Raw genomic sequence first — 56,673 nt, 5'->3', positions numbered from 1 at the left:
CTACCAGCTTTCGTCTTCGCCGTCATCCTCACCAAAAGCAAGTTCAATGTGAATAAACTGAATGACCAACTGGCATATTTGGTCGTTTTCATCCAACCCAAAATAGACAGGATAGGCTCCGTCTCCAAATCCCGTCTGAATCATCGGAATCGATAAATCGGTGCCTGGTATCGTCCAGTTTATATAGTCTCCAGCGCTTCTTTGGTATTGGGGATGGTCTTTGTAGCTTTGTGCAAAAACACCAGCAAAATAATCATCATAAATATTGCCCTCTGGATTGTCTTTTTTCCAGCTATCATAAAAATCCAGATAAGCATCCCTCGTTTTGACATCTACCACAGTAGCAAGGCCCGCATCCACATTAAAGCCAAAATATTCACCTTCCCCAAGATTTTCGAGATCCTCGTTTCCAATGAGGGCTTCCGTAAATTTTTGGGGAGTTTTATCTGTAAACTCTACCTTAGCAGCTGCATACCGGTAATGGTCTTCTTCAACGGTTACCACACAAACGGTTAATGGGAAGGTTCCTGTAGGGACTTTTCGAAAATACGGGGCACTACTTCTCTCCAGATACACAAGCGGATCACGAACGATGATATCTCCAGTGGGAATCGTGATTTCTCCCAAAGAAAGTAAGTTGATTGGTTTCCCACTGATCTCCGTTGATGTGAAATAGGTGTGTAAATCAACAAGGGGCTCTAACATCGGTTTTTTTTGTTCATAGCGTGCTAGCCATTGCTCGTTTGGAATCTTCGTCATCTTTATACCCATCCTACTATTGTTAATTTGTCAATCACTCCTGAAATTATACAAAATCACCCATAAAAACGATAGTACGGCTTGAATGTTTGCATAACGGGCAAGCCGATGCATAGGCATGATTAGTGGATGAAGTACGACAATACCTATGCCTGTCCAAGGATAAAGGAGGTTGCCCAAATGAATCCGCCAGACAAGGGGAATCAAATTCCCCAGCCGATGAGGAGAGACGGGACCGGATGGGTCGATCTCGGCCCACGGAACGTCATGCGTGATCGGCAAAATCCGAATATGCTAGCTCCTCCCGTCACAGATGCGGGCTTGCTGCCCAATCTGAAGTTTTCCTTTTCAGATGCCTTCATGACGTTAAATCATGGCGGTTGGTCCCGGGAAGTCACCATTCGCGAGCTGCCAATCGCCACTACACTTGCGGGTGTAAACATGAGCCTGACGCCAGGCGGGGTTCGCGAGCTACACTGGCATCAGCAGGCGGAATGGGCTTACATGCTGCTCGGACGTGCACGAATTACGTCCGTTGACCAACGCGGACGCAATTTTATCGCGGATATCGGAAAAGGCGATCTGTGGTATTTCCCTCCCGGCATCCCCCACTCGATTCAGGGACTTGAGGATGGCTGTGAGTTTTTACTCGTTTTCGACGATGGGCATTTTTCTGATCTGAATACGCTATCGATCTCCGATTGGTTTGCTCATACGCCAACAGATGTGCTTTCCGCAAATTTTGGTGTGCCTGAACCAGCCTTTGCCGACATTCCTGGCAAGCAGGTGTACATTTATCAGGACGAGGTTCCGGGTTCTATCGAAGCAGATGAAGTGGAATCTCCGTACGGAACCGTCCCCCTCCCTTTTTCCCATCGTTTACTCGCCCAACGTCCCCTCATTACACCTGGAGGAAGTGTGCGCATCGTCGATTCCCGCAACTTTCCGATCTCCAAAACAATAGCGGCAGCACTCGTAGAGCTACATCCCGGTGCCATGAGAGAGCTGCATTGGCATCCCAATAACGATGAGTGGCAATATTACATTTCAGGCCAAGCGCGGATGACCGTTTTTACCGGAAACGGAAACGCCCGAACCTTTGACTACCAGGCAGGTGATGTCGGTTACGTTCCTTTTGCAACAGGGCATTATATCCAGAATACCGGGACGGAAACGGTGTGGTTTTTTGAGATGTTCAAGAGCGACCGCTTTGTCGATGTTTCGCTGAATCAATGGATGGCCCTCACCCCGCATGAACTCGTCGCTTCCAACTTGTGTGTAGGTCCTGAATTACTAGATGCCTTGCGCAAGGATAAATGGCCTGTTGTCAAATATCCTGGAAATGGCTATGTCCCCTGAATGCCAGAAAAGACCAGCCCTCATGGACTGGTCTTCTTATTACTTCTCTTTTTTGGGAGTCTTGTAGCTCTTCGGTTGGTTCAACCCACGCTGCTCCATGACCTCACGCAGACGGTCCGGGTAATCCGTAATGATCCCGTCTACGCCATCGTCGATCAGCTTGTTCATCGTAGGTGCGTCATTGATCGTCCACGGAATCACCTTCATCCCGACCTTGTGTGCGTCCTCTACCATTTTCTTCGTGACATAGGGCACGTAATTCTCGTCGGTGACTTTGCCGTTTTGTGGAGAGCCATGCACAGGGGAAATGGCGTCTGCACCGAACGAGTGGGCGGCCGCCACGAGGTCTCCTCCAAAGTCGTCAATGTCGATTCCACCCAACCACGGTGAAGCTCCCGGTTGACCTGGCTGCAAGAATTGCGCACCGTTCGTCAGTGCCACAATCGGCAAGCGCGGTTCAACCTCTTTCATGCGCATAAGCGCCCCCCAGTCAAAGCTTTGGATCGATACCCGATCAAGCATACCGGCATCGCGGACTTCGCGAGCGACAATCTGTACGAAATCTTCGCGTGGAGCAGTTTGCTCCGGTGCTCCCGCCTCTACCTTCGTCTCGATATTCATCCATACATGATTGGCCTTGTAGTCCTTGACGAGGTCAAATACATCGCTTAACAGCGGCATCCTGGCGCCTGGGCTTGGACGCTGCCCGGGGTATTGCGGCAATGTCTGTGTGCCACAGTCCAGCGTGCGAACTTGGTCGAGAGTCAGGTCCTTTATATACTTGCCAACGTACGGATACTCAGGATCGCCAGCGAAAAGTGGGCTTGTATCTCGGCACTTGGCACCCGAAATTTTGCGGTCATGCGTAATAACTGCCTGCTTGTCCTCCGTGATTTGCACGTCGAGCTCAAGCGTGCTCACACCTAATTCAAGGGCGTGGGAGAACGACGCCAATGTGGATTCTACTGTGAGTCCAAGTCCGCCGCGATGAGCTTGCAGATCAAACTCTTTTGGAGAGGTTTTTGACCAGTGCGGATTCCCGGCGGCAGAGGCGACTGATGCTACACACATCATAAGGGCGGCAGTTGCTACCATCACTTTTTTCTTCATCATTTGCTTCACTCCTTACAGTATGTATTACCGTTCCCACTATAAATGAATGATGTAAATTTCCCTTTCGATCTCCATTAAGGAATCATGAAAGATTTATTTACCCGAAAAATGGAACAGCGGCGAACTAAGACCTGAACACAGAATCTTAGACTCGCCGCTGCTTTATTTAGCTATCGTATCATCCCTGAATGGACGCTTGACTGGAAGCCGCATTGGCATCCTTCAGGTTGCGGTTTTTCACTCCTAATGATAAGACGAAACAGATAAGCAAAATCAGACACGCTAGCGCATACGGATAGTTGATATCGATATCGAATAAAAATCCAGCTACGATAGGACCTGCAATATTGCCAAGGCTGGTAAAGGCGGAGTTGAGACCAGCAACATAACCCTGTTGATCCTTCGCAAGCATCGACATTTGGGTACTGATGGCCGGACGCAAAATATCGATCGCCAGAAATACGATAAAGGTAACAGCAAAAATCATCCAAAATCCGTGAACAAAAAGCGTCAGGACAATAAACAAACCAGCAAAGAGCAGACAGACAGAAATGACCCTTTTCTCGCCAAAGCGATTCATGATCCAGCTAAAAGCAGTAAGCTGAACCACTGCGCCTGCTATTGACCCGAATGTAATGATAAACGCGATATCTTTCGGCTCAAATCCAAACTTATGGTCAACAAACAATGAAAAGACCGTTTCAAAATTAGCCAGTCCGAAAGACATGACGAACACAATGATCAAACTGAAAAAATAAGGCTCTCGATAGGAGTACAGTAACTGGGAAAGAAGACTACTTCGTTGTTTTTCACTAGAATGAGAGTCCGATAATGCTTCTTCCGTAGGTTTCGATTCCTTGAGGATGAACAACGTGATGCATGCAGCAATCAGTCCCGCAATTCCTGCGGTATAAAAAGGTGCGCGAATACCAAATTCAGCAATGTATCCTCCAATGCCTGGACCGATAATAAAACCAGTCGTAATGGCTGCCGTAATATACCCCATCCCGGCCGCTCGTTCTTCATTCGTTGTAATATCTGCTGAGTAAGCCATTACCGCCGGCATAATCAGTGCGGCGCTGATGCCGCCTAGCAACCTAGAAACAAACAGCAGGACGGGAGAATTCGCTATACCGAACAGCCCTTCTGAGATAGCAAATACGACCAAGCCGATCACAATGATCTTTTTTCTTCCGAACGAATCAGCCCATCGCCCAGCAATGGGGGAAAAAAGAAGCTGTGTCAGCGAAAAGGCCGCCACTAGCAAGCCGATAGTCCCCCCGGTAATTCCCAAACTCTCCATGTACTTTGGCATAATCGGTATAACAAGCCCGATCCCCGTAAAGACAAGGAAAATATTGAACATCAGAATCAATAGGGCTCCCTGATTTTTTAATAGTAAAGCCATTTCCTGTTCCTCCAATCCATTACCAAAACACTGAATATCCATTCTAGATAATCGCGTAAAAAAAGCTAGCGGGACGGTTTGACAATGCCAAATAAAAATACATCCATCGCTAACCGAAAAGTTGCCAAGGCTTCCTCTCGTTCCATTCGTCGCGAGTGTTGATTTAAACCAAACATCAGGCTGTCCAAGATAATGGCGACTCCGGTAACATTCGTCATTTCAAATTCGCCGTTATCGATCCCCTTCTGGAGCAACTGTTGATTAAAGTCAATATAACCTTGGATCATTTCGTTGATACGCTCCTCCACATCCGAAGGCTTCTCCGACATGTCGAAAAATTCATCAGCAGCCTTGGTCAGCGGATGGTTCATAAAATCGGTCGCAAAATGTTCAGCCATTCCATACAATTTATCGATCGAGGTCGTGTAGAGCTGTTCCTTGGCCAGCCACTGCTCTTCCCATTCCCTGTTCCAAGCTTCAATCAGATGTAAGAACAGCCCTTCCTTGCTCTTGAAATGATAATAAATGTTACCGCCGCTGTATCCAGTAGCTTTCACGATATCTTCTATGGATGTGGCCTTGTAACCTTTTTGCATAAATAAAATTCTGGACGCATCCGCTATCTTCTTCTTGGTCTGCTCCGTTTGCTGCTTTTTTTTATTCAACGATTCTTCACCAACTTCTCATCTTATAATACTGAACTTTCATTCAGTATTATAAGCGTTACCTACATAGTTGGCAAACCTTCTTTGGTTTGAGTCAACATAGTGAAGGAGAAGAAAAAGCACAGTTCTCTTCGACTCTGACACGCCAGCAGGGGGATTCACTGGCCGGGTCCCCTTTTTGAAGTGGAGACTGGGCAGGCGTTGTCAAGGTCTACGAGCCCTGTGCCAGCTTTATTGGTTCGTGAGACCTGTCAGTCTAAGAAAGCAATAGACCGTACAAAGCCCCTGCAACCACAACCAGCCATGGCGGCAGCTTCCAGTGCTCCAGCATGATAAACAAAATAGCCGCTACCGCAAAATCCAGCGGAGCAAGAATGGTACTCGTCCAAATCGGATCGTACAGGGCTGCCAGTAAAATACCGACGACTGCTGCATTCACACCTACCAGCATTCCTTGGATTTTGGAATTTCTCCTCAAGGAATTCCAAAACGGCAATGCGCCGATGACAAGTAAAAAGGCCGGTAGAAAAATCGCAATCGTAGCTACTACTGCACCGACTCCTCCTGCAATCATCGCTCCTAGATAAGCGGCAAATGTAAACAATGGCCCCGGTACTGCTTGTGTAGCCCCGTATCCCGTCAGAAAAGCCTCTTGCGTTACCCAGCCTGTCGGGATTACCTCCCTCTCCAGCAAAGGCAATACAACATGTCCGCCGCCAAAAACAAGTGAGCCCGCACGGTAAAAGCTCTCAAACAGCGCTAGCAAGGAAAAGCCAGTGCTCTCTCGGAGGATCGGCAGCACAAGCAAAAGTCCGAAGAAAACGCTCCAGCACGCAATGGCTAGTCCACGACTGATCGGCACACGAAATTCAGGGAGCTCCGAAACTTTTTGCTGCCGGAAGATAAGCAATCCTGCGATTCCTGCCAGAATCATGACTGTGACCTGACTCCATGCAGAATGCCACAACAGCGTGATGGTAGCCGCGATGATCGCAATCGTCACCCGCGTTCGATCCGGGGCAAGCTTTTGTCCCATTCCCCATACGGCATGAGCAACAATCGCGACAGCTACTAATTTTAGACCGTGAATCCAAGAAGCACTGCCACTATCCACTCCTTGTAAAGTGAACGCAAATATCAGGAGCGCCAATACCGAAGGCAGAGTGAAGCCGATCCATGCAGCAACGCCTCCCCACAATCCGGCTCGCATGATTCCGATTCCGATCCCTACCTGGCTGCTTGCGGGACCAGGGAGGAACTGACAAAGCGCGACTAAGTCTGCGTAGCTTTGCTCATCCATCCATTTTCTTCGTCGAATGTATTCGTTGTGAAAATAACCGAGATGTGCGATGGGACCGCCGAATGAGGTCAATCCCAGCTTGGTCGAAACGAGAAAAACTTCACGCACAGCTTCCCAGCTACTTATTTGGTGCCCGGTTTCTTCTTGAAGATTATTCTTCACTTAGCTGTACACCTCTCCGCTTTCCGCTTCATCATACAAGCTATTTTATCGCTTTTCCTACCCTTTCATTGTAAAAAGATCGTGAAGAAGGCCCCGTATCGATACGGAGCCTAAACCCTGCTATTCCATCCGAAATACCGGTCCTCGCGCCACGAACGGCAGATTACTCCCCTTCGGAAGCATAATGGCATGACTACGAGTTACTTTGATCCGATCACATTCCCCATCGGTAATGATCAAAATTGGACCGTCCTTTGGAAAATCGGCTGCTTTCTCCAACATGTCAATGCCCGGCTGCAGGATCGTTCCCCCTCGTCCTTTTACTTTGACGCGACCTGCAATGTCCTCGGGAGAAAGGTAGCCCGCATCATACGCCTGCGCATCACAAAAGACCACGCGCGCATACGGAACATCTCGCGCTTCACTGTAGCTCGCGATCGCCCCTAATGCTTTGCCGAGCAGCTTGGTATCCATCGAGCCGGACGTATCGATCACGACGCCAAACGTGCGTGCCAACTGGTCCGTTTCCCGAAAGCTCCAGGCAGGACGGGCAATGTCAGGTGTAGAGGACTGTCTACGGCTTGCCCTTGCATACGTGCGACTCTTTTCCAACGGCGGAAAATGCTCGTCAAACCAACGGGCAAGCTGAACATCCCACGGAATAGGCGGTTGTCCCAAGGCGCGAATCTCTTCTACTAACCCCGCAGGCAAAAGCCCTCGTCCCCTCTCCTGGTGGTACATCAATCCTTGCGACATCGCATTGCGGTAAAAGTCATCCAGCGTCGTTCCCGGACCCTTTTCCCAAAAACGCGGATCGTCGCCATCCAGAATATCGCCCATACCGATTCCACGTAAGGTGTAGAGCTTGCGATACGTACGCATGTCTGTCACGATTCGGTCATAAATCGCTTCTGCCGAGAGTCCCTTCAAGTCCGGGTCGTACAGTCCGCCAATTTGCGGAAAACGTCCCACACCGAGCTCCATCAGCCATTGATTAATCACGTAATCGCAGCTGACATTCCAGTAATACGGGTCGCGGCCTTGGCAGCGCTCATGGTGGCGAAGCCCTGCGTGCAATAGCTCGTGTGCCATCACGAATTTGCATTCCTCTTCATCCAAGCCCGCCGCAGGATTGATGAAGATTTCGTTGGATGTTACATCGATGGCTGCCACCGAGATTTGCAGCCGTTGGCAGATCTGTGAATCCTCGATGATTGTGAAATGACTCGCCAAGGAAGCCAGCAATGGATAATGATTGATGAACCAGCGCTTGGCCTTCTGTGCCTCGGATAGCTGGTTCTCTTCATTCCCGAGCGCATCCGAATAGCCGCCCGCTACGCTGACAGCACTTTGCACCGCTTGCGCCAGCCCAATCCCCAGGAGCCTCTCCCACTTCACATCTCGCTTGTAGGTGTACCGGGCGTATTTATCCGAGAATAGCATATCTGCCTGTTTTTCCCCGCCCGTTCCAAACAGCTTCAAATGCTCCGGCACCCCATGCTCCACGAACCAGTCATACAGCTCTTCTTCGCTCTTTCCCGATTTATCCAGCTCAAAGGCCATTTCAGCAGGAGGCTTCCCCAGCTTCATGTCTCTCAAAAAGCGCGTAATATAACAATCGCATGCGATGTTCCACAAAATCGGCTGCTCTTTTTCCACAAAATGTCCGAAGCCCAAATGCAAGAGCGCATGTGCGAGAACATAAATCCATTCCCCGACTTCCCCTCTGCGCTTCGGATGCGCATACAAGCTGCCTTCCCGGGTCACGACTACCCAACCGTTATCCGGACAAACACTTCGCTCGGAACGAATAAAGTGCGCTCGCGAGGATAGTGGTCCAAACATCGGGTGATGACTCAAAAAATGTACGGCCTGCTCGTAGTTTTGTGTCGCCGGGTCGTTTTGAACTCCTCTGGCCATTGGCTATTTTCCCTTCCTGTCCATAGCCAGACGCGGTAAATCACGAATGACCTCTACAACGAACCAGTCTGGCAATCCGTCGCCATCCTCGTGCCGCGCCACTACCATCTGCGCCATTTCGAGAGAGATAGAGGCGAGCTCCTTCAAGAGAGCTTTCGCTCGGTGTGCGAACCGTTTATGCTGCTCCCCCACGGAGGCTTTATCCGCTGGCAATTCTTTTTTGATCTGCGAACGGAATGAATCGGCCAGAAAATACAGTACGTCCCGATCCTCTGGAGCCGTCGGGAAAGAAGCCTCTCCCTCCAAAATACGGTTGAGCTGGTATTTGCCTTGAATGTTCTTGTGAAAAGCTCGAAATTGAGCAGCATGCTGGGGCGTCAAGCATCCGAAGGCCAGTACCCCCACCATCTCTGTCGTCAAGTTCTCACCGAATTCGTTCAGGGCATCAGAGAGCATGTGCCAGGAACGCGGAGTAGAAAATGGTTCCTCGCTCTTCGGTGGCTGCGACCACAAATAGTCCGGGCGCACCTCCAAAAATTGCAGCACGTAGGAATGGATGCCGTTGCTGTACGCCCAATTCATCCATTGTTCATACGAGACTAACAATTGCACGTGGAACATCCGGTTGATCAGAGCAGATGACATCGGTTTGACAATGGCGCTATCCTGCGCGCGGTTTCCTGCTCCAATCACAATGGACCCTTCTGGCAGATGGTAATCCCCGATTCTCCGCTCATGAATCAGACTGTAAAACGCCTTTTGCACTTCTTGGGAGCATGCATTCAATTCGTCAAGAAACAAGCAGTACGGTTCTTCTCGCGCAATTTGCGCAGGTGGGCAAAATCTGCTTTTCCCGTCAACGATCTGCGGGACACCGATAATATCCTCAGGTGCCAACTGACTGCCCAATAACGATACGCAAGGTAGGCCCACCTGCTCGGCAAACGCCTCGACGAGAGACGACTTGCCGATTCCCGGTGCGCCCCAAATAAATACGGGACGAGCTACTGCAACGTTTAGTAGAACATCCATCAGTTGATTTTGCGTTACTTGAATTCCTAGATTCATTTCATAACCTCTCTTGTTTGATTGATTTTTGCAGCAATCTACCTCTTTCCATGATTGATTTCCATTGACTAGAGCGACCGTCACACCACAAATATTTCCTAATATTACAAGAAGATTGAATAACGGGCAAGAAAGAAAGGCATCACATGGGAAACCGCGCCTGAAGAAAAACAATAAAACCGACGAATTCCCTTATGCATGATAGCGGAATAGGATGAAAAGACATAAATAAAGGAGGACGTTTTATTTGTCACAAGCAAATATCCCCAACATTACGCCGCTGTTTACCATTACACAAAGCCAAGTCGTAAACTTGCTACTCGCATCCTTCGCTTTGGAGGAACTTGGTTTAAGCCATATCATTAACGCAGAGGCGGAGAAGCTTCAATATGTCCTTGGCACGCTTCCAGGATTAACAGGTCCCCCTGCAACCATTAGTGACTTGCTAAACGTAAATTCTAGCGTAGTAAATACACTCAGAGAGATCACAAAGAAAGACATTCTGCTGAACAGCAAGCTGAATTCCGTATTAACAGCATCGTTTATTGCTAGTCTCACAGGAGCAACGGGAGCCACCGGAGCAACTGGTCTACCAGGAGCCACCGGACCAGGTGGAGGGGGAACAGGGGCAACGGGTGCTACAGGGGCGACTGGGGCGACCGGAGCTGGAGGCACTGGAAGTACTGGTGTCACGGGGGCTACTGGCGATACTGGCAGTACAGGCGCTACTGGTACTACAGGCGTTACAGGCGTTACAGGCGTTACAGGTACTACAGGAGCCACGGGTGTAACAGGCGCGACGGGTACTGTTTCCAGTGTTTTCGGTAACTTCTGGCTATCCTCCGCTATCGATATTTCGCCAAATATGATCGTCCCGCTTACTGTCGCGAATGCAGACAATTCACCTGGCTTTTTACTCGCTGGCGGGCAAGTAACCGTACCTGCAAGCGGCATCTATCTCATCAGCTATCGTGTTACTACTGCACAAGCGAGTGAAGTGTCTTTCATTATCAGAAGGAATGGCGCCAATATTACGGGCTCTGCCGGAACTTCTAGCAGTGCGGATAGTGCAGCGGATGGAAATGCATTCGGTATGGTTACCTCTTTCACCCGATTAGCACCTGGTGACATCGTAGACATATTCCGTACGGGAGGTATCACAGACCAGTTTTTGCAAAGCTTTGCAGACGGAACGACGACGGTGACCGGATTCCTCACTTTAGTGAGGATTGCCGACTAATCCAAACATAAATCATTTCTCCACTCGGAGCCGCAGCTACGACTCGATCCTGGCTGTCGTTGCGAGTGAAGCTCTTGCTGCGGACAAGCCTACTTCTCCTTCTTATGTAACATTCCTTTTTTTACCACGTCACATAGGCAAAGGGGGAATAACCAAAGATGAGAAAAATCGTGAAAGGCAGTGGCATCACCCTATTGGTCGCATCCTTGATCGGATGCAGCTCGAGCGAGCAGTTCGTATCAAGAAGTGAAAGTGGAAACAAACCAGCAGCATCTGTTGAGCAAGGTCAAAACAATCAGGTAGCCTCCAGTCCAAGTCCTCCCAGCCAACTAGCTGATTACGCCCTGAAAAAATCGGCCGATCCCATCCCCAATGACATGTACTTCAAAGATTACGGCACCAACCAATTTGTCTCTACGGCGAAGGACCGTCTGTCTACTTTTGCTGCTGATGTGGACACAGCCTCGTACACCATGATGCGCAATTTTATAAAAGAAGGGAATCTCCCGCCAGCAGAAGCCATTCGGGTGGAGGAATTCATCAACTACTTCCCTACCTCGTATCCCGCGCCAACCAATCAAACATTTGCGATCCAGGCCGATAGTGGCCCCTCTCCGTTTCAAAAAAATCTTCAAGTAGTGCGAATTGGGATCAAAGGAAAGGAGTTACGCGCAGAAGAGCGGAAGCCCGCTAATCTCGTCTTTGTCATTGACGTATCTGGCTCGATGAATCGGGAAAACCGATTAGAGCTGGTGAAAAAAAGCTTACATGTTCTTGTCGATCAACTCCAACCTACAGATTCAGTAGGGATCGTCGTCTATGGATCAGAGGGACGCGTTCTTTTGCCCTCAACCTCTGCCGAAGACAAACAGGCAATTTTATCAGCCATCAATGAACTGCAACCCGAAGGCTCCACCAATGCAGAAGAAGGACTGGTCCTCGGTTATGAAATGGCGGCTCGTTCCTTCAAGCCTACTGCCATTAACAGGGTGATTTTATGCTCCGACGGGGTGGCCAATGTAGGAGAAACAGGGGCCGAGGGCATTTTGCGTTCGATCGAGGACTATGCGCGAAAAGACGTTTACTTGAGCACCTTTGGCTTCGGCATGGGAAATTATAATGATGTTCTGATGGAGCAACTGGCGAATAAAGGAGAAGGCAACTACGCCTACATTGATACGTTTTCTGAGGCGCGCCGCATTTTTACGGAATCATTGACGGGCACCCTCCAAACGATCGCTCGGGACGTAAAAATTCAGGTAGAATTCGACCCTAAGAAGGTAGACTCGTATCGTTTGATCGGCTATGAGAACCGCGATGTCCGCGACAAAGATTTTCGCAACGACAAGACAGATGCGGGCGAGATTGGCGCTGGCCATAGCGTGACCGCTCTTTATGAAGTGAAGCTCGCTTCCCCTGCCCATGCAGAGCTCGGGACGGTTCGCGTGCGCTATCATCATGCCACTTCCCAAAAAGTAGAGGAAATCTCCGAGACCGTGGGTGTGCAAAATACCTTGTCTCCTGATGTGACGTTCCTTGCTGCTGTAGCAGAGTACGGGGAAATATTGCGAGAGAGTCCCTATGCCGAAAGAAGCTCCCTTGCTGATGTACTTAAACTGGCGGAAGCCACAGCCACCGGAGAGGAACAGCTCGAATTTGTCCGCTTGGTAAAGGATAGCATGGCGATCAGCAGGAACTAATGCTTGTTCCCTATGTCCTGGTATCGCGCCTGTACCTCATCCAAATATAAACCATCATTCCAATCGCCAAACCGATTAGCAAAAATGTGATGCCGTAATGTCGTATATAAATGACGACCTTGAGCCACTCTTTCTCAAGCGCCTTTCCCAGCAGTAAAAAAGTGACACTCCAAAGAAATGCACCGGCGTAAGCAAAAAAAGCGAATCGTCGAAACTCCATCGCGGAGACTCCTGCCAGATAGGCGGTAATATGACGGACGCCAGGTAAAAAATAACCGATCAGCAATAGGTAGGGACCGTACTTGGCAAACAGCTTCTGGGTTGACTCTATTTTTTTCGGTGTAATATGCAAGTACGGTCCAACCTTCATAAGCAACGGCAGCCCCCACTTCCACGCGATGGCATAGCTAATCGTAATTCCTACTGCCGCTCCCAAAAAAGCGCTCAGCATTGTAAACGGCATGTGCAAGACACCGCGGGAAACTGCATAGCCAGCGTACGTCATCAGTACCTCATCGGGTATGGGGAGCCCTACAACACCAAGTGTGAGCGAAAAAAAGATGCCGACATATCCATATTTCATCAAAAACAGATCCAAATGCTGCTCCACGGCTACCTCCAATAATGTTGTCCTACTTCATTGTATTCTCTCCCTATTCTTTGGCATTCTGGCTTTTTTCAAAAAAATCAGTTCAAGGCATATGGTATCCTAAAAAAGATCTTATTTCCTATTTCAGGTGACGCCATGAACTATATGGAGCAAATAACATATGCCCTCTCTTTTATCGAAAAGCAGTTAACGGAAAAAGTCACACTCGATGAAGTGGCATCAGCCGCCGGTTATTCCAAGTACCATTTTCAACGCTTGTTTTTTCACGTGACAGGAGAAACTGTCGGCCAATACATTTCGAAGAGACGCTTGACCGAGGCTGCCAAAGCGCTGTCGCTGGAACAAAAGAGCGTGACGGAGGTCGCCTTTACATACGGTTTTGATTCTCACGAAGCCTTTACTCGCGCCTTTACCAAACGCTTTGGCCTGCCTCCCTCTGCTCTTCGTCGATCTGGAAAAATGCCGCGGTACACAATGCTGGAGCGTATCGAGCTACCCTATTTAGAGAATATTCAGTCACAATCGATTGAGCCCGTCTATGTCCCTGCCCATGAAGAACTGAACCTGGTAGGCTACTCCTCCACTACCCGTTCGACAACTGATATTGTCCATTGCTGGAACCGATTGGGACAGAAAATCGACGTACAGAAGAACCAGAAGCGTTATGGGGTCATTCGCTACCCGGATGCTTTCGGGCTTTCGTTGAGCTTTGCCTATTTTGCTGGCATACACACTACAGCGCATATTGGCACAGACGGATTGGAATCACTCACGCTGCCTGCATCAGGTTATCTTGTCTTCCCTCACAAAGGATCGGTGCAAAATCTCAAGCTGACGTATCAATACATATACGGGAGCTGGATGACACATGCATCCGCATCCGACCAGCTTTATGCCCGATACGATTTTGAATACTACGATCACCGCTTTCTCGGAAATGACCATCCTGATTCGCTTTGCTTCATTTATATACCTGTTCTAGCCCGAGAATAGTCGATGGTGGTTCGCATTTTCGATCAAGTTTTCCTCGTTCTCCTGTCGTACGCTGGACGTGTGAAAAGGAGTGAATCGAATGAAGGAACTGACCTATTTGACAGCAACGGAGATGGGCACTTGGATTCGCGAGAGGAAAATAAGCGCCGAGGAAGCTACCCGGCATACCTTTAAAAGAATAGCCTCGCTTAATGACAAAATGAATGCTATCGTCGCTTATGACGAGCAGGCTGCTCTCGAATCCGCCAAGCAAGCGGACAAAGAAATGGCAGAAGGCAACATTCGGGGGCCCCTTCACGGGGTGCCAATCACAATCAAGGATTCCTTTGCCACAGCCGGACTCCCCACTACTTCTGGCTTCCCCCCTCTAAAAGGCTACATTCCGCAACATGACGCAGCCATCGTCCGCAGACTGAAGCAGGCAGGAGCCGTTTTGATTGGCAAAACGAATGTCTCTACTCTGCTCATGGATCTCCAAACAGACAACGATATTTACGGTCGGACGAATAATCCGTGGAATCAGGCGAGGACTTCGGGAGGTAGCAGCGGAGGCTCGGCAGCTGCGGTTGCCGCGGGACTTTCTTATTTGGATATCGGGAGTGACATCGGAGGATCGTTGCGCGTCCCCGCTCATTATTGTGGTGTGTTCAGCTTGAAGCCGACAGAAGGAACCGTTCCGGCAACAGGACACATGCCCGGCTTTGAAGGAATGTCTGATTATAGATCGTCTCGTCACATGGCCTGCTATGGCCCTGTAGCCCGTTCGATCGAAGACCTGGAAGTGGCGTTTTCCATCATTAGTGGTGGAAACGGCAACGCTGGCTTGCCTCATGGACCACAAGTCTTGCCCCCTACCATCAAGGAACAGCCCCTGCACATCCGCTGGATGGAGGAGCTACCCGGTTACCCGACGAGTCGAGCCATTCGTGATCAGTTGCGTCGCTTTGTCAAAATGCTTGAGCAACAAGGCATGCGCGTAGAACAAGTGACGACACCGCCCTTAGATGTACGCAAAGCTTGGGAAACATGGGGGAAAATCATCGACGCGGAGTTAAACTCTACGACACCTCCACTCATTCGTGGTATTGCTCATCTCATAACGATGCCGATTTATCGCCAGCTTCCCTCGGCTACCATGCTCATCCCGCTGACGTTCAAAAACTACATGCGTGTCTTAACCATTCGTGAGCAGCTCATTCGCAGCTTTGAGCAATTCATGGCAGACTGCGACTTGTTCTTGTGTCCGGTCAGTTGCACGACAGCTTTCCCACATATGGCAAAATCGAAAATGTGGGGCTACAAACCGCTTTACACCAAACCGCTGTACGTAGACGAGAACCCGCAAAACTACTGGGCCGCTACAACTTTTTATACGAGTCTGTTTAATGTAACAGGAAGTCCGGTCGTGACGATCCCGATAGGTTTTGATGAGCAAGGTCTTCCTATTGGCATACAGTGTGTGGGCAAGCGATGGCGTGATAGGGAATTGCTACAGGGAGCGTCGAAATTGTATGCGACCTGCCCAGCGTGGCGGGCGCCTGCAATTTCTGTGGAGCCGCATTAAGAATAAAATATTCCAGCTCAACTTGCATAAAGCCCCTTTCCTATGAAGAACACTACCAGTGCGAACCCCATTTCTGGTAATGAGGAGGGGCTTTATGCTTCCTTTATTGAAAAAGCGCCTGACACTGATCGTTTCCCTGCTTTGCATGACGCTTCACCTGTCGGGCCTCTCATTTGCAAAAGAGACAACAAACACTACAACTGTCCAACAGTCACCTCTATACCAATCGAAGCCGTTTCTTCAATCGCAGGAGAGGCTTGCCTACTCGCTCGGCATTCAAGCATACATCTACGGGTATCCATTAGTGATGTCCGCCAAAACGATGGAAGCCATGGTCAAAAATCGGGCGCCAATCAACCAGTTTTATTATGCGGACACACTCGCTTCCCCAGCTTATCGGGATATTGTGACGCCAAACTCCGATACATTGTATATGAGCGCATGGCTGGATTTGTCAGAGACGCCCGTCCGCTTGACTGTCCCCGCCAATCCGCAAAACCGCTACTATACCGTGCAAATGCTGGATGCGTATACGAATACGTTTCGCAATGTCTCCAATCGTTCCACCAAACAGCAGGCCGGGCAATACATCATTGCAAGCCCGCAATGGAAAGGGCCTACCCCTGCTCATATACCTGTAATCTACGCCCCTACGAATACCGTCTGGCTCATTGGCCGTGTCGAGGTAAAGGGTGAGGCTGATTTGCCGCAGGCTGTTTCGTTTGAAAAACAAATCGCGATTGCCCCTGTCCACCCAAAATTGCAAACGGCACATGTTCCCGAAGCGCTTCCCCCTGACGTGCTGTCATCCCTTTCCTTTTTTCAGGTCATGACGAAATGGATTCAGAGCAATCCTCCGCCCGAATGTGATCGCGTCTTGCTCGATCAGTTCGCTCAAGCCGGGATCGATGTTCAAAAAGGCTTTGATCCTTCCGCGCTCGGTCCAGCCAAGCTTGCGGGCCTACAGCGTGCCTTACAGGATGCCCCGTCCATCGTGCAAAATGGCTTTCCCGGCTATTCCGCCTTCCGTAATGGATGGGGCTCCTTTTCCCCCATCGGCACATATGGAAATCAGTTTCTCGCCCGTTCCTTTATCGCCTATTCCGGCATTGGAGCCAATGTGCCGAGCGAGGAAGCCTATTATCGTGCATTGACAGATGGATCAGGAAAACCGCTTACGGGAGCCAACAGCTATTCGCTGCATTTTACAAAGGAACAGCTTCCCAAGACGTCTGCATTCTGGTCGATCAACGTCTATGACAACCAGTTGTTTTTAGCCAAAACAGCGGCCGATCGCGCATCGGTTCGCAGCAATACTGGAACGCTTACGTACAATCCCGATGGCTCCCTCGATCTGTATTTGCAGCAGCAACCTCCCAAAGGCAAGGAAGGCAACTGGCTTCCGCTCCCTGAAGGCGCGTTCAATCTCGTTTTGCGGGTCTTTGCACCGGAGCCTGCCACGCTGGACAAACAGCAAGCTTGGCCCGCTGTCATGGAAAGCAACCCTATACCGTAACACAGCAAAAAAGGCACCGCCCCATCGTGAGCGGTGCCTTCTGTATTGAGTCTGTTACTTCTTCAAATCTTCAATGGAGTTGATCTCCATGTAGGCTGGAACAGCCAAGCCCAGCTTGGTTCCTTCCAGGTTCGGACCGAGGTCCTCAACGTCTTTCCCCAGCTTTTCCATGTAGTCTGCGTGCGTGGTTGGCAGCCATGCTGCTACCATTCCGTCCACATCACCGTTTGATACCCCTACCCACATTGGGCCGGCTTCTACTTGGCTAAGCTCCACCTTGTATTTCAGCTTTTGCTCCAGGACCGTCTTCACCACATTCGTGCTGGCGATCTCAGAATCCCACGCGACGTAGGCGAGCGTCAATTTTTTGCCTTCCGCAGGCTGAATGCCTTCTACCCACTTGTTGACGGTAGCCTCATTGTTTTTCACCCACTCGGCTGCTGCCTCTTCCGGCTTTTTGCCGCTCTCGATATCGAGCATCACTTTTTCCATGTCCGCGGGTGTCCACGAAAACTTGTCGAGGAACGCATACGCACTTGGGTGCTCCTCCTTCAGTCCTTTGCGCACGATGGTATGAATCTGTTCATCCTTCCCGAAGACGCCTTTCGGGTCTTCGAGGTATTTCATCTCAAATTTGGAGAACATCCAGTGCGGTGTCCAACCTGTCACGATAATCGGCTTTTTGTCTTTGTAGGCTTGTGTCAGAGCTGCCGTCATCGCTGCACTCGAGCCCTCTACGAGTTCCCAATCTTTCAGATCGTAGTCTTTCATGGCTTTTTCCGTCGCTTTCATCAGACCAGCGCCAGGATCGATTCCGATAATTTTATGATCCACTTGTGCTCCAACGCTATTCGGTGCAGACGTACCCGTATTGCCCTCGGCAGGCTGATTTCCCTGCGGTGTACCCGCGTTTGAACATCCTGCCATCACCATACTGAGTCCGAGTGCAACTGCCAGCCCTTTCAAGGTGCCTTTTTTCATTTTCATGAAAACCCCTCCTACGCGTTTTTTCTCTTTCCAACACTTTGCGTGAGACGATCCAGCAGAATCGCCAAAATAACGATGGCCAGACCCGCCTCAAAACCTTCACCGATCTTGATCTGTGTCACGGCACGATACACGTCCGCCCCCAAGCCTTTCGCCCCAATCATCGAGGCAATCACGACCATGGACAACGCGAGCATAATGCTCTGGTTAATTCCGGCCATCATTGTCGTCTTGGCAATCGGCAACTGTACCTTCGTCAGCTTTTGCCAGTAGGTTGAACCGAATGCCTCAGAAGCTTCGATCAGATCGGCAGGAACTTGACGAATTCCCAGGTTGGTCAGACGGATCGTCGGTGGCATCGCAAAAATGACAGAAGCGATAACCCCCGGTACTTTACCGAGCCCAAAGAAAAAGATGGCAGGAATCAAGTACACAAACGCCGGCATCGTCTGCATGAAATCAAGCAGCGGTGTGACGACCTTTTGCACGGAATCATTCTTCGCGCACCAGATACCGACGGGAATCCCGATAATCACCGAGATCAAACCTGCCGTCAATACCAGCGCAAGTGTTTCCATTGAGTGCTCCCAATAACCCAGATTCTGAATCAGAAGAAGTCCAATGAAGGTAAAAAGAGCAATTGCCACTTTGCCAGCGCGATAGGCCAGCAGCGTAAACAAAATGATCAGGGCCCAAAACGGGATTCCTGTTAGAATCCACGAAAACAAGTCAACGGTTCCACCGATTACAGCTGATATGAAGTCGAACAAGAAGCCCAAATTCTCTTCCAGTCCATCTACAATCGTTTCTACCCAACTGTCGAGCGGCAGCTTCGGAAAAAGTTGATTTTGACTCATGATGGATTCACCTGCCCCTCTTCAATCGTTGGCTCTGGAACTTGTTGATTTACTTTTCCTGCCAACCCGCCCAAGACGGCTCCTTTTACAATCACGCCCAAGAGACGATTTTGTTCTCCTGTAACCGCCACGGGAATATCTGAAAACGCGACAAGGTCAAACATCTCATTGAGAAGCGTCTGCGGTCCGACTGTCGGCACCTCGGTTCGCAGCACGGATTCCAGCGACTGCCCTGCTTCCTTGGCTCCGTTTACTGCGTCTGCCGTCAGCACACCCAGCAATGTTTTTCGTTTATCCACCACGTACAAACTGGAGACACCGCGCTCACGCATCATTTGCAGTGCAACGCGAGGCCCTCTGTCCAGTGTGATCGTCTCTGCCCGCTTCATGACTTTTTCGGCGGACAATACCTTGGAACGATCCACATCCTCTACAAAGCGTTCTACGTATTCATTTGCCGGATTGGTCATGATTTCTTCCGGCGAGCCGATCTGTACGATCGCACCGTCTTTCATCAGAGCGATTCGATCCCCGATCTTCAATGCTTCGTCCAGATCATGCGTAATGAAAATAATGGTCTTCTGCATGGTGCTCTGCAATTCCAACAGCTCATCCTGCATGTCCTTGCGAATCAACGGGTCCAAGGCACTGAATGCCTCATCCATCAACAGCACATCGGGTTCATTCGCGAGTGCACGGGCCAGACCCACACGCTGCTGCATCCCGCCACTCAGTTGATCCGGGTAGCTTGCTTCCCAACCGCCGAGTCCGACGAGTGCGAGTGACTTTTTCGCTTTTGCCTCACGCTCGGCCTTTGGCATCCCTTGAATCTCCAGGCCGTACTCCGCATTTTCAAGTACCGTCCTGTGAGGGAACAAGGCGAACTTTTGAAATACCATGCCCAGCTTCTTTCTTCTTACATCCTGTAACTGCTCGGTGTTCATACTGACGATATCCGTACCGTCAATCAGGATTTTGCCTTCTGTTGGTTCAATCAACCGGTTCAATAATCGAACCAAGGTCGACTTCCCGCTTCCCGAAAGCCCCATGATGACGAAAATTTCGCCTGCATGCACCTCAAAACTCGCTTGATTCACCCCAAGGGTAAGACCCGTTTCCTTCAAGATTTCTTGCTTGGTCTTCCCCTGCTTCACCTGGGACAATGCGCGTTGGGGTTGGCGTCCAAAGATTTTGGTCAAATTCTCTACTTTGATCTTGGGCATATGGTCACCTCCAACTTTTACGCCCGGCATCCGGACTGTTCTTTACCCTTACAATTGTAACCAGCCGTTTTTTTTACCTCAAACTGGATGAGGCATGATAATCCGTCATTTTCAGCGTTCAGAAAAAACTTTACGTACTTTACTTCCTGTATTCTCAGTTTATCACGTATATACTGTACAACATCTCCATTTACTTTTTTCTTTTGGAGACGTACAATTCTAGTCAGGTTACTATGACTAGAGGAGCTGCTTTTTTCAAAATGGATACCAATCAGGAAAAAATCCTCGAAAAAGCTCAGGAACGCGTGATTGAAACGCTAGCTCGCAACATGGATCTGTATGGAATTACCATGTCAACGGGACTGCTGTATGGCACATTGCTCTTTCAGGACAAGTCAATGACACTCGATGAGATGGGCGAAGCACTGGGCATGAGCAAAACCAGCATGAGCACTGGCGTCCGCACATTGATGGACTTAAATATGGTAGAAAAGATATGGAAAAAAGGGACACGGAAGGATCATTACGAGGTCAATCTGGATTGGTACCAGAACTTCATCGACCTCTTTTCCGTGAAGTGGCGACACGCCTGTGAACATAATGTACACGCCTTGAAAAAGTCTCTCCTTGAGCTTCGCGCACTCCAGCAATCCGAAGAGCTTACGGAAGAAGTCAGGGAACGTGTTGACCTTAGTATCAAGCGTATTGAAAATGGGTTGGAATATTATCTGTGGCTGTCCCGTTTGATCGACTCCTTCGAATCACATGATATCTTTCAGTTTGTACCGAAAAAGGAAAATGAATCATAAGAAGTTCGCAATCGAAAAAGACTCGTTCCTTCCAATAGGAATGAGTCTTTTTTGTGGTACAATTATCCAGAGCGGATTCACGCTCGTCTATGATGAAAGGAGTGGTCAGTTATGAAAAAGGACATGAATCAACGTTCTTATAAAGCTGTGCGTGTACCAAACAACCAAAAAGGGGAGCACCAGCACTAGCCCCCTTTCACCTAGGAGGAAATGAATTGATTCGGAAAACAGCACTACTGATTATTGATGCGCAAGTAGGTATTATCGAAGGGCAATTTGGTCCTGTTTTTCAGCCGGCTACACTTGTCCAAACATTGAAAAAAGTCAGAGAAGATGCCTATAGCAAGGACATTCCTGTGCTGTACGTTCAGGATGCGGATGTCGGAGGAGTCGGTTCAGACGACTTTGCCATCCACCCTGAGATCGCCCCTCTGCCATCAGAAACGGTGGTTCAAAAACTAGCGACAGACTCGTTTCACGGAACAGACCTGCACGAAAAGCTACAAGCGCTCGGAATTAACCACCTTGTCATCATGGGGTGCAAAACCGAGTATTGTATCGACAGCGCCTGCCGCAAAGCGACGACACTCGGCTATGATGTGACGCTTGTCAAAGACGGGCACTCTACTTCGGACAATAAGGTCCTGTCAGCGAAGCAAATCATCGCCCATCACAATACATGCTTGCATGGATTAGGAAATATTGGGCCATTTATTTTGGTGCGGGAATCAACGGAGGATGTCTTCGCCCCTACCCATGATTCTTACCGGTAACGTTTTGCTAAACCTCTCGAAACCGTCTCTTCAGGCGGTTTCTTGTTTTGTCCGGCTAACGATTGGACCTTGCTATAATGGAAGAAACGAATCTGCCTATCGAAGGAGAAACCATGACGACTACGATAACTGTACCAAGATTGGGCGTAGGAGCTGTCATCCTAAACGACAAGAATGAGATTTTGCTGGTATTACGAAACAGAGATCCAGAGAAAAATACGTGGAGCATTCCGGGGGGAAAAGTTGATCCCTATGAACAACTGGAGACGAGTGTTATCCGCGAAATCAAAGAAGAAGTCAATCTCGATATCGAGATAAAGGCCCTGCTGTGCACCGCAGAAACCATCCGCCCGGAAAATGCCGAGCATTGGGTTTCGGTCATTTACGAAGTAACGATCCTGAGTGGAGAAGCACGCAATTTAGAGGAAGGCGGGGCGATTGGCGACATGCGCTGGTTTTCGCTCGATGCACTTCCGTCGAATCTGGCTTGCTTCGTCGTACCAGCTATCGAGCATTTGCAAAAACGGAACCGTTCATGAAATGCAAAACGGACAGTTGCCCATGTGGCCTGTCCGTTTTTTCGTAAAGAAATTTAGTTCCCTTTTTGGATAATCTCTTGCACTCTCCCCACTTGTCCATCCGTCAAACGAACCTTGATTCCATGAGGATGTGTACTGGAGTTCGTCAGAATATCCTTGACAATCCCACGGGTGCGCTTGCCAGTTCGTTGGTCCTGTTTCAATACAATCTCGACTTCAAGACCTGCTGCGATGTCTTTTCGATTTTTTCCGTTCATTTTTCCCTTCTCCTTCTTTTCGTTCTATGTCCCACCTATGATATAATCGACAAACAAATCCATCTCACCGGAGGAATCCATGCTTACTTTTGAAGAAAAACTAGCGATTATTGAATCTTTTCCACAACTGACTCGGAATGACGTCTCCCTGAAACGGGTTAATTTTCATTATGAGGAAAGCCTTCATGACAAAAAGACAGTGGTCTATCATCTGCATCCGAACGGCAACGGGTTTGTGTTTGCCGCGTTTTTGAAGGGCTACCAAAAAGACGACAAGGGCTATGTCAACATCCGTGATTTCTCGGCGGACGAGCTGCGCAAGGTAGTCGAGGCCTCAATCCAATCCCTCTCCATCAAGCGTGAACCAGCGCCAAAGGCTACTTCTGAAGCTGAACAATTGGAGCAAACTTGGGTCGACAAGCAAAACCGCACGCTCTTGCTGCAACAGGAAGACGCGCTGTGGAACGTATACCACGGGATGAACCTGGAAGCTTCCTTTGAATCGTACGTGGAAGCAGAGCAGTATCTGATTGAAGAAGGATTTTCCCTGCAACAATAAGCCCTTCCTTCTCCCTGCTACATGTACCATACCAAATTGTAGATGTTTTGATCAAACTGGCGCAAGCGACCCGACTGCTTGCGCCATCCCAACACAGGGGGACGGTACGACATGATGAAGTACAGAGAAACGCTTCTTGCAAATATCCATAAACAGATTGAGACGTGGTACGACCAGGAGGTTCCCGTCTCTCATGATGATCTATATCGTTTTCTCCATTCGTTGAAGGGAACTGCGGGGACGATTGGATTGACCGATTTGTCTGATCTGTCTCAGCTCCTTCTGGATCGAATGGATGACATGCCTGCCAAGGATTGGTCCCTAAGTGAATGGCGATTGTTTTTGCAAGAGTTGATCGGCTTGTGTTACGAACAGCGCCCGGAACAGGAAGTTTTTATCGAGAACCCCACTCTCCAACGGGAATCCCCTTGTGAGCAACAGCCTTTGGTCCTCATCCTGGATGATGACGTCACCCTGCTTATGTATCTAAAGGAATACTTAGAAAATCGCAATTGGTCTGTCATCGCAACGGTCTATCCTCATAAGGCTCTCGACTATTTTCACGACATAAATCCTGACTGCTTCATTCTGGATTTGAACATCCCGGAAACAGGCGGCTTTCAAGTGATGCAGACGATTAGCGAAAAAATAAAGAAGCAATACGTGCCTACGACCATCATCAGCATCGATTACGAACGGGAGACCCGTCTGAATGCCTATCGTTTGGGCGCAGATGACGTCATGTGCAAACCGCTTGATATGGAAGAACTTGTCGTACGCCTCGAACGCCAGCTTCGCCGGAAGCGCTGGATGAACAGTATCTTGTTTTTGGATGAGCTCACGGGCGTCAACAATCGCAATTCTTTTGTTGATACATACTATCGGCTTCTTTCTGATGCCCAGCGAACCAACACCCCTTTCTCACTGGCATTTTTGGATATCGACTTTTTCAAAGGGGTCAATGATACATACGGTCATCTAATCGGCGACGAGGTGCTGACTCGTTTTGCTGCTTTCATCGGGCAGAGCGCGGAAAAACATGATGTTTTATTCCGGTACGGCGGAGAGGAATTTATCCTGCTGATGCCGCGTACGACTGTACAAACAGGAAAGATGCGCCTGGAGCAGATGCTCTCTGCTTTTTGTTCGCTCACGTTCGATGCTCCTGAAGGAACGTTTTCATTGAGTTTTTCCGGTGGAATCGTACAAATTGATGATCCTCATAAACCGCATACGTATTGGGTAGAAGCTGCGGACACTGCTTTGTACGCTGCCAAAAATGCAGGGCGGCGCCGGATTGAAACCGCTCATATCACAGAGACGCATGACTCCCCTAAGGTAAAACTGAAAGTCGCTATTATTGATGACGATCCGATGATTCGCGTGATGCTTGCCGATTCCATCCAGACCAGTTTTGACGGATGGATGCACGTCGACATCCAGACTTACGAAGAAGGAGCAGCATTCTTTGACTCTACCTGGCATCAGGGACAAGAACCTTATCTCATCATTTTAGACGGGATGATGCCTCAGATGGATGGCCTCGAAGTTCTCCAGAAAATCCGGAATTTGCCGAATGCCAAGAAATATACGGTGATTATGCTAACGGGTCGTACTGAAGAGCAAGACATTGTCCGTGCCCTTCAGCTCGGTGCTGACGATTATATGACCAAGCCATTCCGTACACGCGAACTGGAGGCCCGCATCAAGCGACTGGTTAAGCGAATGCTGTAAGGAGGTAGCAAGATGGCAATGATTATGCTGGCCGAAGACGAAGCCGTGTTGCGCATGCTGATTGGCGACACGCTCGAAGACGAGGGACACGAGCTCGATATCGCTTGTGATGGAGAGGAAGCCCTGCAAAAAATCGGTCAAAATGAGTACGACCTGATTATTTTAGATTATATGATGCCAAAGCTGACAGGCTTTGAAGTATTGCAGCAGCTCAAACAGATGGACGATAAAAAAGCAGTCAAGGTCCTGATCCTCTCTGCAAAAAGTCAACATGCCGAACAGGAGAAAATGCGTGCTGCTGGTGCTGATGACTTCATGCCGAAGCCCTTTAGCCCGATGGATCTTGTCCGGAAAGTGGAGGAAATGCTCGCATGACGGGGTTCTGGGCGTTTATCAGAAAAAGCATCACACGTCGCTTCATGGCGATGATGCTTCTTTTTCTGTCACTTCTGATTGCGGGCGCTTCCATCGTTCAATATTTGAATAGCAACGCATTAACCCATTATCAGACAGAGATATACAATACCAAGGAAAAACAAAATTTGGTCGCAGACATCGCTGAGCACACGAACCAGATCTTTTTTCGCGCAAGGGGTTATTACGCTTTCTTGAGCCCATCTGAGTACAATGAGCTATTTCTTGAGAAAAAGAAGCTGGAACAAGCGCTGGATAATTTTAAGAAGCTTCCGCTCAATGATGAGGAGCAAGCGCTTGTCGCTTCGATCGAATCTTTCTTCACGAACTTTTTCACCAATGTGTTTCCTACTTTTTCGAGTTATGCAAAGAACGGAGACTTTGAATCCCTGCGAAAAGCTTCGGCCAGTGGCGTGAATCAGGAAGTGAACAACCTGCTTACATACGCCGGGCGGTATCAGGAACAACACGATCAGCTTTTATATACGAAAAACCAACTACTGTTCGAAGAGTTGTCACAGCTAAGCACCTGGTTTCTCGTGTACTCGCTGATGGTGCTGGTGATCATGGTAGTAGTCACCATTCAAACTACGCGGGATATCGGCAGGCCGTTGGTTCGTCTATCCAAAAATGCCGAGCAGTTTGCCAATGGCGTTACACCTCTTTTGCAGGATTTGAACAGGGTTGACGAAATCGGCAGGCTCTCCCGCTCCCTCGACTATTTGATCAGGCAGATTCAGGCCAAAGAAGAAGTGCTCATGGCGCAAAACGAAGAACTGCAAGCCCAGCAGGATGAACTGATGATGCAGCAAGAAGAGCTACAAGAAGCATTGGGCAAGATGGAAGAAAACGAACGGTATTTGGAAAAGAAAAACCGTTTCATCCTCTCTTTGGCGAATACGTTGGATAAAGATGAGCTGCTTTCCAGTATCATTCGCAATATAACTGGAGTCATGGATGCCGATAAAGGTGTTATCGTCATGTTGAACACTGACAGGGATGCCGCTAGCTTTGGTGTTTCCCAGAACGTGCTGGAGCAACTGCGAAAAGGATTGGACGACGGTCCGCTCGTGCGAATCAAGGAGACGCACCTGCCGTATGTCCTGATCCGTGAAAGTACAGACGCTGAGCGCGGCTACAGGGAGGAAATTTCCCGAACTTCCGAGCTCTACCTTCCTGTATTGGATGCACATCAAACTATTGTGGCATGTATCATCCTCTCCCGTATCGATCGCAAATTCACGGAGCAGGAGCTACAAGTCATCATCGGGCTCGCCAAGCAGATTTCCTTGGCGCTCGACAAGCTCGCGATGTTTGAAGAGACAGAGCGACAGCGCAAAATGACACAGGATATGCTCGATTCTGTTCAAGAAGGCATTCAGCTCATTGATCCGAATGGAGAAACACTGCAAGTGAACCGAAATTTTTGTGAGCTCTTGTGCTACGACCATCAGCTCGCTTCGCAAGGATTTGACTTGGAACAGTTCCTTTCCCATCTACAGAGTCGAACCTCAGAGCCTGATCGCCTCATTCAGTATGTCAGAGCTGTCGTTTTAGACGAAGATGCCATTCCTTCTGGCAGCATTGTGTTTCAGATGACTGGACCGCAAGTACGCTATATTCAGCTCTATGCAGAGCCACTGTACCGGAATCAAGAGAAATGGAGTACCTTGCTCGTCTACCGTGACTTCACCAAGGAATACGAGATCGACCAAATGAAATCGGAATTCGTCAGTACGGTCAGCCATGAGCTGCGTACTCCTCTCGCCAGTGTGCTTGGCTTTGCGGAGCTGCTGTTAACGAAAGAGCTCAAACCCGAACGTCAACAGCGGTACATAGCGACCATTTATCAAGAAGCTACTCGCCTGACTGCGCTCATCAACGATTTCTTGGATTTGCAGCGCATGGAATCCGGCAGACAGACATACGAGCTAGAGAATGTTGCGCTTGATCAAGTCATTCGGGATATTTTCGGACTTTATCGAATCCAGTCCCCTCTCCATCGATTTGAACTCGATTTGCAAACAGAGCGAACTGTTGTTTATGGAGACCAGGCCAAGCTGCGTCAAGTATTTGTGAATCTGATCAGTAATGCCATCAAATACTCCCCGCATGGTGGTCATGTACGGGTGGGTTGTCGACAAGATGGGAATCACTTGCTCGTGGAGGTCCAGGATGAAGGGCTAGGCATTCCTTCCGAAGCCATCCCTCACCTGTTTACCAAATTTTATCGCGTAGATAACTCGGATCGCCGGGAGATCGGCGGTACAGGATTGGGTCTCGCCATTGTTCAGGAGATCGTCCATATGCACCATGGAGAAGTTGCCGTTACGTCCGAATTGGGCAAGGGTAGTACATTTACGGTTACTCTTCCACTGGCTGAGAACGCTTTGGCTCCTGGCTATCCAGCGGGAAGTGAAGAGGCAGTTTCTCCAACTGGTCAATGCAACGGAAACGTTGTGATCGTCGAGGACGATTTAAACTTAACCGAGCTGCTGCGTCATGAGTTAACGAGCTCTGGATTCCGCGTCAATTCCTTCTCTACGGCGTCTGAGGCAGTAGCAGCAATCGAGGAGCTGCGGCCGGATGCTGTCGTCCTTGACCTCATCTTGAAGGACGGCGAGAGTGGTTGGAAGGTCATTGAGGAGATACGCAACAACCCGGATTTACGGACCATTCCGATCGTGATCTCCAGTGCTTTTGAGGAAAAGAAAAAGGCATTTGATCTGGGAGCAACCGGCTATCTGATCAAGCCTTATCATCCAGATACCTTGTCGAAAGCGATTTTGCTGGCCATCACGAATCATGAAGCAATGGGACAGATCTTCATTCCCGACGAACAGTAAAGATGACAATGGACCAAAGAGGCTGCGGCGATGAAAGCGCGGCCTCTTTTTTTTACCTTCTACCAAAGAAAATCTTGGTATATTCATGAGCTTTCCATCACACATTAATAGAGGTTACTTTGTGCACTTTTGCCCTGCAAAGGAGGAGTTCATGTGTATTTCTCAAAAAAAGCAGTCGTTCCAATCGAAGAAGAGGAAACAGATGTATGGACGTGCAGTAACGAGGGCTGTACGTGCTGGATGAGAGATAACTTTTCCTTTGATAAGAGCCCGAGCTGCCCCTTTTGCCATGCCCGTATGGTAAAAGACACGCGCATGCTGCCGGTCCTAACCAATCACAGCAGCAGGCGGAACTCTTGAGCCCTTCTTTTCTTTTTCCTTGCGGGTATTCTTCCTCTTCTCTACAATAAGCTCATGACGTACGAATGTTAGAGGAGTATGCCCATGAACCGAAAAGAGATGGAAGATCAAGTAATTCAAGCCTACCAGCGCGACGAGGGCATGATGATTCTCGTTTTTGCCCAATGGTGTGTGAATCACGGTCTAGATGCACGCGAATTATACCACCGCGCTTATCCCGCTCAAGGGGAAAATACGTTACTCGCTCAAATGCTGGACAATACCGTTCCCAAAGAAGAAGCAGAGGACATTCCTGATGCGACTCTCCTTGGTGTATTGTCGCTGTTTGGCAATGACGATTTGGCGTTTGTGGTCAGTGAGACCATCGATGAAATGAAAAAGAATCCGAAATAATGTATGAAAGCCATACTCGTGCGAAAGCTACGCGCGCGGGTGTGGCTTTCTTTCTTTTTTGCCTTTCCAAAAACTCCCCTCCCCTGTCCAAATACAATTCAAAGAAAACTTTATTATCATAAAACCATTCACAGTTTATTGTTTGAGCGACAACGTCAGCCGACAAACGATGAAATGGAGAATATCGAAATGTATACAGATTCAAAAATCTTGAAATCTCTGTTTTACATCCAGCTCTTCTCAAGTTTTCTCGTTGTAGTCGGTCATTTCACGGCTTCTGCACTTTCTTTTACAGATCCCTTTTGGATCGTGGCCCTCAATCAGATCAGTCGCTACGGCACTGTCCTGTTGACGATCGCCACCGGTTATTTGACTGCTTATTCTTTTGAAGCCAAGAGCCCTACTGCTCGCGAGTTTTTTTCAGGGAAGCTTCTGTATATTTTTGTCCCTTATTTAGTCTCTGGTGTCCTGTACCATTACTTGTTGAAAAAAGGGATGCCTCAAACTGCCCAGGACTTTACGAACATTGTTTTAGGCAAAACGGGTGACCATCTGTACTTTGTATTTATGATTTGCCAGTATTACGTTTTTGCCTATCTGTTTCGTCGTGTGATCACCAAACGCAACATTTTGTCTGTCATTTGGATTCTGCTCGGTATTCAGTACGTGTACATCAACTACATCCATCAGGGCTGGTTCGGGCTCACCACGCGTCATATGCTCCCGAGCTGGATTTTTACCCTGTACATGGGGCATGTGTTGTATTGGTACCGTGAATCGATTCTATCCTTTTTGCGAAACAACCGTTCCATCCTGACACTGATGACGGGTGTTTCCACTGCGGCTGCGCTGTTTTTTGTTGTCTCAAACAAGCTGTATGTGGCTGTGCATTTGACTTTTGTCTTCGCCACGCTTCTGTCGTTTCTTGTGCTCATGGTCTTCTTTCTGGAACGCGTCGATCGTTTGCACATCAAGTTTCGAAAAGGGCTGACGTATTTTATTTTCTTGTTCCACTCTGCTTTTTTGATCATGTTCAAAGATTATCTGTTTGCGAAATACGGCGAGGTCGCTTGGCTGTTTGAAAACACGTGGTACTCGCTCTTGTACTTGCTCCTGATTATTGGGTGCAGTTGTCTGTTGGCGCTCATGCTGGTTTGGCTGGTAAACAAACTGGAGCGTATCTCCAAAACCATACGCCAAACTCGCAGGCAGCTTCAGGCTAGCAAATAAACAGCTTTTTCACAAAAAATGACCTATTCATGGTGCACGTCTGTTAACGATCGTGCCTTCATGGATAGGTCGCTTTTTTGTCCCGTTAGATAGGATGGCTCATCGACATCGAGCCACTTTTACATGTGTCACAGGGCTTGAATTGCATGGAAAATTTCGTCAACTGATCAGTAGACTCGCATGTGATCGTTCCCCCATGCCGCTCAATAATTTCTTTGCAGACGTATAAGCCAATTCCAGTACCGAGCTCCTTCGTCGTGAAAAACGGTTCAAAAATAACCGAGAGCAGGTCAGGTGGAATTGGCGATCCATTGTTGGAAACCGTAATCAAGGACCTGTCAGGCGTTTGGGACACCTCAATGACAATCTCCTTATCGCCTGTTTTTTTATGTAACGCATCCAGTGCATTGGAAATGATGTTGATAAACACCTGCTTCATCTCATCCTTGTAGCCTTTTAGTTGAAAGGTAGGATCGATACTGCATTTGATATCCACATTCACGTCAACGATATTCGGATAGAGGAAGGAAAGAATCTCATCGAATAACTCCCAAACGCTAAAAACCTCCATTTGTTTATAAACCGCTCCCTTTTTCGAGACCAGCAAAAACTGGGAAACCCGGTAATTCAATTGCCGCAGCTCATTTTCAATAATCTCTACGTAAGGGAGATTCGGATAATCTTCTTTTAACAAACGAGAGAATCCCATAATGGAAGTAAGTGGATTTCGGAATTCGTGGACGAAGCTCGATGCCATTTGCCCCAGGATCGTGAGCCTGTCTTTGTGAGAACGCTCGATAAATAGCTTCTTCTCTTCCAAATCGTCGTCCTTGAGATCGGTGTATTTAAAAACAGCGTGTACCAAAAATACATCAAAGCATTCGTTTATTTTTAATAAGGCAGGCATCAAAACGGCAGGCGTAAACGGACCTTTTTGGAGAAGATCGATAACCATTTCCCGGCCCATGCACACGTTGGATACAAAATCGCCAATGTTGGTCTCTGCCCGGTTTCGTTCATATGCGACCTTGTAAGCCAATTCTTTAATATCCTCAAGAGTGATTTCCGAACGAAAATATTCAATAACCATACGATACAGTGCTTGGCCATTCAGATGGATCAATCCCTTGTATTGATCACCGTCCGAAACCGCAATTCGTCGCTTGAATTCTTTTACGATCATTGCCTCGTGCTCGTCCAAATATACTGCCAAGTCATCCATCGGCATCTATCCCCACTCCGAATAATAGGCAAATCCCCTTCCAATCTATTATACTATCATCACCGTTAATTAACTAAATATTTTTACTACTTTAATAAAAAAGAATAGGAAAGGGAAAAGAAGCTACTTATTATCGTAGCTCCTTTTTGCCTACTACGCGCTTATTTTTATAATTGTCAAGGTCGCTCCAGCCCCTGTCAGAAGGGTAGCTGTTCCCAATAATCCGAACAGTTGCAGCGTGATTGTGGCTCCAGCGGTGAGATGATCGTTGGCGTGTAATGCGTCCCATTTAGCAAGATCCTCGAGCTAACCAGTAAAGCAACCGTCGTATTGATGGAATACGAAATCAAGTAGTTCCCTGCCGAAGGAACCGTAAATACCGTATTTGGGGCATTCACCGTAATGCCACCTGCTAACACCTGGTTGTTCGGTAGAGGGATATTCGTTCCTCCTAGGACTATGGATATGAGTGATCCTGAGGTATTGGCCCCGAAGGCGTTGATGTTGGTGAAGACTGTACCTGTCGATTCGATGGAACCGGTTTCTCCTGTGGCTCCGGTATCTCCCGTTGCTCCGGGAGTGCTTCGTCAGGCTGTAAGTGCGAGCAAAGGCGACGCTTTTTTTATGAAATTGATCCATTACACTGGTTCGCAAAAGCAGCAAGCTTTGCGCAACTTGAGGCTCTTACGTCACGAAAGAAAGCAATCCAAACAAGACCCGTGGTGCGATTACCATCTCGCAAACGAATTTTTTCGCGCTAAACAATTAGAGCATGCATTTACACTGGTGAATCAAGCAATGAAAGGCTTCTTGACCACCAAACAACCTCCTCCGTCGATTTGCTACAAGCTGAAATTCGATATTCTTTTCAACATAGCAGTATGCTCGGAGCATGGCCGGGAATTGCACGAGCTATTCAAATCTACCCCAATTACGTAGACCTTCATTTTTACAAAGGCGTTTTCCTTATGGAGCATGGTCTGTATGCCGAGGCGGTAAAAGCTTTCGAGTACTGCTTGGAGATCGGGGACACTCAGTGGGAGCATTTTAGTGAACAAGGAATGGGAAGCTTTTACGCTTTTCACTTTTTGGGACGATACATGGAGCGCATGGGGAAGGCACATGAATCCCTTGTCTACGATTTCACAGCGAGCTCCATACATGCTTCGTACTTCGCACAAAAGCGAGAGGTGGTGCTATGAGCGTGAAAACGCGCGTGCTAATCGGAAGTCCAGTTTGTCAGAAACCAGATGTTCTCCGGATGTTTTTGTTTTCGTTAGAAAGGCTATTCAAGTTCAAGCTTGACGTTGCACTATTTGTTCGTAGATGACAATAACGATCCGCTTTCGAGCAAAATGCTTCAAAACTTTGCAGATAAACACACGGGACAGGTCGACATTATCCCCGCTGCTGGCAGCCTCCATCCTTACACATGCGATGAGGCGACCCATTCCTGGAGCGACGCGCTCGTTTGGAAGGTCGCTGGATTCAAGGACGAAATGATCGCCCACGCCAAACACTACGATTACGATGCCCTCTTCCTCATCGATTCGGATTTGCTTCTCCAGCCAACCACTTTGGAAGTTTTGCTCGCCTCTGAAAAAGAGATCATATCTGAAATCTTCTGGACGAGCTGGACACCAGATACCTTCCCTGTCCCTCAGGTGTGGCTCAAAGATGAATACACCCAATTCGAATGCGCTCGCAATGAACAAATTTCCTTAGAAGAGCAATACCTGCGGAAGTACGCTTTCTACGGACAACTCCGTGCCCCCTGGGGTATATGAGGTAGGTGGTTTAGGGGGTTGCCCTCATCCGCAGAAAAGCGCTGCAAGCTGGCGTCAGCTTTAAGCAAATACCAAATCTGAGCTTCCGGGGAGAGGAACGTCATTTCTGCATTCGGGCTCAGGCTTTGGGCTTGTCCCTTTTTGGATGAAGCAAATCTACGGCTCCGCTCCTTTACGCGTGAAAACCACACGCCCTCCTGTGGTCAACAATACGATCCCCCTTGGAAACTAACCCATTATATGGTATGCTGGTGCCACGTCTATTTGGATGGAAAGGTACGGTAACTACGTATGCCAACAACTACTTTGTAATGGCCTAAAAAACTGGATAGCTTGCCCTTCGGAAAACAAACGGTTTTTCGCACAGGAGCAGTCTGCCCTTTTTTCCCATTACAAAGGAACGTAACGAAATCTGTAGGTAAGATCCTATCGGAGGTTCGCTATGGGGAATCTCCGTTTTTTTGTGTCCAAAAAATGACCTGGCCTACAGGACATCCAAATAGCAAGTGCGTTCCTTTCACTTTTTACACGAGGTGAAGGACCATGCATACCATCGAGCATACGTGGGTTTTACGTGAAAATCATGAAAATCAGCCAGTGCGGCGATATTGCAGCAATTGCGGGCGAACCGTTCTCTTTTTCGATACAAACGTCCGGCGCCACAACGCAAATGGCAAAAACATCTATCGCTTCGCTATCTATAAATGTGAAAAAAATCATACGTGGAACGAAAAGCTGGCCATCTACAAAGCCTTTACAGATCATCGGGAGGTACCAGATACGGAGTTCAGCGAAGAAATCTCGCCGCTCCCTCCTCTCCCCTTGCATGAATACCAGGAAAAAGGCGTTCAGGAAGTGACGATTCGGATTGAGAGCGCAGAGGCTCGCTTCCGACTCGACAAACTTCTGTCTGAACAAATAGAAGGCTGGAGCCGCAGCCAGATTGTCCGCAAAATCAAGGACGGTCACATTCGCCTGAATGAGCAGCAAACGAAGCCAAGCGCTGTCTTGAGTGCAGCGGATATCATTCAGATTTCCATTGAGTAAAAGTATGTAATGGGAAAAGTCGCAGACGGAATCTGCGGCTTTTCTTTTATTTCTTCAATACGACCGCTTTTCTCGGCTCGTCCCACTCCACTTGCAATCCAAGCAAGTCAGCCAGCTCTCTTGTTTTCGCAAAAGTAGTTCCCTGGTCGTTTACATAGGAGATTTCCTGTCCGTTCACAGTCACTTTTTGCGTGGAAGGCTCCCATTCCACTGCTCCACCCACTGCCTCCGCAATCATTCGGATGGGTACATAGGATACATCATCGATTAGTTTCCCAGTGGAAGTAAGTGTCAGTTCAACCGCGCACTTATCCACATCAGGCTGTGGTTTTTGTGGATAAGCTGTGAGAAACCTGTGGACATCCTGTTGAAACTTTGCCCATGCGTCCTTCGCTGACATTCCCGTATAATTTTGCGCGGTCGTATTGACGACAAAAAAGGCCGGGCAGTTTTTCCCCGTAATGTCGTAATGACGCCACAGGTGCTCGACTCCCCAGCCATGTCGTTTCAAGATATCCGCGGTCAGTGCCACCGTTTGCTCGTACATTTTCGCAAAGCTTCCATCTGCATTGACGCACATTTCAATCCCAATCGTGCAGTTGTTCGGATAGTTGCTCAATTTGGTCAAGGCGGCCTGTGAATAAGTTTTCGCCCCGACGTGGTAGCCCATCTCGTCCTCAGGCAGACAGCGAATGATTTGTTTGTCATCCACGATGTAGTGGGCGCTCGCTACTGTCGTTGGTCTGTTGAAGTAGTTTCGGTTTGCGACGGCATTTGCACCGCTGCGTTCGTTGGCCGTCCAGTGGATGACGACTCCTTTTGGGACGATCTTCTTTTTGGGGCGGGAATTTACGTTGGTCAAAAGCATCTCGGTGATTTTCATTGTTTATTAGGACTCCTTTCGTTTGGCTCGCTCAGCCTTTGCCTTGATTTCGGCACTGACTAATCTCTCGATAGATTTGGGCATCGGCCAGCCTGCGCGGTGGGCATTTGCGGTCAGGCTTGTCCACGTGTGGTAGATGAGGCCAGAGGTGACGCCGTAGAACAAGAAGCCTGGGGTGCCCATGACGCGGTCCAGGAGATTGGCTACGGCTGGTAGGGCCATGAGGAACAGGGTGCGGGGAATTCGGGAGAGGCCGTAGTCGGAGGAGTAGGATTGGTCTTTTTTGGCGGCGGAGATGCCTGTGATCCAGTCGAGGAGGATTAGGAAAAAGAGGACGATGAGGATGTCTTGGCGGTTGGTGCCATATAGATAGTGAAAGGCAGGCGACACGATTGCACCCGCTGTTGTCGCCCAGGCGTTTGCTGGGGTTGCGATGCTTTCTAAGGTGTGTAGGGGTTTCATGGTGTGTCTCCTCCTTTGGCTTACATAGCAAAAAAGGCCTCGCTTAAAACGAAGCCTTTTATTATTCTCGTGAACAATAGTGTCATAACAAAGAAAAAGCGCCCTTTCATATAAAAAGAGTGCTTAGGCCTTGTATGATTGTCCAGTGATTGTTTTAAACTCTTCTGCAGTGATCTTGCCGAAGGACACCACCTGTTTGAGCTGATCATCGGTTACCCAACCGCGGGTATAGTAGTACTGCCATTTTTGATAATCAGTCATTTTACAGTCCTCCTTGGGTCAATCTTCGTTCAAGATCAGCAATAAATTGGCTTAGCTCCTTGTTTTCGTTCAGTAATTGCAGGATCTGAAGCTCTTTTTCTACAATTTGTTGCCCGATGATTTCAGGCTCAGAAGGAGGTCGTGGTGGGTTCTTTATCTCGTCAATCTCTTGCTGAGACAGACCTTCTTCCCACTGTCCAGAGTTCCATTTTGCCTTGAACAATCCATCTGTTGGTTTAATTAAAACCAGGTCTTTTGGAAATTGATCAGTTGGTAAAAAATTTCCGTCAATCAATATCGGCTCAATGAAATAACCATCCTTGTCAATTCTGTACACTTGTATTTGCTTCATTTATCTTTCCCTCCTCACATACGCTTAGCTCGGAAACATGCTCCAGTGAGAACTACACGTATCCCACCCATTGGTATCGTGGTATTTGCATTAAAATGTAGTGACATGTCACCACTTCTGCCATCAATGAGGATGAATCCTAAATGAAGTTTCTCGGAGCTACTCAACTCTGTTATTACCACTGGTACCCTAGTCGCTATTATACTTTGCGGACGGTGAGAAGCCATTAGCGTAGCCATTACACTTCCTTGCGCAGGTGTATAAGATAAAGTAAGCTCCCCCATTAGCAAAACAAATCCAGCAGTACTGTTATTGTCCGCAATTAATGCGGAACTTGCGGCTTCATAAGTATTGGAGGTTGACCATCCGTTTTTGGGGGTTAACTCCCACTGAATAGTGTTAGAAAAAGATGTTGCATACGGCTCAATTTTATCTAGTTTCTTCTTATCGCCGCTACTCATAAACCCATGTATGGAATCAGTAGCTAAATGCGTCCCCATGTTATCTGCTCTCATTACTTCGCTATTAAGGAATTTGAACGAGCGATCTCCTGCGTTAGCTGATAGGATCAGATTCGACCCATTTTGTGATAAAACATCAAATCTATTTGAGTGGACATAGAGCGCCGTACGTTGATTTACGGATTCCGAGATTTTCGTTCCATTCGTAAGGTTCACTTCTGGAGCCAAGACGAATCCGAGATCACCCTCGGCGCTATATGGCGTCGGTTTTACCCCTGCTTCTAGCTTGATTTTGCGCCATGCAGCATTTGTAAGTGTTGTGCTTGGATTAATAGCGAGAATTACTTTTACTTTTACAGTAAGTGGTGGCGTTGTTGCTGTAAAGAAATAAAATGACCACTTTCTACCATTTTGCGCTGTTACATTCTTACTATTAATTAGTGTACCATCGGACTTGTAATACTGTACTTCTAAATAAATTGCGCCGGAAGTTATGCCGATTGTCTGCATTTCTCCTGACAATGAAATCGGGGTATTTTCCTTCAAATCAATAAAGTCGCTGCTCAAATAGGGATGCTCGTTAGCAGCGGCACCAACTCTTGCTGCGAAATAATCCCCTTCACCCTCGCTTCCTTTAACCACAGAAATCTTTTTCCCGCTTTGATCAGACCAACCTAAAAGTCCAAAACGACCTGTAGAGTTTTTCAATAGGTTTGGATTGTTTTGAATCTCCGGATTGCCTTGATGAAATACTTGTTGATTGTTAATCAATACCTTGCCAGCACCATTGGTTAAGAGATTGATGCCGCCATCAACTTTTTCGTTTGCCAGTGTGAAATCAATCGTTGAGTTATTTGGAAAACCTATATGAGCCTCTCTCTTTGATGGATTGTCTTTGTCCGGGTAAAATTGCAAAAACACATGATCATCAGGTGCAAATGCTTTAATAGATGGATGCCCATAAAAAATAGGCCGAATGGTATTTACTTTCTCATCCAAACTCTTATGAGCACTTTCGATACCGTCCTCCATATGGTTAAGCCGAACCTCATCTACTGGCGTACCTGCTATTTGGTTCCATGCGGGTAGTATCTTGGCTGTACCATCCGTGTTTTGTGTAATCGTGTATGTGTTTGGACGATCAACCAATCGATTAACATGCTGCTGTTTGTTGTAAACCACTCTATCCACCTACTTTCCAGTTCACTTCTATGGGAATGCTGATTGCTATTTCTTTTTCCGGTTTTGCTATATTCACGTTATCCTGCCAAACCACCTCGCCATGAAGATCTTTTACTATACGCTTCGTGATAAGACCCGCTTGTTTTGCCTGAATCCGAACGAGAATCGTTATTTTACTCGTACCTTGACGTGTCTTTTCTAAGGTGGCAGGGAACAAATTACCATCGATTTCGACCTCTGCTTGATGGAAAATCGATTCCAAGGCATTCGTTTGTTGCTTGAGAGCGTAATCTGTTAACATAAATCGTTCTCACCTCCCGCATAAAAAGCCCCACAATCTAGAGTAGTACTCTCGTAAGTCTGATAGGTTCCCAGTTTGAACTCTAGACGTCCACTTCGTCTTATGACGATTCTCTCTCTGTTAACATGAATAGGGCGCATCTGTTCAAACATATCGTGAAGCATGATTAAATCGATTGGTAGCTGAAGTGAAAATTCAAATTCAATTTCTTTTTTCGAAAAGTCTTCTGTCACGGAAATTAAATCACCGACTGTTTGTCCCAATGATCGAAGTATTGGCATCGTAAATGGGAGTCTTCCCCAGTGTTTTCTTTGAATGTTCTTTCTCCGATCATCAACAGGCATCAGTTGCTTGTTCCCGAAATAAATCCAATCCCATACATCTAATCCCCAGATTGCTGTCAGGGGTAAAAACTGTTGCTCAACGTCTGTACGTTTTTGAGAATGGGCGTCTATAGCGCTCATTGCACCCTCAAAATGAAGTTCAGCGACTTTATTCTCATACCACTGCTGCGGTAACATGCTTCGGTATCTTTCTGGGATCATACAGTTACCACCAAAGACAGTGTAGAGACAGAATCAGATGGTACGGTTAGGTTTGCTTTCTCACCGTTTAACGTGTATTCAGTGAAATCACTAACACCATCCACGAAAAACAGTGCCCCTAACTGTTGATACACAATAAGAGAACGCCCTTTAAGGTACGCTTTAATTTGTGTTGTGATTTGCTCCTTCACTTTTGTAACCTCCACTTCTGGCCGTACAACCAGACGAACTGAAATAGAGATTGGGAAAACCTTCGCAGGGAAGACGTTTAGGTCATGAAGAGCCTTTCGATTATCCTCTAGTTTTGTTCGTACTTGCTGTACTAACTCTTTAGATGCTGGCTGACCACTCAAGTCCGTAATGTAAATATCAATCGAATTGTCGTGACGCGCTTTCTCAACAGCTACAGCCCCTCCAACCCCCTCAGTGTTACGTGCCCACCGTTCGTAGTCAGCACGCCTTCCGTCCCCTTCTTCTGTGCGAGCTCTGTCTATCAAACGTTGTCTGTACGAAGCGTCAACTTCATCTTTATGTCTCAAAAGTCCGAAGAAAACTCCATTTGCGTCAAGATACTCCCCTTCGGCCCATGGCAGAAATCGCTGTAAAAAGCCATATTCAAATAACTGTTGCTGTTCACTGATCTCTTCCGCTAATGGATAAAGCAAATCGTAAAACAGTTCACCTTCTTCTGTCGCAGGTGGAGTTTCACCACGCTCTTTTGCAATGATCGCCATACGATTAGCTATTCGCTGATAAATCTGCTCAGGCGTCTCCCGAAGTATCGGCATCTCAGGCTTCTCTAACGTTGCCATGCATCCACCTCCATTCTCGTCGATCCACGCATCCCGGCAATCTCCACATGCAAAATAACCCGATTCCCCTCGTAATGGATATCGAGCACCTCCGCATGCTCAATCTCACTGTGCGCCTCCAACGCTTCTTGAACCTGTGCCTTAATCACGGACAAGGACAGCGCAGACCGCATTCGCCCTTTGTCGGCCAGAAAATCCACGCCATACCGCTCCGAGTAGATCGCATAACGGAACCGCCGTGTATGGAGGATCTTTTTCACCGTCTCCTCCAAGTACTCAACATACGTCTTGGTGCGCAAATATCTTCCGTCTGGTCCCTGCTTCAGCTGCTTCGTTTCCCAATCGAACCGATATGTCCATGGAATCGGCAATTCGGTTCCTAGCGCCAATATCTCTTCTGTCCCTTGCAACTGCGGAAACATCATTCCACCACCCCAAGCAGGAGGTATTGTTCGTTGTTGCAACGCAACAGGGCTACTTTTTGGCCCACATCCTCTGGCTTTAATTGGGCAGATCGTAATGCCGACAGCTCATACGGCTCCAATGGCGTCGGGTCCTCGTCCAGCTTTACAGACAAGGGTGACAGCGACAAAAGCTTGCCGAACTCCCCTTGCGTGTTCTCGATGCCGTCCTGTGAGTACCCTCTCAGTTTTGCAATAATGGAATGCATCCCTCACGTCCTCCTTTCCAATTGGAGATCCATTGTGTATTGACCGCCATGCCAACGCGCTTGGCAGCTAGTGACGATCCAATCCGTGATGGTTTTATTGTCTTTTTCCATGATTTTGATGAGCCACCCAGCACGCAGCCGCGCTGCATTTTCATCTTCGTGCCTAACCGATATCGAGCGTGTCTTGGGGATTTTTGACAACTCTGCAAGCTGCTTGCCTGCCATTCCAGCTACGTTTTTGTCCTCACCTGCGTCGATGACTTTTTGCATGCGCCCGATTTGTTTGACCAGACTATCATTTGATTTCGTTGCACTGCTCACAACCCGATCATCTCGGTAGCGTTCTACGGTCACGACGGTGTAAACTTCTTCAATACTTTCGCCCGTCGAACTGCTTGCGAGTAAACTGGCCTTGAACATCGGGATGATACTGTTTTTCCCCTCGGGCAGTACCATCAGCTTGTCGCGCTGGTATTGTACGAAATAGCGGATGCCTGTCTTTTCATAAGCTTGCTCGGTCAGCGAAGTAAAGAGAGACGTGTATGATTGGGATGGGATTCTCTCCTTAATCGTGAAACCAAAGGGAGGGCAGCTAAAATTGATACCTGCCGACTTGATGATTCGTGCAAGCTCTGTCCCTGCGTCCCCGTCCAGCTTGAGTCTGGAGATTTCGTTTTTTTGCAAATACCAGCCCAACTCGTATGCTGTGGCGGATAGATCGCCCGTCCGATCGTCTCGGTCGAAACGAACGAGCGGACCATGGAAAAGCTGTTGGGATTCTTTTAGCTCTGCACCCGTAAAGAGCATCAAAAAACCCGCCGATTGCAACGGCGGGCCTTCCTTGATTCTCACATCACAATTTTGAGCGATTTGTCCCCTGGCCGAGGACCAGGACAGCTCGGTAACGGCCGGGGTCAGGTCATAGCGGGTCTGTTCTTTTCCGTAAATGACTTTCATTTCGTCTGCCCTCCGTTACATCCTGTTTTCTCTTTCTAGCTTTTCGTGAATCTCTCTTTTCCTATCTTCCAACTTTTTGCTGTCTATCCGTGGAGCCGCTTGCTGCTTCTGTGTCTTCTTTGCTACCTTCCCGCTTGTATTCGGACGAGCTGGCTGCTGTTTTGTAATGACCGCCCCCGGGGATAGAAGCTGTGTCTGATTGCTCCACGTAATGAATTCGTCTTTGACAAACAGCGGAAGCTCAATTGAGCCGTGAAAATCGACATTTTTCCCATGAAATTTGCCGTCACATGGCCCGATGAGCACATTCCACGCCAGATCAAGTTCGTCTATAGTCAAAAGTGCTTCGGAGCCCGTTAAGCGATCCAATCCAGCAAGCCACTGTCTGGGCCCTTGATAGCCCTGCACCTCGACATAGGGAGCCGTACTGTCTCCGGGTAAGATGAAGTCAAAAGAGATAGACTTTGGGCGTCTGGAAGAGATCCGATTGCCGGACAATAACGTGATTGATGTCGTGCTTTCGATGTCGTTGCCGTAGCCGCGAAACTGGATCTCTGCAGGTGTGACTGGAAATGTCAGCCTATATTTTCCTTGCAAGCGGATCATGTCGTTACTCCTCCCCTCGTCTCTAGTGCATCCAGCAGCGAGCGTTCGATGATGTCTTTGATGCGTTGAGCGACAGATGGGTCAGTAAGCATTTTCAGCATGGTCGGGATATCCTGTAGCATGCCTTGTACATGTAAAGGTATCGAGATTTGTGGAATAGTGATAGAGACAGGCTGCGATTTTACTGGATCGTTGCTTACAGGTGAGAGATTGGGAATAGGAGGACCTGCTGGTATTGGTGGTTGCATCGTCGCAGATTGTGCAGGAGTATTGCCCTGCCACCACGACTTGATCCCGTCGTATAATGCTCCACCCACAAACGATCCCCCCATACCTCCAATCACCCCACCTACAACACCACCAATTGCTGTACCAATACCAGGTAACACCGAACCAATAGCTGCTCCAGTAGCCGCTCCCGCTGCTGCCCCTCCCCAGCCACCAAGCGCTTCTGCTCCCACTTGTGCTGCAGTATCCAGCTTGTTTTCTGAACCTGCAATAGCAGTTACACCTAGTAAAGTTCCTAAAAGAGGCACCCTTCTAAGTCCCCCTTTGAGCATGCTTTTCCAGCCGCCTCTACTTGCAGCTTTGCCGGTCTCCGCTAGATTGCCGGCTCTATCTGGACCAGGTTGGTTACCTGCTGAAGACGTAGCTGGGGCGCTGTTCTTGCTTTTTCCGTCTGTTTTGGCGATTTCTCGTTGGGAACCACCAATAAGAGTATCAGGTGTGTGTCCTGCTGTAGAAGCAGTTGGAGAAGCGTTTCGGCGCTTGCGGTCAGCTTTGGCCCCTTCTTCTGGCGCACCTCCAGTATCCGAACTAGGCTTATTGCCTCTTTGAGAGCTATCTGAAGCACCTTTTTTCTTAGATTTATATTTAAAAGAAGGTCTCAGTGTTGTCTTGCCATCACAACAGCAGCAGCCTTTGTTCCCACCTGCCCCCAAATTGCCTTTTTTAGGGGCAAGCGATGCGTTCTCGTTGGAAGAAGATTTCTCTTTTTTTCTGCTGAAAAAATCTCGTGTTGTAGTCAATAGACCTTTCATGGCCGTAACTGTACTGGCAAGCATGACACCAAGCGTAGAAAGTGCTGCAAAAGCGCCACCAACATAAACTGCAGCTAGCCTTGCCTCTGGGGACCAAGTGTTAAACCAGTTAAAGAATCCCGCGGTCACATTCGAAATCGTTACAGCTACTCCAGATAAATCACTAGCAATCTGTGTGACCGCGTCCATTGCTGCATTTTTCGCTGTGTTTTGCGCTTGCATCATCTTCATGAACTCATTCTCATTGACAGCGGCATCATAAGCCAACTGCGCCTCCGATGCATTCACTTTCGAACCAGTCGCACCTGTAGCAATTTTCTTTATTTCTTCCAAGCTGGACGATAACTCTCCTCCACTCCCTCCCAAAGCCGTCATTATATCTTGTTGTTTAGTTGGATTTTTCGGGTCATCCTTCATCAAAGATGTGGTTGTCAGTACTTTTGCTAAGGCAATGTTCTGAGCGTCTTTATCTCCAGTCGATAGAGCTGTTGTTAACCTTTTCGCTTCTTCTTCCGCTCTGGTCTTTGCTTCTTCCGCACTCATACCTTGGTTTACATATTCACTCTGGAATTGGCTAGTCAATGCGCCTTTAGCCGTTAACTGCTTCAACGCACCTTCGCGCAGAATACTAAATGACTTTGTATCATTCAAAACCTTCCCCATGGCCTCAAAACTCGTCGCCATTTGTTCAGGTGTTTTGAGAAAATTGCCTTTTTGAGCATTCAGTTCCGCCATCGCCTCTACGAACTTGAGGTTGACACTCGCCCCACCATTATTGCTCATATGCTGAAGCGCATTCGCCAGATTTTCTGCATTTTGTGTTTGAGTAGATGCCCCCATCGCGGCCATCATTTTCACGGTGTCCTCTGGAGCAAATTTGGTCGTAACATTGAGCAGTGCTGCTTGCTTGGCATATTGTGCACCATTGTCAGCATTGGCCAGCTCACCTTTGGAAATAAGATCCATTGCCTTAGAAAGGCTCATGTACGGATTGAGCGTGGTCATTTGTTTTGCAGTCTCTTCAAATTTCCTGATTTTATCTTCGGATTTCCCGCTGGCAGCATACAACGCACGCTCTCTAGCGACTAACTTTGCTTCGTCTGTTACTGACGCCATACTAGTTCCCAAGGCTACCCCAGTAACCAAGCCTCCGAGCCCGACAAGCTCCTTTTTCACTTCGCCCAGCTTGCTCATCATGTCCTTGAACTCAATCTTTGGCTTCGCTGTCATCTTGTCCAGTTTCTGTGTTTCCTCACGCAGCTTCCGCATATCCTGCTGCATCTGCGACATACCATCCGAAAACTCTCTCGCCATCTTGTGCATCTCTTTACTGGTTTCGCCCATGGCCTTCGTGAGCTTTTCGGTTTCCTTGACCATATTGGTCATTTCCTGACGAGCTGCTTTTAATTTCGCTTTTTCAGTTGCCATTCTTTCACCCCCTGTCCTCCCCTGATGTGTCTACATCCGCAAAACCGAGAAAAAGCCGGGAGACCTACCCCCCAGCCCTTTCCTCGTCCTCCGCCTCAATCATCTGACAAGCAAAAACAAACAGCTTCTGCTTGTACAAATCGACTTCGTACTCGAGTAGATCCGACGGGCGGCCTCTGCCTTTTAGAAAAGCGCGGCAAATATGCCAGGCCTCGCCGTCAGATCGGATTAGTTTTTTGCTTCTTCAATGGCTTCTTCTTCTGTCTGGGTTGCATTGACTACACGGACAGCATTGAGCAGCTTGGTGTAGCCTTCCGGATTGTCGCGGAAAATTTTCTCGACGAGCTCGTACTTAGTGCCCACCTTGTACGCTTTCTTCAGCTCTTCCTGATTCCAAGGGAAATCGTGCTCAGTGGCCTTCACTAAACGAGCATCGTTGTACAGGAACCAATCCGTTTTCTCGCCTTTGTCAGCCATACGTTCGCAATCGCGCAGCTCAGACAAATTCAATTGGCGAACCTTCCACTCGTCACCGTCGATGGTTACAGTGATTTCTTTTCGGGAAGCTTGTTCATTGGCTTTGGCCAAAAATTTCTCGAGTTTTTTTTTGTTCATAGTCAAGCACTCTCCTATTCCGTGTAGGTTGGTAATTCATCGAGGTAGTCCGGCTTTTCGATGGACATCCCTTTCAGGTCGTAGGTCGCGTGATCGTTGCCATCTGCTTTTGCTTCCCACAGCGTAATTTCGTCTGGGTTCAGCACGATGTTGGAAATGCGGACGCGTTCGGAGTTGCCCGCTTCCTTGTCCAGCGTCTCGCCGATCAGGAATGGGAGGACTGGGGTCTTGCCTTGCGTCAATTGATCGACGCAGTAGTATTTCAACGCAGCGTTGGTTGCGGTAATTTTCAATGTCACTTCTACATGCCAGTCGTTGACGGTCTGGATTTTTCCTTTTTGCAGACGATTCGTATCGCCGTACTCCACCTTGAGGACCATTTTGCCTTCCAGGGTACCGAAGATTGGGTCTCCGTTTTCATCGTAAATTTGGCAGTTCTTCAGTTTAATATCGCGTGCAATAGCCATTACAGCACCTCCCAGTCAATGTCAAAGTATTCGATGGCATCAAGCGGCTTCGCAGACAAGAGGAAGCCACGGCGATCCCCAATGCCGTTCTTTTGATCCGTAAACGTCCATCCCGTATCAATCGCGCCTTGCTGCTCGCGGACGGTCATGTACGCGTTGACGGCAGAGACAAACACCGCGCCGCCCAAATCGTTGTTAGCGAGCTTACCTTTGTATTTCTTGCCGACTTGGCTGATGTCGTTGACAATCTGATCCAGCGTCATGCTGACACGAATTTTTCCGTAGTCCTCGCGCTCATGCGTGCCTAGCACCGCCAGCGTATTGACGGCGCTCTCGATGATGTACACATCTCCGTCTCGGGTTGCGATCAGCGTACCAGAGCCCAGTGCACTCAAAATATCGGTGTGGCCCCAATCCTTGAGCGCTTTTTTCAATGGAACGACGACGGCCGTCAGTGATTCATGCGCAGGTGTCGCTGCGATCATGCCTGCTACCCATGCGGCCCACTCGAGGCTACCGTATACTTTTCCGTTGTTGTGCTGACCAGCGATAGCACTATTGACGACAAAACGGGCATTTTGCGCCACAGAGCGTTCGATGTGCTTCGCCATGTTCTCGTCTTCCGCCGCTTTGCCACCGATCACCAGCGTGCTGAGCTTCTTGTTTTGCGTGCGACGATCGCTCATGAATTGTTTCGCTGCCGCTTGTACAGCCGCATCGTCAAAAGGCAGATACATTGTGTCAAAATCAGCACCAGACACAGCCATGAACAGCTTGGTCGAGTCAGCTTGGGTAAGCGCTACTGTGCCACTTTTCGCTCCTGTCAGAGCTGTTTCTGGCATGATTGTTACGGCAGTCTCCCCCAGCTTTTTCACTCGTACATAATTGGATTGGCTCGTCTTTGCTGCCAGCTCATTCGCATCCGCAAACGAAAACTTCTCGGTTTGCAGCGGGCCTGTTACCTGGAGTTCTTTTTTACCTAGCTCAGATGTCGAGGCTGTGATGACAACCTTCAATTCGTTACCTACCAAACCCGGATACAGAGCCTCGACCCTGATTGCATCAGCCTGCTCATACGCTGCTTTTGTGGCTGTGCCATTCGTCATGCGGTACGCAAGAATCGTTGCGCCGCCTTCTGCTGCCAGCTCCACGGTATCGACCTTGCCAAACGTTTGCGCTAGTCGCTCCTCAAAGCTCCCCAGCTTGACGAGCTCATCTGGCGCACCCCACTCTGCTTGATACGGCACCAGTACGACACCGCTCTTCGGTACTACACGTTCTTTTGCTTTTGCGATCAGTTCGACCGTTACACCCGGACGTTCACGTTGAATGGTCATGCTTACACCCCGCCTTTGTATTTGGTCAGTCGGCTCTTTACTTGTCCTTCTGCCAGTAGTTGATCATCTGCTTCAGAAAAAAGAGCACCTGCTACCTCGAACCGTTCGGCTCCAAGGTAAGCGGCGCTCTTGATCCACTCTTGTTTGGTTTGCACAAGCTCTGGAGCCTGTGCTTGTTGTTCTTTTCGTGCCACTATGATCGGACCCCCTCTACATCAAATTCGTTGATTTTGTCTGTGGCCGCTCTCTGCACCGCCACGTTGTAGGTGAACTGGAACGCGATTTCCGTCCGGTCCTTTTTGTCCCGCCAAATACGCAAGGTGGAACTGTCGATCTCGATGGACAATCCAGACGTCTTGCCTTGATAGCTAAATTGCCTTTGGCGAAGATGCTCACGCAGCGGCTCAACTGAAAGCGGCTGATAGATACCCTCTACCTTTGGATAGTGGAGGACGATGGCTGCTTCTGAGACCACCTGATAGGAAGTGAGGCTTCTTCCTTCTTCACGGACCCCTTGTGTTAAAAGAAACGCGATAGGCGGCTGGAATCGCTGCGCCATCCAGTCGTCCACGTTCACAACAGTAGCCAGCTCTGGATATGCTTCATTCATCAGTTCAATGAGAACGGCTAGCTCACGATCCATCCAGCTTCCACCTCCCATACTTGCGGTATTCTCTTCTGTCTTCGTCACATGTCTCTTCCCCCCACTACTTCACTTCATTTGGCAAGGCATCCACGGCAAACACCCGCCGAGCAGGGAGCGAGTAGCCTTTTGGCTTCGAACTCGCAACATCGTGTGGCACCAATCGCCGTTTTCCCCGCTCGCCGGACATTTGAGTCGGCGGCGTACATAAAAAGCCACCCGATAGCTACATCGGATGGCTCGTATCTCTCTTACTTGTTTCGCTTGACTCAAGTATAACCGATCTGGAGGAAAAACCGGGAAAATGACCCGATGTGTCAGGAAGTGTCAACCTTTGTCAGTTTCAACATACTTGTGAAAATGAAAAGAAGCTGTCATCATCAGACAGCTTCTCGTCTATCGAGCTGGGCTCTGTTTTTTTATTATCCAGTCTGCTGAACCTGATCGCCATACATCGCCCACGCCATCTTCATGACGGCACTGCGCTTGATTTCATAATACCGCTGACGGGACACACCGATTTCTTTGGCAATCAGATTGTTCTTATCGCCATCCAGCAAAGCTTCGACTACCAAGCGTTCCTGCTCCCCCGGAATCGTCTCGACCGCTTTGTTGATCCGCTCGATTTTATCCTGCAAACTTTGCAGCCTCTTCCACTTTCGTTCCCGGCGTGCAACCTCCGCATGCGTCCTATCTCCTGTGGTGCCCTTTCCTTTTGGCAAGCCTGCATCCAATCCGTACTGAGAGACCATCCCTTCCCCCGCCTCGCGCAAAAAACGCTGGATACGAACGATCTCGATCTGCATGTAATTGTAGTCGCGGATTTCTTCCTCGGCCTTTTGCAGGAAATCTACGATGGGTGCTTTCTCATTCAGCCGGACGAAGCCTTCTTTTCTAGCACATACTGTCTTTTGCTGCCCTTTTGCCTCTTGATCCCGCATGTACTTGTCCCACTCCGGGCAAGAATCGATTTTTCCTACGTGCTTATCATGAACCTGGCAATGTGATTTCTTTCCCCAGCACGTTGCCGGACACACCTCGCATACTGCTTCCATGAAAACATCTTTGCTGATCAAGGCACTATTCCCCCTCGGTCATATATATGAAGTCCGGATGATTGCTTAACGGTTTTCGTTGACTCTTGCGCCTTTTCTTAATCTTTGAGACAAACCGATCTGTCCGATAATGACTCCGATCAATAAGACAACTGCTCCGATTAATGCTGCTTCTATCATTTCGTACGTATCTCCTTTGCATCGTCATTTTCTTGTATAATGAAAGGGGGGAAAGTGGATACTCACCAGTTGTATTCTTTGCCCCAAGCAATTAATGGGGATTCCGATCGTCAGTCGGAGTCTCCTTTTTTTCCAGTTGCTCTTTCTTTTTCTCTTTGTTTGCCTTTAATTGCAGATTGAACAGATTATTGATCCGAATCTGCAAATCTACCTGCTTAAACGTGACGATTAAAGCAAGGAAGCACACGACAACCGCGAGAACCTGAACGTAATCAATCGTCATCATAGCATCACTTCTCCACTGCGGATCGCTTCGAGCATCGCGGTTTTCATTTCTTGCATACTCTCTTCGCGAGGTTGTTTGATAAAGGAAGCAAGGTACTCCATGTCAGGAAGCAGATAGTCGAGGATGGTCAATACGGCCCGATTATCCCCTGACTGTGCTTTTTGGAGGGTCAGGCTGAACGAGTCAGCTTCTCGGCCAATTGGCGCAAATATTTGTTTTTGCATTTACTCACTCCTTGTCTGGTCATATTCAGTTTTTTGGCTACCTGTTCTTCTGTCATTCCTTGAATGACGACTTGCTTGATAATGATCCGGGCTTTTTCCGGGAGTTGCATCAACACCTCCTGAACGTACAGGTCCGACAGGTTGTCCTCGATTTCTTCCGTTCCCCGCATCCCCTCTGTGATCACCGTCTCCCTGTACAAGCGCTTCTTGGCGGCGTACTGCAATCGCCAAGCAATCCTCTTGAGCACTTTTCTGCAATGCTCTTTCAACTGCTCATCTGTCATATGCTTCACCTTCTGTCGTTTCCGAACATCCAATTGCAAAATAGGAACACTCGTTCTCTTTGTAGTACAAGTATCTCATACTATGGTAATAAGTTCAAGTTCTTTCCACCAGATTTTCGGAAATGATTTTTCCAGTTGACCCACTGCATAAATCTCAAAGAACACATCAAAAAACACGATCCCAAATGGAGATCGTGCCTGTGTAGAAGTATTACATTATCCTTACACAACTGATGTCCCTATTCTACAAAAGTACATCATTCTCATACTTTTTGAGTTTTATCTGCCCATCACGCAAGAAACACGTTAAATGAAGAAGGAGCTATTAAAAATAAAAAAGCAAGCCCCTCTCGCATTCACAACAGGAAGAGCTAGCTTGCTTTTCTATCTTTCGCACTCTTTTAATCCCAAATATTCGGACGTTCCACACCCATCGTTCGCATATAATCTAGCAGTTGACCGGTATGTACTGACTCATGATAGGCGATTCGCAGCAGCATGTCTCCAAGCGTGCGGACATAGCCTACATCAGATCGATCGATGCGGACACTCTCCAGATCACTCTTGGACAGCCCTCTGACGAAGCGGAGAAATTCTTCTCGATACGGCTTCGTAAAGGCCAAATCTTCTTCTACGGTCGAAAACTCTTTGGTTTCATACGGATTGGGGATGTCAGACAGGGCGGCGCTTCCCCGTTGGATCAAAATTTGGTGATACAAAAACTCACCCTCGATGACATGGCGAATCATTTCCCCGCACGTGAACGCTTTATCGTCAGGCTTCCAGTTCAGCATTTCTTTGGGAATTGCCTTCCAAACTTTGATGCTTCTACGTCTTACTTCCTCAAAGTTTAAGATTAAGAGATCATTCTCGTTCATGCCATTCATCCCTCCCCGTAAGCTCGTCCTAGTTTTTTTGATAGAGATCACATGTCGCTACGTGATCATTGACCATACCGGCTGCTTGCATATAGGCGTAGCAAATGGTTGAACCGACAAATGTAAAACCGCGCTTTTTCAGGTCCTTGCTCATCTTGTCGCTGATTTCGGTAGAAGCAGGCACATCCTTCATTTCCTGAAAATGATTATGAATCGGCTTCCCACCAACAAACGACCAAATATAGCTGCTAAAGGACCCAAACTCCTCCACAACCCGCAAATACGCGTGGGCGTTCTTCACGACGCCGCGAATCTTCAGCCTGTTTCGAACGATGCCTTCGTCTGTCAGCAATTGCTCGATCTTGGCTTCATCGTATTGAACGATTTTATCTGCTTCAAAGTTATCAAACGCTCTTCGATAATTTTCCCGCTTTTTCAAGATCGTGTACCAGCTCAGTCCGGCCTGTGCGCCTTCCAAATTCAAATATTCAAAGAGCAACCGATCTTCATACACAGGAACTCCCCACTCGTGATCGTGATAATCCATATAGATAGGGTCCTGATTCACCCAGCCGCACCGATTCATGGAAAGAAGCCTCCTCTATGTAATGCGAACATATATTCTTATATAAAGAATATACAATCATTGGGTATTCTGCAAGTTTTTCTTCACAAAAAAAGACCTCATCCATCTGAGGTCTCTCTGCAATCAAGCTGTTAAAATAATTGGCTTCCCCTTCGTTACAACGATGGTGTGCTCGTATTGAGCTACGTAACTCTTATCAGGCGTAATGAGCGCCCAACCGTCCCTGCCATCATCCACATATTCCGTCCCCGTTGAAATGAATGTTTCAACTGCCAACACGAGACCTTCTGTGAGCAAGCGTCTATCCTTTTTGTCATAGTAATTTAAAATGTAAGCAGGCTCTTCATGCAAGCTTTTGCCGATGCCATGACCCGTAAGGTTTTTGACGACTGTAAAGCCCTTTTTCCTGGCTTCCTGGTGAACAATCCGACCAATCTGGCTTAGCTTCGATCCCGCCTTTGCCGCATCCAATGCCTTGTACAGCGACTCCTCGGCGCATTGACATAAGGATTGCTTCTCAGGCTCGCCTTCCCCTACCACAATAGAAGCACCTGTATCGGCAAAATATCCATCCAGCTCTGCCGAGACATCAATATTGATGATATCGCCATTTTTCAGGACAGTTTCATCAGGGATACCATGCGCAACAATGTGATTGACACTGATGCACGTATGCCCAGGAAAATCATAGGTGATATTCGGTGCAGACCGCGCTCCGTACTTTGCCAAGATCTCTCCGCCAATCTGGTCGAGCTCTTTTGTTGTCACGCCTGCTCGCACGGCCCTTATCATCGTCTCTCTTGCCTCTGACACAATACTACCAATCCGCTTCAAGCACAGCAAATCATGTTCATTTTGAATCGACATGTGTTTCCCTCCTTTTTGCATATATCAGTGTTTACCCGCCATTTTTTCATTTGAACATTTTTCTTCACCAATCGCAACCACAGAAAAAACAAAGAACCCCAGAAGCATCCTCTGCGGTTCTTATCTTACGAAGCTATGCTGGATTCAATGCATACATTCCTTGCGCTATGGTCGACTGTTTTTGAATAAACCCGATGGAAATTCGGTTAAATTCTTCTGGCTGATCGACATTGACGACATGACCACAGTCAGCGACTAGACTCAACTGTGCAAATTGTCTTTTTTTCACACGCATCTGGACGAACGGCAAAAACATATGGTCTTCGTCACCCATAATGAACAAGGTAGGGATGGGAGGCTCTTTATCAAAGAGGGTTCCTAGGAAGCCATTAATGCCTTTTGTCAGCTTAAACCATCTCTTGAATTCTTTTTGACAAAGCTTTTTGGCTTCGCGGATAAACAAGGAGCGCGATTCTTTATGACGCTTGCTCGGCATGATCACCCATGCAAACAGTCGATACAGCCACATGTACGGGATGAAATGCTTGACCATATTCCCCAATGTGATCAGTACCTGCGACCGCACGTTCATGTGCGTCACTGCTCCTGCCAAAACCATAGAGCGCATTCTCTCCGGGGCCTGCTCCGAAATAATCTGCACGATGATCGTTCCCAAGGAAATCCCCACAAAATGGGTGGAAGTGATTTTTAAATGATCCAAAACCTCAATGATATCTCTGCTGACATCATCAAAGGTATATGTTTTGAACAGCTTGCCTGGGATGTTCTTAGATTTTCCGTGACCACGCATATCTACTAGAAGAACATTGAAATTCTCTTTGTATGCCTTCAGTTGTTTATACCAAATCGATGAGCTGCCCCCTGCCCCATGGACAAAAGTCACCCATTCGCAATCTTCACCACGTATGTATGTCTTATAATGGATCACTAATATCCCCCCACCAGTATTATATAGGAGGGATGTCCCAGGTGAAAGGATTACCATAAAATTGAAATTTTTGTGTACATAGAGTCAGCTCGGTTCACTTCAGTTTCTCTACCAAAAACCAAACGACATTGGAAATGAGTAAAGACTGACCAATTCCAAAACTGAGCCCTGTGAAAAAGCGCAGCTTGTTATTGCTTGTCCGCCACTTCCATTGTTGGGTATAGCCATCAATGAGCATTGGCAATAACAGGAATCCAATCAAATAGTAAGAGGTCACGATATGCATCCCTACAAAAACAGGCGCCAGCAGGTATCCAGCTAGGATCGAAACACATCTGGCACATAGCGGCATTTTTTTACCCACTATATAAAAGGAACGATCTGGGCGCCGATGACATGGTATCCACTGCAAATTGATCTTCATCCACTCCCTCAATGTGAGCAATCTGGCTTGCAATCGCAATCGGGTGTATTGCAATCTGGAACCAGACAATCAATGGGAAGATAGTTGCAATCCGGCGAACAATTTTTACGCTTTTTCCGGTTTGTTGAATAATAGAGGATCATGCTAATCAATACAAGCAGACCAAGTATAATCAAGACTGCTCCTGTTACATAAACCCCTTGATACAGAAATACGCCTCCCGCTATCCATGCGATCATGCAAAGCGTTAATCCAACAAAAAACAGATACATCCTCTCCCTTCATTTCTTTCTACGTCAAAGAGTATCTGCAGTTTCACTGGGCTGTATGATCGCAAGCAAAATCATCTGCCTGGCAGGCTTGTCATTGCATCGAAATATTTATAACGCTTTGTACATGTATATTTGAGCCGATAAACCGGGAACGGAACAGGAGCTTTTTCTCTTCTATTTGAATCTCTATTCTCCACTTGTACATATTCCAGTTCCATGTCAAACAGGCGTAAGAAGCTCTCCGCTACCCTCCGAGTAGAAACAACAGAGGCGGGATCGGGAATCTCCTTGTTTTTTCGGGCATCGTGCTTGTAAAAACCCGTTACCTGGCCTGTCCAAGGATTGACTTTTACTGTGTAGACTCTATTTGTGAGTACGATTCCTTGTCGGCGCTCATAGAAGTAATAGGTATTTCCGGTACCACGTAAAAAACACAGTTCATAATAGTGAAGCTCGGTAATTCCCCGCTCGATGTATTTCTCCAAAAACCTCTTTGCAATTTGCAACGCATCGTGCTCCGAAAGCCGTGGCGCTATATATTCTATTTTTTGGTTAACCGTAAAGGCAAGCAGCTCGTTAGTCGTTCGATTGAGTGTAACCCATACAACATCAGGATCGTAAACAGTTTCAGCCTCCTCATCTTCTGGTAATGGCCAGAAATAATGGATAGTAGAAGGCCAACCAGGTTCCCGCGCTTCGGCAACGAATCTGAAATATCCGCTCATTGGATTGAAAGTTTCCCCATCCTCATTCGGAGTCACAAGTGTTTCTCTTTTCATCCCTGGATGAGTCAAATCTATTTGAAAATGTTCCTTTACCCACACCTCAATCTCCTGCAAGTTTGCGAAAACAAGAGGTTCCCCTTGGGCTATGATTGGGATGACCTCTGAGTGTTTTTCTACAAGCCGTCTTCCCCCTGTGACCGTCTTTGCTATTTGTCCTGTCTTTGCATGAATGACAACATAGTCCAGCGCTGCCTCATCAGGGATATACTTGAGCTTCCCTTCTTCCTGTTCATCGTATATGAGCATCATGTTTTTCTCCAATAAAGCAACGTACGCTTGTTTTGCCTCCTCCTTTGTTATCACTTCTGGCTTGGGAGGCTTATGTTTGCGATCAAAATCGTGAAATCCGCAGTACTGTATGTCTACCAAATTTCCCGACTCGTCTAAAGCTATTCTCAAAAACACATCTGAATGCGGAATTCCATGAAAAAAATAACGATAATATAGCTCCCATTGCTTTCTCACGCTACACTCTCTCAATGTTGCTACATGGTCTCTTACCATTTCGTTCAGATGATCTCCGTATAATTTTTCCGCTACTCCTATGGCCCGCTCCGTCGCTGACTCGGCATCGATTGGTTCGCCAGAAGGTAACCATTCTCGATCTTTTTTATCCAAGTCGAAATCCGTCACATAACCAGTTTCTTTGTCTATCTCCAGTTCTGTATGGTTATGACCTACTCTGATCTCCCAAGTACTCCACTTATCGCGCGTTTTGATTCGCTGCTGAGACAATTCAAGCATACCGGGAAACATCGCAAAACATCTCTCCATCGTCTCCCGAACTGCTTCTGTCGGATATGTAATCATCTCTTTCCCTCCCGAACGAAAAAACCGTCAATGCAGACACTGACGGCTTTCTCTATTTAAACACTAGATCTTAATCATCATCACCATCATCCAGGTCATCATCGTCGGTGTCGATGTTGCTCGAGTCATCACTTGAAGATGAATCCGCCGGAGCACTGCCATTTTTATCAGCCGGTATCAGATCATCATCGTCATCATCATCGGTAGAGCTATTGTCGATGGTGGTCGTCGAAAGTACTTTTCCAGTAATGGCATGTATGCGTACATCTACCGTTTTGGAGTCTTTTATCGTAATCACCCGATAGACTGCTCCACTCTTTGTCTCGATTAAATCAACATCATCGATCTTGCCGCCGCTTGTTCTTTCCGTCGCAATCTGTTTCGCTTGATGTTCGGTAATTTTGGTCTGTGGCTGCGCTGGCGGATTCGAGCTTTGATTCGGCTTAGGCTGCTGCTTTGTTGGAGTTTGGGTTGTAGCTGGCTGTTGTTTTCCTGGCGCAACAGTCCCCACCGTCCCCGTACCTGCTGGCTTGGTCGCGTTGCCCGAAGCATCCTTCCCTCCGTTATTCGGTTGTGGCGCTGTACTGGCTGTCGGATTCGAACCCAGCTGCGTTGGATTCGTCGCCGTTTCATTTGCCTTCGGCTGCGCAGTGGCTGCGACCAAGGAGAGCTCCTTCAAATCAATAATTTCGCCCGTATGTGCATTCACCATCACACTATACGTTCCGCGCTCATTGAGGAGTTGGAGATTGTAAATGCTGTTTTTTCCTACATCCGTCATGGAAATCGATTCAATCTTCCCCGGGTAGCGGGCCGTCACGATCTGTTTGACTTCCTCCGCTGACAATGACTGCAAATCCATGCTCGCGAAGATCCGTTGCATGCCAAATGCCGTAGTGACCAGCAGAAAACTCGCCAGCAGCCCTATTTTCCATTTTTTATTCATGCGTACCTCCTGCTATTTCTTAGCCTGCCCCGGCAGAAAAACGGTCACGAGCGTCCATTTCCCTTCTTCGCTATCCAGTGCAATATCGCCTTGATGGGCATCAACGATCTGTTTGGCAATGGAAAGACCGAGTCCTACGCCCCCTGTTTCGCGGCTGCGGGCTTTGTCTACACGGAAGAAGCGATCAAAAACATGCTGCAAATCTTCCTTGGGAATCCCCATTCCGTAATCCTTTACCGAGAAATAAGGACGGTCCCCTTGAAGCCCCACCCCAACCTCGATTTCATTGGAGCTGTACTTCATCGCATTGTCGAGTAAAACGACGAGCACTTGTTTTAGTTTTTGTTCATCGGCTATGACGAGAACCGATTCGTGGTTTGCGCCCAGTTGAAAGGATCTGCCATACGCATTGGTCAATTGAGCAATGGTCGTTTGGCACATCGGAATCAAGTCGATTTCTTTGACATCCAGATTCCATTCGGCGCTGTTGTTTGCGAGAAGGAGCATTTGATTGGTCATATCCTTCATACGCACGGCTTCTGAATAGATTGCTTCCACCGACTCTGTCAGAACCTCCGGCTTTTTCGTCCCCCAGCGCTTCAATAGCTTCGCATAGCTTTCTACTACGGTCAGCGGCGTTTTCAATTCATGGGAAGCATCTGAGACGAACTGCTGCTGCTTCTCGAAGTTT

At 48.0% G+C, this 56,673-nt stretch carries 65 protein-coding genes and 1 pseudogene; 20 read left to right on the top strand and 46 right to left on the bottom strand.

Going from position 1 to position 56,673, the window contains the following annotated elements:
* Entirely contained in the window at window positions 1-759 is a 759-nt protein-coding gene (locus tag HP568_RS23345; RefSeq protein WP_173630365.1) for a DUF4241 domain-containing protein, read from the bottom strand.
* Between the two features lie 180 nt (window positions 760-939).
* Here HP568_RS23345 and HP568_RS23340 point away from each other — a divergent pair, with 180 nt between their 5' ends.
* Window positions 940-2,118 (top strand): oxalate decarboxylase family bicupin, encoded by a 1,179-nt coding sequence (locus HP568_RS23340; RefSeq protein WP_173630364.1) that lies wholly within the window; start codon window positions 940-942, stop codon window positions 2,116-2,118.
* A 39-nt stretch (window positions 2,119-2,157) separates the two neighbouring features.
* On the opposite strand, the gene HP568_RS23335 is transcribed toward HP568_RS23340, so the two are convergent.
* From HP568_RS23335 to HP568_RS23310, 6 genes are all read right to left on the bottom strand, one after another.
* On the bottom strand, window positions 2,158-3,231 hold the full coding sequence (locus tag HP568_RS23335; protein ID WP_048034779.1) for a glycerophosphodiester phosphodiesterase: 1,074 nt from the start codon (window positions 3,229-3,231) through the stop codon (window positions 2,158-2,160).
* A 178-nt stretch (window positions 3,232-3,409) separates the two neighbouring features.
* Window positions 3,410-4,639, bottom strand: a complete 1,230-nt coding sequence (locus HP568_RS23330) for an MFS transporter (RefSeq protein ID WP_048034780.1) — start codon at window positions 4,637-4,639, stop codon at window positions 3,410-3,412.
* Between the two features lie 65 nt (window positions 4,640-4,704).
* Window positions 4,705-5,304 carry a TetR/AcrR family transcriptional regulator gene (locus tag HP568_RS23325; protein WP_173630363.1) on the bottom strand — a complete coding sequence of 200 codons (600 nt, stop codon included), beginning with the start codon at window positions 5,302-5,304 and terminating at the stop codon, window positions 4,705-4,707.
* 256 nt (window positions 5,305-5,560) lie between these two features.
* Window positions 5,561-6,766 carry a chromate transporter gene (locus HP568_RS23320; RefSeq protein ID WP_173630362.1) on the bottom strand — a complete coding sequence of 402 codons (1,206 nt, stop codon included), beginning with the start codon at window positions 6,764-6,766 and terminating at the stop codon, window positions 5,561-5,563.
* A gap of 120 nt (window positions 6,767-6,886) precedes the next feature.
* The gene (locus tag HP568_RS23315; protein WP_173630361.1) at window positions 6,887-8,686 is read right to left on the bottom strand and encodes a vWA domain-containing protein; all 1,800 of its coding nucleotides are present in this window, start codon (window positions 8,684-8,686) and stop codon (window positions 6,887-6,889) included.
* A gap of 3 nt (window positions 8,687-8,689) precedes the next feature.
* Window positions 8,690-9,754, bottom strand: a complete 1,065-nt coding sequence (locus tag HP568_RS23310; RefSeq protein ID WP_007725626.1) for an AAA family ATPase — start codon at window positions 9,752-9,754, stop codon at window positions 8,690-8,692.
* Window positions 9,755-10,001: 247 nt separating this feature from the next.
* On the opposite strand from HP568_RS23310, the gene HP568_RS23305 reads away from it, so the two are divergent.
* Window positions 10,002-10,994, top strand: a complete 993-nt coding sequence (locus HP568_RS23305; RefSeq protein ID WP_173630360.1) for an alpha-helical endospore appendage domain-containing protein — start codon at window positions 10,002-10,004, stop codon at window positions 10,992-10,994.
* 158 nt (window positions 10,995-11,152) lie between these two features.
* A complete protein-coding gene (locus HP568_RS23300) occupies window positions 11,153-12,694 on the top strand; it encodes a vWA domain-containing protein (protein ID WP_173630359.1) in 1,542 nt (513 codons plus the stop codon).
* 10 nt (window positions 12,695-12,704) lie between these two features.
* On the opposite strand, the gene HP568_RS23295 is transcribed toward HP568_RS23300, so the two are convergent.
* The gene (locus tag HP568_RS23295; RefSeq protein ID WP_173630358.1) at window positions 12,705-13,316 is read right to left on the bottom strand and encodes a DedA family protein; all 612 of its coding nucleotides are present in this window, start codon (window positions 13,314-13,316) and stop codon (window positions 12,705-12,707) included.
* Window positions 13,317-13,448: 132 nt separating this feature from the next.
* Here HP568_RS23295 and HP568_RS23290 point away from each other — a divergent pair, with 132 nt between their 5' ends.
* From HP568_RS23290 to HP568_RS23280, 3 genes are all read left to right on the top strand, one after another.
* Window positions 13,449-14,297, top strand: coding sequence for a helix-turn-helix domain-containing protein (locus HP568_RS23290; RefSeq protein WP_254551449.1), 849 nt, complete (start codon window positions 13,449-13,451; stop codon window positions 14,295-14,297).
* A gap of 79 nt (window positions 14,298-14,376) precedes the next feature.
* The gene (locus HP568_RS23285) at window positions 14,377-15,861 is read left to right on the top strand and encodes an amidase (protein WP_173630356.1); all 1,485 of its coding nucleotides are present in this window, start codon (window positions 14,377-14,379) and stop codon (window positions 15,859-15,861) included.
* 94 nt (window positions 15,862-15,955) lie between these two features.
* Complete coding sequence (locus tag HP568_RS23280; protein ID WP_173630355.1) at window positions 15,956-17,377, top strand: DUF1254 domain-containing protein; 1,422 nt, start codon at window positions 15,956-15,958, stop codon at window positions 17,375-17,377.
* 54 nt (window positions 17,378-17,431) lie between these two features.
* On the opposite strand, the gene HP568_RS23275 is transcribed toward HP568_RS23280, so the two are convergent.
* From HP568_RS23275 to HP568_RS23265, 3 genes are read right to left on the bottom strand one after another with little or no spacing between them, the layout of a single operon-like run.
* Window positions 17,432-18,358 carry a glycine betaine ABC transporter substrate-binding protein gene (locus HP568_RS23275; RefSeq protein ID WP_173630376.1) on the bottom strand — a complete coding sequence of 309 codons (927 nt, stop codon included), beginning with the start codon at window positions 18,356-18,358 and terminating at the stop codon, window positions 17,432-17,434.
* Window positions 18,359-18,375: 17 nt separating this feature from the next.
* Complete coding sequence (locus tag HP568_RS23270; RefSeq protein ID WP_048034790.1) at window positions 18,376-19,221, bottom strand: ABC transporter permease; 846 nt, start codon at window positions 19,219-19,221, stop codon at window positions 18,376-18,378.
* Complete coding sequence (locus HP568_RS23265; RefSeq protein WP_048034791.1) at window positions 19,218-20,444, bottom strand: quaternary amine ABC transporter ATP-binding protein; 1,227 nt, start codon at window positions 20,442-20,444, stop codon at window positions 19,218-19,220. Before HP568_RS23265 ends, HP568_RS23270 begins: the two co-directional genes overlap by 4 nt.
* Before the next feature lie 260 nt (window positions 20,445-20,704).
* On the opposite strand from HP568_RS23265, the gene HP568_RS23260 reads away from it, so the two are divergent.
* The 3 genes from HP568_RS23260 to HP568_RS23250 all read left to right on the top strand — a co-directional run bounded on the left by HP568_RS23260 (window position 20,705) and on the right by HP568_RS23250 (window position 22,565).
* Window positions 20,705-21,253 carry a GbsR/MarR family transcriptional regulator gene (locus tag HP568_RS23260; protein ID WP_048034792.1) on the top strand — a complete coding sequence of 183 codons (549 nt, stop codon included), beginning with the start codon at window positions 20,705-20,707 and terminating at the stop codon, window positions 21,251-21,253.
* Between the two features lie 215 nt (window positions 21,254-21,468).
* On the top strand, window positions 21,469-22,026 hold the full coding sequence (locus HP568_RS23255) for a cysteine hydrolase family protein (protein ID WP_173630354.1): 558 nt from the start codon (window positions 21,469-21,471) through the stop codon (window positions 22,024-22,026).
* A gap of 113 nt (window positions 22,027-22,139) precedes the next feature.
* A complete protein-coding gene (locus HP568_RS23250) occupies window positions 22,140-22,565 on the top strand; it encodes an NUDIX domain-containing protein (RefSeq protein ID WP_173630375.1) in 426 nt (141 codons plus the stop codon).
* Window positions 22,566-22,618: 53 nt separating this feature from the next.
* Here the strand turns inward: HP568_RS23250 and HP568_RS23245 are convergent, their stop codons facing one another.
* Complete coding sequence (locus HP568_RS23245; protein WP_048034795.1) at window positions 22,619-22,822, bottom strand: YwbE family protein; 204 nt, start codon at window positions 22,820-22,822, stop codon at window positions 22,619-22,621.
* Between the two features lie 79 nt (window positions 22,823-22,901).
* Here HP568_RS23245 and HP568_RS23240 point away from each other — a divergent pair, with 79 nt between their 5' ends.
* The 7 genes from HP568_RS23240 to HP568_RS23210 all read left to right on the top strand — a co-directional run bounded on the left by HP568_RS23240 (window position 22,902) and on the right by HP568_RS23210 (window position 30,358).
* Window positions 22,902-23,381, top strand: coding sequence for a hypothetical protein (locus HP568_RS23240; RefSeq protein WP_048034796.1), 480 nt, complete (start codon window positions 22,902-22,904; stop codon window positions 23,379-23,381).
* A 111-nt stretch (window positions 23,382-23,492) separates the two neighbouring features.
* Entirely contained in the window at window positions 23,493-25,115 is a 1,623-nt protein-coding gene (locus HP568_RS23235; RefSeq protein ID WP_048034797.1) for a response regulator, read from the top strand.
* A gap of 12 nt (window positions 25,116-25,127) precedes the next feature.
* Window positions 25,128-25,490 (top strand): response regulator transcription factor, encoded by a 363-nt coding sequence (locus HP568_RS23230; protein WP_048034798.1) that lies wholly within the window; start codon window positions 25,128-25,130, stop codon window positions 25,488-25,490.
* Window positions 25,487-28,375 carry an ATP-binding protein gene (locus HP568_RS23225; RefSeq protein WP_173630353.1) on the top strand — a complete coding sequence of 963 codons (2,889 nt, stop codon included), beginning with the start codon at window positions 25,487-25,489 and terminating at the stop codon, window positions 28,373-28,375. Before HP568_RS23230 ends, HP568_RS23225 begins: the two co-directional genes overlap by 4 nt.
* A 153-nt stretch (window positions 28,376-28,528) precedes the next feature.
* Window positions 28,529-28,735 (top strand): cold-shock protein, encoded by a 207-nt coding sequence (locus HP568_RS23220; protein ID WP_082196001.1) that lies wholly within the window; start codon window positions 28,529-28,531, stop codon window positions 28,733-28,735.
* An 84-nt stretch (window positions 28,736-28,819) separates the two neighbouring features.
* Window positions 28,820-29,128, top strand: coding sequence for a hypothetical protein (locus HP568_RS23215; RefSeq protein ID WP_048034800.1), 309 nt, complete (start codon window positions 28,820-28,822; stop codon window positions 29,126-29,128).
* 189 nt (window positions 29,129-29,317) lie between these two features.
* A complete protein-coding gene (locus tag HP568_RS23210; protein ID WP_048034801.1) occupies window positions 29,318-30,358 on the top strand; it encodes an acyltransferase family protein in 1,041 nt (346 codons plus the stop codon).
* 85 nt (window positions 30,359-30,443) lie between these two features.
* Here the strand turns inward: HP568_RS23210 and HP568_RS23205 are convergent, their stop codons facing one another.
* Both HP568_RS23205 and HP568_RS23200 read right to left on the bottom strand, forming a co-directional pair.
* Complete coding sequence (locus tag HP568_RS23205) at window positions 30,444-31,586, bottom strand: sensor histidine kinase (RefSeq protein WP_048034802.1); 1,143 nt, start codon at window positions 31,584-31,586, stop codon at window positions 30,444-30,446.
* Window positions 31,587-31,733: 147 nt separating this feature from the next.
* Window positions 31,734-32,155 (bottom strand): annotated as a pseudogene (locus tag HP568_RS23200) (BclA C-terminal domain-containing protein); the annotation flags it as partial.
* Here HP568_RS23200 and HP568_RS29900 point away from each other — a divergent pair.
* The 4 genes from HP568_RS29900 (at window position 32,046) to HP568_RS23185 (ending at window position 34,414) form a co-directional block, all read left to right on the top strand.
* Window positions 32,046-32,519: a hypothetical protein gene (locus HP568_RS29900; RefSeq protein ID WP_254551445.1), complete on the top strand. Its 474-nt coding sequence runs from the start codon at window positions 32,046-32,048 to the stop codon at window positions 32,517-32,519. The pseudogene HP568_RS23200 and the gene HP568_RS29900 overlap by 110 nt on opposite strands.
* A complete protein-coding gene (locus HP568_RS29895; RefSeq protein WP_254551443.1) occupies window positions 32,462-32,782 on the top strand; it encodes a tetratricopeptide repeat protein in 321 nt (106 codons plus the stop codon). The genes HP568_RS29900 and HP568_RS29895 overlap by 58 nt, the downstream gene beginning before the upstream one ends.
* A gap of 99 nt (window positions 32,783-32,881) precedes the next feature.
* On the top strand, window positions 32,882-33,367 hold the full coding sequence (locus tag HP568_RS29890) for a hypothetical protein (RefSeq protein WP_254551441.1): 486 nt from the start codon (window positions 32,882-32,884) through the stop codon (window positions 33,365-33,367).
* A gap of 543 nt (window positions 33,368-33,910) precedes the next feature.
* On the top strand, window positions 33,911-34,414 hold the full coding sequence (locus HP568_RS23185) for a S4 domain-containing protein (RefSeq protein WP_173630352.1): 504 nt from the start codon (window positions 33,911-33,913) through the stop codon (window positions 34,412-34,414).
* Between the two features lie 46 nt (window positions 34,415-34,460).
* Here HP568_RS23185 and HP568_RS23180 read toward each other — a convergent pair whose 3' ends face one another.
* The 32 genes from HP568_RS23180 to HP568_RS23030 form a co-directional block, all read right to left on the bottom strand.
* Complete coding sequence (locus tag HP568_RS23180) at window positions 34,461-35,297, bottom strand: N-acetylmuramoyl-L-alanine amidase (protein ID WP_173630351.1); 837 nt, start codon at window positions 35,295-35,297, stop codon at window positions 34,461-34,463.
* A gap of 6 nt (window positions 35,298-35,303) precedes the next feature.
* On the bottom strand, window positions 35,304-35,759 hold the full coding sequence (locus tag HP568_RS23175; protein ID WP_173630350.1) for a phage holin family protein: 456 nt from the start codon (window positions 35,757-35,759) through the stop codon (window positions 35,304-35,306).
* 123 nt (window positions 35,760-35,882) lie between these two features.
* The gene (locus tag HP568_RS23170) at window positions 35,883-36,020 is read right to left on the bottom strand and encodes an XkdX family protein (RefSeq protein ID WP_173630349.1); all 138 of its coding nucleotides are present in this window, start codon (window positions 36,018-36,020) and stop codon (window positions 35,883-35,885) included.
* 1 nt (window position 36,021) lies between these two features.
* The gene (locus tag HP568_RS23165; RefSeq protein ID WP_173630348.1) at window positions 36,022-36,372 is read right to left on the bottom strand and encodes a hypothetical protein; all 351 of its coding nucleotides are present in this window, start codon (window positions 36,370-36,372) and stop codon (window positions 36,022-36,024) included.
* A 14-nt stretch (window positions 36,373-36,386) separates the two neighbouring features.
* Complete coding sequence (locus HP568_RS23160; protein ID WP_173630347.1) at window positions 36,387-38,015, bottom strand: carbohydrate binding domain-containing protein; 1,629 nt, start codon at window positions 38,013-38,015, stop codon at window positions 36,387-36,389.
* 1 nt (window position 38,016) lies between these two features.
* Window positions 38,017-38,316, bottom strand: a complete 300-nt coding sequence (locus HP568_RS23155) for a hypothetical protein (RefSeq protein WP_173630346.1) — start codon at window positions 38,314-38,316, stop codon at window positions 38,017-38,019.
* Window positions 38,310-38,837 (bottom strand): hypothetical protein, encoded by a 528-nt coding sequence (locus tag HP568_RS23150; RefSeq protein ID WP_254551439.1) that lies wholly within the window; start codon window positions 38,835-38,837, stop codon window positions 38,310-38,312. The genes HP568_RS23155 and HP568_RS23150 overlap by 7 nt, the downstream gene beginning before the upstream one ends.
* Before the next feature lie 20 nt (window positions 38,838-38,857).
* Window positions 38,858-39,673 (bottom strand): baseplate J/gp47 family protein, encoded by an 816-nt coding sequence (locus HP568_RS23145; protein ID WP_173630344.1) that lies wholly within the window; start codon window positions 39,671-39,673, stop codon window positions 38,858-38,860.
* Complete coding sequence (locus tag HP568_RS23140; RefSeq protein ID WP_173630343.1) at window positions 39,661-40,095, bottom strand: DUF2634 domain-containing protein; 435 nt, start codon at window positions 40,093-40,095, stop codon at window positions 39,661-39,663. Before HP568_RS23140 ends, HP568_RS23145 begins: the two co-directional genes overlap by 13 nt.
* Window positions 40,095-40,343 (bottom strand): hypothetical protein, encoded by a 249-nt coding sequence (locus HP568_RS23135; protein WP_173630342.1) that lies wholly within the window; start codon window positions 40,341-40,343, stop codon window positions 40,095-40,097. Before HP568_RS23135 ends, HP568_RS23140 begins: the two co-directional genes overlap by 1 nt.
* 3 nt (window positions 40,344-40,346) lie before the next feature.
* Window positions 40,347-41,300, bottom strand: coding sequence for an XkdQ/YqbQ family protein (locus HP568_RS23130; protein ID WP_173630341.1), 954 nt, complete (start codon window positions 41,298-41,300; stop codon window positions 40,347-40,349).
* Window positions 41,301-41,315: 15 nt separating this feature from the next.
* A complete protein-coding gene (locus HP568_RS23125; RefSeq protein WP_173630340.1) occupies window positions 41,316-41,906 on the bottom strand; it encodes a hypothetical protein in 591 nt (196 codons plus the stop codon).
* The gene (locus HP568_RS23120) at window positions 41,903-44,374 is read right to left on the bottom strand and encodes a phage tail tape measure protein (protein ID WP_254551437.1); all 2,472 of its coding nucleotides are present in this window, start codon (window positions 44,372-44,374) and stop codon (window positions 41,903-41,905) included. The genes HP568_RS23125 and HP568_RS23120 overlap by 4 nt, the downstream gene beginning before the upstream one ends.
* A gap of 228 nt (window positions 44,375-44,602) precedes the next feature.
* Window positions 44,603-44,989, bottom strand: a complete 387-nt coding sequence (locus tag HP568_RS23115; RefSeq protein ID WP_173630339.1) for a phage tail assembly chaperone — start codon at window positions 44,987-44,989, stop codon at window positions 44,603-44,605.
* A gap of 14 nt (window positions 44,990-45,003) precedes the next feature.
* A complete protein-coding gene (locus HP568_RS23110) occupies window positions 45,004-45,456 on the bottom strand; it encodes a hypothetical protein (protein ID WP_007723453.1) in 453 nt (150 codons plus the stop codon).
* Window positions 45,456-46,793, bottom strand: coding sequence for a phage tail sheath subtilisin-like domain-containing protein (locus HP568_RS23105; RefSeq protein ID WP_173630338.1), 1,338 nt, complete (start codon window positions 46,791-46,793; stop codon window positions 45,456-45,458). The genes HP568_RS23110 and HP568_RS23105 overlap by 1 nt, the downstream gene beginning before the upstream one ends.
* Before the next feature lie 2 nt (window positions 46,794-46,795).
* The gene (locus tag HP568_RS23100) at window positions 46,796-46,987 is read right to left on the bottom strand and encodes a hypothetical protein (RefSeq protein ID WP_016741308.1); all 192 of its coding nucleotides are present in this window, start codon (window positions 46,985-46,987) and stop codon (window positions 46,796-46,798) included.
* Window positions 46,987-47,484, bottom strand: a complete 498-nt coding sequence (locus HP568_RS23095; protein WP_309142237.1) for a hypothetical protein — start codon at window positions 47,482-47,484, stop codon at window positions 46,987-46,989. The genes HP568_RS23100 and HP568_RS23095 overlap by 1 nt, the downstream gene beginning before the upstream one ends.
* 16 nt (window positions 47,485-47,500) lie before the next feature.
* A complete protein-coding gene (locus HP568_RS30085) occupies window positions 47,501-47,626 on the bottom strand; it encodes a hypothetical protein (RefSeq protein ID WP_256434952.1) in 126 nt (41 codons plus the stop codon).
* A gap of 232 nt (window positions 47,627-47,858) precedes the next feature.
* On the bottom strand, window positions 47,859-48,512 hold the full coding sequence (locus HP568_RS23090; protein ID WP_048034817.1) for a hypothetical protein: 654 nt from the start codon (window positions 48,510-48,512) through the stop codon (window positions 47,859-47,861).
* Between the two features lie 250 nt (window positions 48,513-48,762).
* Window positions 48,763-48,957 carry a hypothetical protein gene (locus tag HP568_RS23085; protein ID WP_007723468.1) on the bottom strand — a complete coding sequence of 65 codons (195 nt, stop codon included), beginning with the start codon at window positions 48,955-48,957 and terminating at the stop codon, window positions 48,763-48,765.
* Window positions 48,954-49,181 (bottom strand): hypothetical protein, encoded by a 228-nt coding sequence (locus tag HP568_RS23080; RefSeq protein WP_048034818.1) that lies wholly within the window; start codon window positions 49,179-49,181, stop codon window positions 48,954-48,956. The genes HP568_RS23085 and HP568_RS23080 overlap by 4 nt, the downstream gene beginning before the upstream one ends.
* A complete protein-coding gene (locus HP568_RS23075; protein WP_048034819.1) occupies window positions 49,127-49,465 on the bottom strand; it encodes an RNA polymerase sigma factor in 339 nt (112 codons plus the stop codon). The genes HP568_RS23080 and HP568_RS23075 overlap by 55 nt, the downstream gene beginning before the upstream one ends.
* A 401-nt stretch (window positions 49,466-49,866) precedes the next feature.
* Window positions 49,867-50,343: a DinB family protein gene (locus tag HP568_RS23070; RefSeq protein WP_048034820.1), complete on the bottom strand. Its 477-nt coding sequence runs from the start codon at window positions 50,341-50,343 to the stop codon at window positions 49,867-49,869.
* Between the two features lie 28 nt (window positions 50,344-50,371).
* Window positions 50,372-50,929, bottom strand: a complete 558-nt coding sequence (locus HP568_RS23065; protein ID WP_173630337.1) for a DNA-3-methyladenine glycosylase I — start codon at window positions 50,927-50,929, stop codon at window positions 50,372-50,374.
* 123 nt (window positions 50,930-51,052) lie between these two features.
* Window positions 51,053-51,796: a type I methionyl aminopeptidase gene (gene map / locus HP568_RS23060; protein WP_173630336.1), complete on the bottom strand. Its 744-nt coding sequence runs from the start codon at window positions 51,794-51,796 to the stop codon at window positions 51,053-51,055.
* A gap of 133 nt (window positions 51,797-51,929) precedes the next feature.
* A complete protein-coding gene (locus tag HP568_RS23055; RefSeq protein ID WP_113732288.1) occupies window positions 51,930-52,745 on the bottom strand; it encodes an alpha/beta fold hydrolase in 816 nt (271 codons plus the stop codon).
* Between the two features lie 94 nt (window positions 52,746-52,839).
* Entirely contained in the window at window positions 52,840-53,169 is a 330-nt protein-coding gene (locus tag HP568_RS23050; protein WP_173630335.1) for a DUF2085 domain-containing protein, read from the bottom strand.
* 8 nt (window positions 53,170-53,177) lie between these two features.
* Window positions 53,178-53,408, bottom strand: a complete 231-nt coding sequence (locus tag HP568_RS23045; RefSeq protein WP_254551435.1) for a hypothetical protein — start codon at window positions 53,406-53,408, stop codon at window positions 53,178-53,180.
* A gap of 104 nt (window positions 53,409-53,512) precedes the next feature.
* Window positions 53,513-55,036, bottom strand: coding sequence for a YcdB/YcdC domain-containing protein (locus HP568_RS23040; RefSeq protein ID WP_173630333.1), 1,524 nt, complete (start codon window positions 55,034-55,036; stop codon window positions 53,513-53,515).
* A 70-nt stretch (window positions 55,037-55,106) separates the two neighbouring features.
* Complete coding sequence (locus HP568_RS23035) at window positions 55,107-55,982, bottom strand: PepSY domain-containing protein (RefSeq protein WP_173630332.1); 876 nt, start codon at window positions 55,980-55,982, stop codon at window positions 55,107-55,109.
* Window positions 55,983-55,994: 12 nt separating this feature from the next.
* The coding region (locus HP568_RS23030; protein WP_173630331.1) for a sensor histidine kinase at window positions 55,995-56,673 on the bottom strand (679 nt) is incomplete at its 5' end.

The sequence above is a fragment of the Brevibacillus sp. MS2.2 genome, from assembly GCF_013284345.1.
Lineage (GTDB): Bacteria > Bacillota > Bacilli > Brevibacillales > Brevibacillaceae > Brevibacillus > Brevibacillus brevis_C.
The sequence above is the reverse complement of the archived record's forward strand: the minus strand, read 5'-3'. Positions and strand labels throughout refer to the sequence as shown.

Coding starts and splice junctions, on each gene's coding strand:
- HP568_RS23145 (WP_173630344.1), bottom strand. CDS start 39,673: ATGGCAACGTTAGAGAAGCCTGAGATGCCGATACTTCGGGAGACGCCT.
- HP568_RS23310 (WP_007725626.1), bottom strand. CDS start 9,754: ATGAATCTAGGAATTCAAGTAACGCAAAATCAACTGATGGATGTTCTA.
- HP568_RS23035 (WP_173630332.1), bottom strand. CDS start 55,982: ATGAATAAAAAATGGAAAATAGGGCTGCTGGCGAGTTTTCTGCTGGTC.
- HP568_RS23210 (WP_048034801.1), top strand. CDS start 29,318: ATGTATACAGATTCAAAAATCTTGAAATCTCTGTTTTACATCCAGCTC.
- HP568_RS23280 (WP_173630355.1), top strand. CDS start 15,956: ATGCTTCCTTTATTGAAAAAGCGCCTGACACTGATCGTTTCCCTGCTT.
- HP568_RS23300 (WP_173630359.1), top strand. CDS start 11,153: ATGAGAAAAATCGTGAAAGGCAGTGGCATCACCCTATTGGTCGCATCC.
- HP568_RS23105 (WP_173630338.1), bottom strand. CDS start 46,793: ATGACCATTCAACGTGAACGTCCGGGTGTAACGGTCGAACTGATCGCA.
- HP568_RS23185 (WP_173630352.1), top strand. CDS start 33,911: ATGCATACCATCGAGCATACGTGGGTTTTACGTGAAAATCATGAAAAT.
- HP568_RS23075 (WP_048034819.1), bottom strand. CDS start 49,465: ATGACAGATGAGCAGTTGAAAGAGCATTGCAGAAAAGTGCTCAAGAGG.
- HP568_RS23270 (WP_048034790.1), bottom strand. CDS start 19,221: ATGAGTCAAAATCAACTTTTTCCGAAGCTGCCGCTCGACAGTTGGGTA.
- HP568_RS23240 (WP_048034796.1), top strand. CDS start 22,902: ATGCTTACTTTTGAAGAAAAACTAGCGATTATTGAATCTTTTCCACAA.
- HP568_RS23165 (WP_173630348.1), bottom strand. CDS start 36,372: ATGAAGCAAATACAAGTGTACAGAATTGACAAGGATGGTTATTTCATT.
- HP568_RS23225 (WP_173630353.1), top strand. CDS start 25,487: ATGACGGGGTTCTGGGCGTTTATCAGAAAAAGCATCACACGTCGCTTC.
- HP568_RS23180 (WP_173630351.1), bottom strand. CDS start 35,297: ATGAAAATCACCGAGATGCTTTTGACCAACGTAAATTCCCGCCCCAAA.
- HP568_RS23135 (WP_173630342.1), bottom strand. CDS start 40,343: ATGCATTCCATTATTGCAAAACTGAGAGGGTACTCACAGGACGGCATC.
- HP568_RS23335 (WP_048034779.1), bottom strand. CDS start 3,231: ATGATGAAGAAAAAAGTGATGGTAGCAACTGCCGCCCTTATGATGTGT.
- HP568_RS23330 (WP_048034780.1), bottom strand. CDS start 4,639: ATGGCTTTACTATTAAAAAATCAGGGAGCCCTATTGATTCTGATGTTC.
- HP568_RS23260 (WP_048034792.1), top strand. CDS start 20,705: ATGGATACCAATCAGGAAAAAATCCTCGAAAAAGCTCAGGAACGCGTG.
- HP568_RS23065 (WP_173630337.1), bottom strand. CDS start 50,929: ATGAATCGGTGCGGCTGGGTGAATCAGGACCCTATCTATATGGATTAT.
- HP568_RS23245 (WP_048034795.1), bottom strand. CDS start 22,822: ATGAACGGAAAAAATCGAAAAGACATCGCAGCAGGTCTTGAAGTCGAG.
- HP568_RS23275 (WP_173630376.1), bottom strand. CDS start 18,358: ATGAAAAAAGGCACCTTGAAAGGGCTGGCAGTTGCACTCGGACTCAGT.
- HP568_RS23170 (WP_173630349.1), bottom strand. CDS start 36,020: ATGACTGATTATCAAAAATGGCAGTACTACTATACCCGCGGTTGGGTA.
- HP568_RS23150 (WP_254551439.1), bottom strand. CDS start 38,837: ATGTTACCGCAGCAGTGGTATGAGAATAAAGTCGCTGAACTTCATTTT.
- HP568_RS29900 (WP_254551445.1), top strand. CDS start 32,046: ATGAGTGATCCTGAGGTATTGGCCCCGAAGGCGTTGATGTTGGTGAAG.
- HP568_RS23080 (WP_048034818.1), bottom strand. CDS start 49,181: ATGCAAAAACAAATATTTGCGCCAATTGGCCGAGAAGCTGACTCGTTC.
- HP568_RS23115 (WP_173630339.1), bottom strand. CDS start 44,989: ATGAACAAAAAAAAACTCGAGAAATTTTTGGCCAAAGCCAATGAACAA.
- map (WP_173630336.1), bottom strand. CDS start 51,796: ATGTCGATTCAAAATGAACATGATTTGCTGTGCTTGAAGCGGATTGGT.
- HP568_RS23230 (WP_048034798.1), top strand. CDS start 25,128: ATGGCAATGATTATGCTGGCCGAAGACGAAGCCGTGTTGCGCATGCTG.
- HP568_RS23175 (WP_173630350.1), bottom strand. CDS start 35,759: ATGAAACCCCTACACACCTTAGAAAGCATCGCAACCCCAGCAAACGCC.
- HP568_RS23290 (WP_254551449.1), top strand. CDS start 13,449: ATGGAGCAAATAACATATGCCCTCTCTTTTATCGAAAAGCAGTTAACG.
- HP568_RS30085 (WP_256434952.1), bottom strand. CDS start 47,626: ATGTCCGGCGAGCGGGGAAAACGGCGATTGGTGCCACACGATGTTGCG.
- HP568_RS23130 (WP_173630341.1), bottom strand. CDS start 41,300: ATGAAAGTCATTTACGGAAAAGAACAGACCCGCTATGACCTGACCCCG.
- HP568_RS23315 (WP_173630361.1), bottom strand. CDS start 8,686: ATGGCCAGAGGAGTTCAAAACGACCCGGCGACACAAAACTACGAGCAG.
- HP568_RS23050 (WP_173630335.1), bottom strand. CDS start 53,169: ATGAAGATCAATTTGCAGTGGATACCATGTCATCGGCGCCCAGATCGT.
- HP568_RS23250 (WP_173630375.1), top strand. CDS start 22,140: ATGACGACTACGATAACTGTACCAAGATTGGGCGTAGGAGCTGTCATC.
- HP568_RS23215 (WP_048034800.1), top strand. CDS start 28,820: ATGAACCGAAAAGAGATGGAAGATCAAGTAATTCAAGCCTACCAGCGC.
- HP568_RS23345 (WP_173630365.1), bottom strand. CDS start 759: ATGACGAAGATTCCAAACGAGCAATGGCTAGCACGCTATGAACAAAAA.
- HP568_RS23285 (WP_173630356.1), top strand. CDS start 14,377: ATGAAGGAACTGACCTATTTGACAGCAACGGAGATGGGCACTTGGATT.
- HP568_RS23045 (WP_254551435.1), bottom strand. CDS start 53,408: ATGATCGCATGGATAGCGGGAGGCGTATTTCTGTATCAAGGGGTTTAT.
- HP568_RS23265 (WP_048034791.1), bottom strand. CDS start 20,444: ATGCCCAAGATCAAAGTAGAGAATTTGACCAAAATCTTTGGACGCCAA.
- HP568_RS23140 (WP_173630343.1), bottom strand. CDS start 40,095: ATGTTTCCGCAGTTGCAAGGGACAGAAGAGATATTGGCGCTAGGAACC.
- HP568_RS23205 (WP_048034802.1), bottom strand. CDS start 31,586: ATGCCGATGGATGACTTGGCAGTATATTTGGACGAGCACGAGGCAATG.
- HP568_RS23120 (WP_254551437.1), bottom strand. CDS start 44,374: ATGGCAACTGAAAAAGCGAAATTAAAAGCAGCTCGTCAGGAAATGACC.
- HP568_RS23110 (WP_007723453.1), bottom strand. CDS start 45,456: ATGGCTATTGCACGCGATATTAAACTGAAGAACTGCCAAATTTACGAT.
- HP568_RS23085 (WP_007723468.1), bottom strand. CDS start 48,957: ATGATGACGATTGATTACGTTCAGGTTCTCGCGGTTGTCGTGTGCTTC.
- HP568_RS29895 (WP_254551443.1), top strand. CDS start 32,462: ATGCTCGGAGCATGGCCGGGAATTGCACGAGCTATTCAAATCTACCCC.
- HP568_RS23070 (WP_048034820.1), bottom strand. CDS start 50,343: ATGAACGAGAATGATCTCTTAATCTTAAACTTTGAGGAAGTAAGACGT.
- HP568_RS23340 (WP_173630364.1), top strand. CDS start 940: ATGAATCCGCCAGACAAGGGGAATCAAATTCCCCAGCCGATGAGGAGA.
- HP568_RS23125 (WP_173630340.1), bottom strand. CDS start 41,906: ATGATCCGCTTGCAAGGAAAATATAGGCTGACATTTCCAGTCACACCT.
- HP568_RS23040 (WP_173630333.1), bottom strand. CDS start 55,036: ATGATTACATATCCGACAGAAGCAGTTCGGGAGACGATGGAGAGATGT.
- HP568_RS23155 (WP_173630346.1), bottom strand. CDS start 38,316: ATGTTAACAGATTACGCTCTCAAGCAACAAACGAATGCCTTGGAATCG.
- HP568_RS23235 (WP_048034797.1), top strand. CDS start 23,493: ATGATGAAGTACAGAGAAACGCTTCTTGCAAATATCCATAAACAGATT.